The 57,671-nt window shown below is 38.9% G+C and carries 59 protein-coding genes, 1 tRNA gene, 1 other RNA gene and 1 pseudogene (1 of these 62 running past the window's edge); 49 read left to right on the forward strand and 13 right to left on the reverse strand.

All coding sequences use genetic code 11. The features are described 5' to 3' along the window. Window positions 1-269: 269 nt before the first annotated feature. The 6 genes and pseudogenes from Q9306_RS14095 (at window position 270) to Q9306_RS14115 (ending at window position 3,741) form a co-directional block, all read left to right on the forward strand. A complete protein-coding gene (locus tag Q9306_RS14095; protein WP_306199451.1) occupies window positions 270-1,472 on the forward strand; it encodes a PDZ domain-containing protein in 1,203 nt (400 codons plus the stop codon). Continuing rightward, window positions 1,465-1,557: pseudogene (locus Q9306_RS24785) on the forward strand (DUF3278 domain-containing protein); the annotation flags it as partial. The gene Q9306_RS14095 and the pseudogene Q9306_RS24785, both read left to right, overlap by 8 nt. Before the next feature lie 123 nt (window positions 1,558-1,680). Beyond that, on the forward strand, window positions 1,681-2,013 hold the full coding sequence (locus Q9306_RS14100) for a DUF1904 family protein (protein ID WP_306199578.1): 333 nt from the start codon (window positions 1,681-1,683) through the stop codon (window positions 2,011-2,013). A 64-nt stretch (window positions 2,014-2,077) separates the two neighbouring features. Then, window positions 2,078-2,392, forward strand: coding sequence for a heavy metal-binding domain-containing protein (locus tag Q9306_RS14105; RefSeq protein WP_306199453.1), 315 nt, complete (start codon window positions 2,078-2,080; stop codon window positions 2,390-2,392). A gap of 110 nt (window positions 2,393-2,502) precedes the next feature. After that, a complete protein-coding gene (locus Q9306_RS14110) occupies window positions 2,503-2,919 on the forward strand; it encodes an RrF2 family transcriptional regulator (protein WP_306199456.1) in 417 nt (138 codons plus the stop codon). A gap of 114 nt (window positions 2,920-3,033) precedes the next feature. Further along, window positions 3,034-3,741 (forward strand): nitroreductase family protein, encoded by a 708-nt coding sequence (locus tag Q9306_RS14115; RefSeq protein ID WP_306199457.1) that lies wholly within the window; start codon window positions 3,034-3,036, stop codon window positions 3,739-3,741. Between the two features lie 270 nt (window positions 3,742-4,011). Here the strand turns inward: Q9306_RS14115 and abc-f are convergent, their stop codons facing one another. The 4 genes from abc-f to Q9306_RS14135 all read right to left on the reverse strand — a co-directional run bounded on the left by abc-f (window position 4,012) and on the right by Q9306_RS14135 (window position 7,777). Continuing rightward, entirely contained in the window at window positions 4,012-5,649 is a 1,638-nt protein-coding gene (gene abc-f / locus Q9306_RS14120; RefSeq protein ID WP_306199459.1) for a ribosomal protection-like ABC-F family protein, read from the reverse strand. Between the two features lie 281 nt (window positions 5,650-5,930). Then, window positions 5,931-6,467 (reverse strand): flavodoxin family protein, encoded by a 537-nt coding sequence (locus Q9306_RS14125; RefSeq protein ID WP_306199461.1) that lies wholly within the window; start codon window positions 6,465-6,467, stop codon window positions 5,931-5,933. A gap of 6 nt (window positions 6,468-6,473) precedes the next feature. After that, on the reverse strand, window positions 6,474-6,833 hold the full coding sequence (locus Q9306_RS14130; RefSeq protein WP_306199463.1) for a MerR family transcriptional regulator: 360 nt from the start codon (window positions 6,831-6,833) through the stop codon (window positions 6,474-6,476). A gap of 50 nt (window positions 6,834-6,883) precedes the next feature. After that, window positions 6,884-7,777, reverse strand: coding sequence for a LysR family transcriptional regulator (locus tag Q9306_RS14135; RefSeq protein WP_306199581.1), 894 nt, complete (start codon window positions 7,775-7,777; stop codon window positions 6,884-6,886). Between the two features lie 286 nt (window positions 7,778-8,063). On the opposite strand from Q9306_RS14135, the gene Q9306_RS14140 reads away from it, so the two are divergent. The 5 genes from Q9306_RS14140 to Q9306_RS14160 all read left to right on the forward strand — a co-directional run bounded on the left by Q9306_RS14140 (window position 8,064) and on the right by Q9306_RS14160 (window position 11,070). Continuing rightward, window positions 8,064-9,077 (forward strand): YeiH family protein, encoded by a 1,014-nt coding sequence (locus tag Q9306_RS14140; protein WP_371932387.1) that lies wholly within the window; start codon window positions 8,064-8,066, stop codon window positions 9,075-9,077. Window positions 9,078-9,150: 73 nt separating this feature from the next. Then, window positions 9,151-9,348, forward strand: a complete 198-nt coding sequence (locus tag Q9306_RS14145) for a helix-turn-helix transcriptional regulator (protein ID WP_306199467.1) — start codon at window positions 9,151-9,153, stop codon at window positions 9,346-9,348. Window positions 9,349-9,362: 14 nt separating this feature from the next. Further along, window positions 9,363-9,593, forward strand: a complete 231-nt coding sequence (locus Q9306_RS14150) for a hypothetical protein (protein WP_306199469.1) — start codon at window positions 9,363-9,365, stop codon at window positions 9,591-9,593. Window positions 9,594-9,700: 107 nt separating this feature from the next. Further along, window positions 9,701-10,462 (forward strand): MerR family transcriptional regulator, encoded by a 762-nt coding sequence (locus tag Q9306_RS14155; protein WP_306199583.1) that lies wholly within the window; start codon window positions 9,701-9,703, stop codon window positions 10,460-10,462. After that, the gene (locus Q9306_RS14160; protein ID WP_306199471.1) at window positions 10,459-11,070 is read left to right on the forward strand and encodes a hypothetical protein; all 612 of its coding nucleotides are present in this window, start codon (window positions 10,459-10,461) and stop codon (window positions 11,068-11,070) included. The genes Q9306_RS14155 and Q9306_RS14160 overlap by 4 nt, the downstream gene beginning before the upstream one ends. A gap of 22 nt (window positions 11,071-11,092) precedes the next feature. On the opposite strand, the gene bcaP is transcribed toward Q9306_RS14160, so the two are convergent. Next, on the reverse strand, window positions 11,093-12,502 hold the full coding sequence (gene bcaP / locus Q9306_RS14165; RefSeq protein ID WP_306199473.1) for a branched-chain amino acid transporter BcaP: 1,410 nt from the start codon (window positions 12,500-12,502) through the stop codon (window positions 11,093-11,095). 286 nt (window positions 12,503-12,788) lie between these two features. Here bcaP and Q9306_RS14170 point away from each other — a divergent pair, with 286 nt between their 5' ends. From Q9306_RS14170 to Q9306_RS14265, 20 genes are all read left to right on the forward strand, one after another. Continuing rightward, the gene (locus Q9306_RS14170; RefSeq protein ID WP_306199475.1) at window positions 12,789-13,247 is read left to right on the forward strand and encodes a DUF4362 domain-containing protein; all 459 of its coding nucleotides are present in this window, start codon (window positions 12,789-12,791) and stop codon (window positions 13,245-13,247) included. A 168-nt stretch (window positions 13,248-13,415) separates the two neighbouring features. Further along, window positions 13,416-15,398: an excinuclease ABC subunit UvrB gene (uvrB, locus tag Q9306_RS14175; RefSeq protein ID WP_306199477.1), complete on the forward strand. Its 1,983-nt coding sequence runs from the start codon at window positions 13,416-13,418 to the stop codon at window positions 15,396-15,398. A 5-nt stretch (window positions 15,399-15,403) separates the two neighbouring features. Then, window positions 15,404-18,274: an excinuclease ABC subunit UvrA gene (gene uvrA / locus Q9306_RS14180; RefSeq protein ID WP_306199479.1), complete on the forward strand. Its 2,871-nt coding sequence runs from the start codon at window positions 15,404-15,406 to the stop codon at window positions 18,272-18,274. 294 nt (window positions 18,275-18,568) lie between these two features. After that, entirely contained in the window at window positions 18,569-18,880 is a 312-nt protein-coding gene (locus Q9306_RS14185; protein ID WP_306199481.1) for a magnetosome magnetite crystal formation protein family, read from the forward strand. Window positions 18,881-19,214: 334 nt separating this feature from the next. Next, window positions 19,215-19,589: a phage holin family protein gene (locus tag Q9306_RS14190; protein ID WP_306199483.1), complete on the forward strand. Its 375-nt coding sequence runs from the start codon at window positions 19,215-19,217 to the stop codon at window positions 19,587-19,589. 172 nt (window positions 19,590-19,761) lie between these two features. Beyond that, window positions 19,762-20,691, forward strand: a complete 930-nt coding sequence (hprK, locus tag Q9306_RS14195) for an HPr(Ser) kinase/phosphatase (protein WP_306199485.1) — start codon at window positions 19,762-19,764, stop codon at window positions 20,689-20,691. A 46-nt stretch (window positions 20,692-20,737) separates the two neighbouring features. Further along, entirely contained in the window at window positions 20,738-21,550 is an 813-nt protein-coding gene (gene lgt, locus Q9306_RS14200) for a prolipoprotein diacylglyceryl transferase (RefSeq protein WP_306199487.1), read from the forward strand. 217 nt (window positions 21,551-21,767) lie between these two features. Continuing rightward, window positions 21,768-22,406: a pyrophosphatase PpaX gene (ppaX, locus tag Q9306_RS14205; RefSeq protein ID WP_306199489.1), complete on the forward strand. Its 639-nt coding sequence runs from the start codon at window positions 21,768-21,770 to the stop codon at window positions 22,404-22,406. 249 nt (window positions 22,407-22,655) lie between these two features. Next, entirely contained in the window at window positions 22,656-23,168 is a 513-nt protein-coding gene (locus Q9306_RS14210) for an acyltransferase (RefSeq protein ID WP_306199491.1), read from the forward strand. Between the two features lie 122 nt (window positions 23,169-23,290). Beyond that, complete coding sequence (locus Q9306_RS14215; RefSeq protein ID WP_306199493.1) at window positions 23,291-24,802, forward strand: tetratricopeptide repeat protein; 1,512 nt, start codon at window positions 23,291-23,293, stop codon at window positions 24,800-24,802. Between the two features lie 84 nt (window positions 24,803-24,886). Beyond that, entirely contained in the window at window positions 24,887-25,837 is a 951-nt protein-coding gene (gene trxB, locus Q9306_RS14220) for a thioredoxin-disulfide reductase (RefSeq protein ID WP_306199495.1), read from the forward strand. A gap of 314 nt (window positions 25,838-26,151) precedes the next feature. Continuing rightward, window positions 26,152-26,958 (forward strand): DUF368 domain-containing protein, encoded by an 807-nt coding sequence (locus Q9306_RS14225; protein ID WP_306199497.1) that lies wholly within the window; start codon window positions 26,152-26,154, stop codon window positions 26,956-26,958. A gap of 342 nt (window positions 26,959-27,300) precedes the next feature. Beyond that, complete coding sequence (locus Q9306_RS14230; protein WP_306199499.1) at window positions 27,301-28,032, forward strand: (Fe-S)-binding protein; 732 nt, start codon at window positions 27,301-27,303, stop codon at window positions 28,030-28,032. 2 nt (window positions 28,033-28,034) lie between these two features. After that, window positions 28,035-29,450 (forward strand): LutB/LldF family L-lactate oxidation iron-sulfur protein, encoded by a 1,416-nt coding sequence (locus Q9306_RS14235; RefSeq protein ID WP_306199501.1) that lies wholly within the window; start codon window positions 28,035-28,037, stop codon window positions 29,448-29,450. Continuing rightward, a complete protein-coding gene (locus tag Q9306_RS14240) occupies window positions 29,450-30,151 on the forward strand; it encodes a LutC/YkgG family protein (protein ID WP_306199502.1) in 702 nt (233 codons plus the stop codon). The genes Q9306_RS14235 and Q9306_RS14240 overlap by 1 nt, the downstream gene beginning before the upstream one ends. Before the next feature lie 153 nt (window positions 30,152-30,304). Further along, window positions 30,305-30,763 (forward strand): NUDIX hydrolase, encoded by a 459-nt coding sequence (locus tag Q9306_RS14245; protein ID WP_028411235.1) that lies wholly within the window; start codon window positions 30,305-30,307, stop codon window positions 30,761-30,763. An 18-nt stretch (window positions 30,764-30,781) separates the two neighbouring features. Next, the gene (gene rapZ / locus Q9306_RS14250; RefSeq protein ID WP_306199505.1) at window positions 30,782-31,663 is read left to right on the forward strand and encodes an RNase adapter RapZ; all 882 of its coding nucleotides are present in this window, start codon (window positions 30,782-30,784) and stop codon (window positions 31,661-31,663) included. 3 nt (window positions 31,664-31,666) lie between these two features. Then, window positions 31,667-32,620 (forward strand): gluconeogenesis factor YvcK family protein, encoded by a 954-nt coding sequence (locus Q9306_RS14255; protein ID WP_306199507.1) that lies wholly within the window; start codon window positions 31,667-31,669, stop codon window positions 32,618-32,620. A gap of 88 nt (window positions 32,621-32,708) precedes the next feature. Beyond that, window positions 32,709-33,659, forward strand: a complete 951-nt coding sequence (gene whiA, locus Q9306_RS14260; RefSeq protein WP_306199509.1) for a DNA-binding protein WhiA — start codon at window positions 32,709-32,711, stop codon at window positions 33,657-33,659. Window positions 33,660-33,680: 21 nt separating this feature from the next. Continuing rightward, window positions 33,681-33,938 carry an HPr family phosphocarrier protein gene (locus tag Q9306_RS14265; protein ID WP_306199511.1) on the forward strand — a complete coding sequence of 86 codons (258 nt, stop codon included), beginning with the start codon at window positions 33,681-33,683 and terminating at the stop codon, window positions 33,936-33,938. Between the two features lie 454 nt (window positions 33,939-34,392). On the opposite strand, the gene clpP is transcribed toward Q9306_RS14265, so the two are convergent. The 8 genes from clpP to Q9306_RS14305 form a co-directional block, all read right to left on the reverse strand. Then, complete coding sequence (clpP, locus tag Q9306_RS14270) at window positions 34,393-34,974, reverse strand: ATP-dependent Clp endopeptidase proteolytic subunit ClpP (protein ID WP_020061713.1); 582 nt, start codon at window positions 34,972-34,974, stop codon at window positions 34,393-34,395. 299 nt (window positions 34,975-35,273) lie between these two features. After that, window positions 35,274-36,149: a DUF421 domain-containing protein gene (locus tag Q9306_RS14275; protein ID WP_306199513.1), complete on the reverse strand. Its 876-nt coding sequence runs from the start codon at window positions 36,147-36,149 to the stop codon at window positions 35,274-35,276. 20 nt (window positions 36,150-36,169) lie between these two features. Beyond that, window positions 36,170-36,376: a DUF1657 domain-containing protein gene (locus tag Q9306_RS14280; RefSeq protein ID WP_306199515.1), complete on the reverse strand. Its 207-nt coding sequence runs from the start codon at window positions 36,374-36,376 to the stop codon at window positions 36,170-36,172. A gap of 11 nt (window positions 36,377-36,387) precedes the next feature. Continuing rightward, window positions 36,388-36,738: a stage V sporulation protein AE gene (gene spoVAE, locus Q9306_RS14285; RefSeq protein ID WP_035430468.1), complete on the reverse strand. Its 351-nt coding sequence runs from the start codon at window positions 36,736-36,738 to the stop codon at window positions 36,388-36,390. A gap of 3 nt (window positions 36,739-36,741) precedes the next feature. Next, on the reverse strand, window positions 36,742-37,752 hold the full coding sequence (spoVAD, locus tag Q9306_RS14290) for a stage V sporulation protein AD (RefSeq protein WP_306199518.1): 1,011 nt from the start codon (window positions 37,750-37,752) through the stop codon (window positions 36,742-36,744). Further along, a complete protein-coding gene (spoVAC, locus tag Q9306_RS14295; protein WP_020061707.1) occupies window positions 37,753-38,229 on the reverse strand; it encodes a stage V sporulation protein AC in 477 nt (158 codons plus the stop codon). 34 nt (window positions 38,230-38,263) lie between these two features. Further along, entirely contained in the window at window positions 38,264-38,758 is a 495-nt protein-coding gene (locus tag Q9306_RS14300; protein ID WP_306199522.1) for a YhcN/YlaJ family sporulation lipoprotein, read from the reverse strand. 113 nt (window positions 38,759-38,871) lie between these two features. Beyond that, window positions 38,872-39,078 carry a DUF1657 domain-containing protein gene (locus tag Q9306_RS14305; protein ID WP_306199524.1) on the reverse strand — a complete coding sequence of 69 codons (207 nt, stop codon included), beginning with the start codon at window positions 39,076-39,078 and terminating at the stop codon, window positions 38,872-38,874. A 328-nt stretch (window positions 39,079-39,406) separates the two neighbouring features. Here Q9306_RS14305 and Q9306_RS14310 point away from each other — a divergent pair, with 328 nt between their 5' ends. The 18 genes from Q9306_RS14310 to ssrA all read left to right on the forward strand — a co-directional run. Further along, complete coding sequence (locus tag Q9306_RS14310) at window positions 39,407-41,320, forward strand: APC family permease (RefSeq protein WP_306199526.1); 1,914 nt, start codon at window positions 39,407-39,409, stop codon at window positions 41,318-41,320. Window positions 41,321-41,474: 154 nt separating this feature from the next. Then, window positions 41,475-41,550, forward strand: a tRNA-Arg gene (locus tag Q9306_RS14315). Between the two features lie 285 nt (window positions 41,551-41,835). Continuing rightward, the gene (rpoN, locus tag Q9306_RS14320; protein ID WP_306199528.1) at window positions 41,836-43,131 is read left to right on the forward strand and encodes an RNA polymerase factor sigma-54; all 1,296 of its coding nucleotides are present in this window, start codon (window positions 41,836-41,838) and stop codon (window positions 43,129-43,131) included. Between the two features lie 9 nt (window positions 43,132-43,140). Next, complete coding sequence (locus Q9306_RS14325) at window positions 43,141-43,389, forward strand: glutaredoxin family protein (RefSeq protein WP_306199530.1); 249 nt, start codon at window positions 43,141-43,143, stop codon at window positions 43,387-43,389. A gap of 133 nt (window positions 43,390-43,522) precedes the next feature. Further along, complete coding sequence (locus tag Q9306_RS14330; RefSeq protein ID WP_306199585.1) at window positions 43,523-44,545, forward strand: sugar-binding transcriptional regulator; 1,023 nt, start codon at window positions 43,523-43,525, stop codon at window positions 44,543-44,545. Window positions 44,546-44,579: 34 nt separating this feature from the next. Beyond that, window positions 44,580-45,584 (forward strand): type I glyceraldehyde-3-phosphate dehydrogenase, encoded by a 1,005-nt coding sequence (gene gap / locus Q9306_RS14335; RefSeq protein WP_035430457.1) that lies wholly within the window; start codon window positions 44,580-44,582, stop codon window positions 45,582-45,584. 134 nt (window positions 45,585-45,718) lie between these two features. Beyond that, the gene (locus Q9306_RS14340) at window positions 45,719-46,903 is read left to right on the forward strand and encodes a phosphoglycerate kinase (RefSeq protein ID WP_306199531.1); all 1,185 of its coding nucleotides are present in this window, start codon (window positions 45,719-45,721) and stop codon (window positions 46,901-46,903) included. Between the two features lie 31 nt (window positions 46,904-46,934). Next, the gene (tpiA, locus tag Q9306_RS14345; protein ID WP_306199534.1) at window positions 46,935-47,690 is read left to right on the forward strand and encodes a triose-phosphate isomerase; all 756 of its coding nucleotides are present in this window, start codon (window positions 46,935-46,937) and stop codon (window positions 47,688-47,690) included. After that, window positions 47,687-49,216 carry a 2,3-bisphosphoglycerate-independent phosphoglycerate mutase gene (gpmI, locus tag Q9306_RS14350; RefSeq protein WP_306199536.1) on the forward strand — a complete coding sequence of 510 codons (1,530 nt, stop codon included), beginning with the start codon at window positions 47,687-47,689 and terminating at the stop codon, window positions 49,214-49,216. The genes tpiA and gpmI overlap by 4 nt, the downstream gene beginning before the upstream one ends. 27 nt (window positions 49,217-49,243) lie before the next feature. After that, entirely contained in the window at window positions 49,244-50,536 is a 1,293-nt protein-coding gene (gene eno, locus Q9306_RS14355) for a phosphopyruvate hydratase (RefSeq protein WP_090998036.1), read from the forward strand. A 172-nt stretch (window positions 50,537-50,708) separates the two neighbouring features. Further along, window positions 50,709-51,482, forward strand: a complete 774-nt coding sequence (locus Q9306_RS14360; protein WP_306199539.1) for a DUF6612 family protein — start codon at window positions 50,709-50,711, stop codon at window positions 51,480-51,482. 263 nt (window positions 51,483-51,745) lie between these two features. Beyond that, window positions 51,746-52,114, forward strand: a complete 369-nt coding sequence (locus Q9306_RS14365) for a CidA/LrgA family holin-like protein (RefSeq protein WP_306199541.1) — start codon at window positions 51,746-51,748, stop codon at window positions 52,112-52,114. Continuing rightward, window positions 52,111-52,800: an LrgB family protein gene (locus Q9306_RS14370; RefSeq protein WP_306199543.1), complete on the forward strand. Its 690-nt coding sequence runs from the start codon at window positions 52,111-52,113 to the stop codon at window positions 52,798-52,800. Before Q9306_RS14365 ends, Q9306_RS14370 begins: the two co-directional genes overlap by 4 nt. Before the next feature lie 92 nt (window positions 52,801-52,892). Next, on the forward strand, window positions 52,893-53,126 hold the full coding sequence (gene secG / locus Q9306_RS14375) for a preprotein translocase subunit SecG (protein WP_090915984.1): 234 nt from the start codon (window positions 52,893-52,895) through the stop codon (window positions 53,124-53,126). Window positions 53,127-53,470: 344 nt separating this feature from the next. Further along, window positions 53,471-54,211: an alpha/beta hydrolase gene (locus Q9306_RS14380; protein ID WP_306199546.1), complete on the forward strand. Its 741-nt coding sequence runs from the start codon at window positions 53,471-53,473 to the stop codon at window positions 54,209-54,211. A 352-nt stretch (window positions 54,212-54,563) separates the two neighbouring features. After that, window positions 54,564-56,900 carry a ribonuclease R gene (rnr, locus tag Q9306_RS14385; RefSeq protein ID WP_371932388.1) on the forward strand — a complete coding sequence of 779 codons (2,337 nt, stop codon included), beginning with the start codon at window positions 54,564-54,566 and terminating at the stop codon, window positions 56,898-56,900. 73 nt (window positions 56,901-56,973) lie between these two features. Next, entirely contained in the window at window positions 56,974-57,441 is a 468-nt protein-coding gene (smpB, locus tag Q9306_RS14390) for an SsrA-binding protein SmpB (RefSeq protein WP_272189096.1), read from the forward strand. A gap of 127 nt (window positions 57,442-57,568) precedes the next feature. Further along, window positions 57,569-57,671, forward strand: a transfer-messenger RNA (tmRNA) gene (gene ssrA, locus Q9306_RS14395) (it continues 259 nt past the right edge of the window).

The raw sequence follows: 57,671 nt of genomic DNA on the forward strand, positions 1-57,671 counted from the left end.
CTTTTTGCGTGTTTCACACGCAAAAAGAAGATCTAGATGTATTATTAAAAAGCTAAATTGTGCCCTGAATCAAATTATTTTCACAGAAAAGAAAAGGTTTTTTATGTCGTTTTTTCAATTTGTATATACATATTCAATGTGATAAGTACAATGTTTCGTATATTTTTTTTGTGTTAAACAAACGTTTGATTAATTGTGATAAGATAAAATGAAACGGAGTAAATCTTACATAAGGCAATATGTACGGGAAGAAATGAAATATCTTATAAATGGTGGTGAATCGTTTCATGGAGACTTGGTTATTAGAAATGATGAAGGCAATCGTGCGTTTTTTAACGCATCCTGCTTTGTATGTTTTTTTTATAAGTAGTTTTTTTGTTGGATATTTACGAGTATTACGAGAACGGAAAGATTTTTCTTTTAAGGTGTATGATGTTTTGTATGAACTACGTACATCTATATTTGCAGGAATTGGTTTAGGACTCATTTTATCTTTGATTACAGTTGGAACAGGACTAATCGTATCACAAGCAAGTGTGATTATAATGGCGATTTGGACGGTATCGTTTGCTATGATTGCTCAGTATAGATACTTATCACCTGCATATACGTTAGGAATTGCCATTGCAGCAGCGGTATTATCTTCAAAAATTCCATTCTCTTTCTTACAACTTCAAGAAGGAGAGGAGAGCAGCGTTGTATCATTAGCGATTTTACTTGGGCTTATGTTAGTTGTAGAAGGTATACTTATTTCTAAAAATGCTGCAAACTATTCAACTCCGAAATTACGAAAAGGAAAACGAGGTTTAAATATTGGACTGCATGAATCCAATAGATTATGGCTTGTACCGTTATTTGTTCTTATACCAGGTGATGCTTTAACGCAGTTTGTATCTTGGTGGCCAGTGGTCTCTGTTGGATCGCAAAAGTTTTCCTTATTCTTAGTTCCATTCTTAGTTGGATTTACGAGAACGGTTAAAAGCTTTGAGCCAAAAGGAGCATTGTTATTTACAGGACGCCGCGTATTTGGACTAGCTGCAGTTGTCCTTGTATTAGGAATAGCGAGCTATTGGTGGCATATATTAGCAATTGTCGCTATGGGAGCAGCGATGCTTGGACGACTGACAATTGCTGTGCAAGAGCGTTTGGAAGATGAACGACGTCCTGCATACTTTTCTTCTCGTGATAATGGTCTAGTTGTACTAGGTACAATTCCAGGAACAGCCGGAGAGGAACTAAATTTGAAACCAGGGGAAATCATCGTGAAAGTGAACGGAATCGTTCCAACAACTGTGGATGGGTTCTACAATGCACTGCAATCAAGATCAACAGGTGCTTTTTGTAAAATGGAAGTTGTGGATACGAACGATGAGCTTCGCCTTGTACAACATGCGATCTATGAAGGAGAGCATCACGAACTTGGGATTGTTTTTGTAGAACAAGAACGTCAGTGGGATACGGAAGTTGGTTGATGTGATTATATGGAGTTGTGGAGGAGCATTTTTCGGACTCTCTATGTATGGAATAGCATTGCTTAATTTAAAGAAGTTGTATTGATGAATAAAATATCATATTCTGTTTCTTGAAAATGTCATTGAAATGTCTTTACACGTTGTAGTACAACAAAATGAATTATGCTATGATGTGAACAAATATAAGCTATCTATCGGAGGGATTCATATGCCGCATGTTGTGTTTCGTGGAGTTACGACTGAACAGTTAAAAAGCATAAGCAAGCCATTAGTAGAAGAACTTGCAGTGATTTGTGAGTGTGGTACAGATAATTTTACGTTGGAACTACCAAGTTCTACATTTGTATTCAACGGAGAAGAAGTAGAGGCATTTCCTCTCATTGAAGTGAAATGGTTCGAGCGTGGGCAAGAAATTCGTGATCGATTTGCCAATGCCATTACTACATATTTAATGGATTTTGGGCTTCCTGAAGTAGAGGTTGTGTTTACGGTGTTCTCAGAAGAATCCTATTATATTAATGGGAAACATTGTGCGATGTAATTTTATGAAATAGGGTACCATACAGATGGGACCACAAGTTTCTATACATAGGAGGAGATAGAGTATGATCGTTACAACAACTTCTGTTATTCAAGGAAAAGAAATTGAAGAGTATATTGATATTGTAAACGGCGAAGCAATTATGGGAGCGAATATCGTTCGTGATTTATTTGCTTCTGTTCGTGACGTTGTCGGTGGCCGTTCTGGTGCTTATGAAAGTAAGTTAAAAGAAGCACGTGATATTGCGATGGGAGAAATGAAACAACTTGCAGCGCAAAAAGGTGCAAATGCAATTGTTGGTATTGATGTTGATTATGAAGTAGTTCGTGAAGGTATGTTAATGGTAGCTGTAAGCGGAACTGCAGTTAAAGTTAGATAAGAGAATGATCCTGTGAACCCTTTCTCAACTAGGAGGAGGGGTTCTTTTTGTATGGACTTTAAGTTGTCTTTTCAGCGAAATCGTTTAGACTAATAGAGAGGTGAAAACGAATGAAAGAGAAGGTTTCAAGTACGAAATGGTTCGGACTTGCTGTGCAATCTTTATTGGTACTAGCAGATTATGATGGTATTTGTCCTAGTGCAATTATGGCTGAAAAGTTAGGGACAAAGCCACTCTTTTTAAGAAAAATCCTTACTCATTTAGTTAAAGCAGAGCTAATTGTAGCGAAAGAAGGACGAGATGGCGGTTATTATTTAGCTCGAGCAGCAAATGAAATTACATTAGTAGAAGTTTATGATGCGATAAGAGCAGACCCGTATTCAAAAGGATTCCTTGATGTAGATGGGAAAGAGTGTTTTTCTCCTTCTACATGTTCAGCGTTATATGAATTAAGAGATGAAATGGAAAGATGGCTTATCGAGGGGCTGGCGAAGAAAAAGCTAGCGGATTTACTTCCGAAAGAATGAATAAAACGGAACTGTAGTTTTCGTTTTATTTTTTAATATTAACTGTTCTTGACAAAGGAACAGTTAAAGGGATATACTGTTCTTAAAATTAGAACAGTTAAGAGGAGAAAAACAATGTCAGCAAAAAAATCTGCAGCAGAAGAGTATTTAAATAAAATCCATGAGCTTAATACTCATACGGAAGCTCCAAAAGAAATTACGGACACAGATTTCTTTACTATCGCTAAGGAGCGCCAATCTATACGTCATTACGATCTGCAATTTAAAATGGACGAAAAAGACATTCGTGAAATTTTAGAGCTCGCAACATTAGCTCCATCATCGTCAAACTTACAATCATGGAGATTTCTTGTAGTACAAGATGAAGCAGCGAAAGAAGAGTTATTACCAATCGCAAACAACCAAAAACAAATTGTCGATGCTTCTATTGTTATTGCTGTTTTAGGAGATAAACAGGCCTATAAAAATGCTGAGAAAATTTACGGAGAAGTAGTGAAAAAAGGAAGAATGACAGAAGAAACGAAGAATTTCTATGTTAATTCAATTGTTGAAAACTACGGGAAATTCTCTAACGAACAAGCTACTCGTGTGGCGATGATTGATGGTGGCTTAGTAGCGATGCAGCTTATGTTAGCGGCAAAAGCAAAAGGTTTTGATACTGTACCAATTGGCGGTTTCCATCCGCAGAAATTTGTAGAAGCTTTCCATGTTCCAGAAAATCTTGAACCTGTTATGTTAATTTGTGTAGGGAAAGCAGTGCAGGCTGGGTTTGAAAAAGTTCGTCTTCCACTTGATGATGTGTTAACTTGGAATAAATTTTAATCGTAAGAAGGGGGCTGACCTGGGTCATCCCCCTTTAGTGTATCTAATATTGTCGAATGGTCTTTATCCCGCATTAACGGGCAGTAAAAGCTAAGGAAACACGTGGAAGAAAACTGCCCGTAAAAGCCCGATTGGTTCAACTAACCATCAGTGAGAAAATCGTCACTGATGGAAGTTTCACTTTATATTGTGTCGAAGCGCCGATATATTCTAAAGAACGGTCGATATATTATGAAAATCGCCGATATATTGCAAAGAACAACCGATATATCAGAGGACAGATTTTTTGCACTCTTGAATTTGACGCAGCAGCTGTTCATATTCGTTTTCAAGCGCAATCACATCATCGTGACGTCCTGGCATCGAAATGCGTCCAATTACTTCTGTTAATTTTGTTTGCAGGCGCAGTAGTTCTTGCTCTGCTGGATTAATAGAAGATTGTTCCTTTCGTTTCGTATATTGCTCGTAACTACCTTGAAAGATCCGTGGTTCGTCTTCATCTAGGTGTAAAATGCGGTCGGCGATTTTATGAACGAAAGTCCGGTCGTGACTAATGAATAGCACAGTCCCGGGATAATCTTTTAGCATGTGCTCTAGTTCTTCTTGCGTAGCGAGGTCTAAATAGTTTGTCGGTTCGTCAAGAAGAAGCATATTGTAGTCTCCTAAGAATATTTTTGCTAGTGCGACCTTTACACGTTCGCCGCCACTTAAGACGTTTACTTGTTTATAAACATCTTCTCTTCGAAACAGTAAGCGGGCGAGGATTGTTCGTACGAAAGCTTCGTCATAACGCGTTTCTTCCATCACGTTTTGTAAAATGGTTTTGTCGTTTTGTAAAATAGCTAATGTTTGTTCAAAATAACCAATTTTACAGCTTTTTGAAAGCTGAATTCCTCGTTCTTTTGTTTGAATCATTTGAAATAGCGTTGTTTTTCCGCTTCCATTTTTGCCGAGAATAGCAAGCTTTACACCTGGCGTTATACTCCCATTTATATTGTTAAAAAGGGTGTGAGTGCCGATTTTTTTCGTAACCTTATTAAATTGCACAGCTGTTTTACTATGAATGGGTGCATGGTATTGTATATCAAACTTTGTATGAACAATTTCTTTTGGTTTTTCTTTCTTTTCTAATTGCTCTAATCTTGTTTCTAATGCTTTTGCGGCTTTTTCAACATTGCCTTGACTATAAGCTGCTCCCGATTTGTATAGTCTAGATTCAGAAGAACTAAAGCTTGAACGGATTTTTGTCATGCCAGAAGCACGCTGTTGTCTGCTGGCGATTGCTGTTTCTAAGCGTTGTTTTTCTTTCGTATACTTTTCGTATTCTGATTGCTGATGCTGCCTTTGTTGCTCTTTTTGCTCCCTGTAGCTTGTGTAATTTCCTTTATATTCACGAACAGTACCATCTTCAATCTCAATCATCTTTGTACAAATGGCATCTAATAAGGCACGGTCATGAGAGATTAAAATAATCGCTCCTTTATAAGATTGCAATGCCTGTTCTAGTTGTTCTGTGCCATGCATATCAAGATGACTTGTTGGTTCATCAGCAAATAAGATAGCTGCTTCTTGTTCAAGAGCATGAGCAATTTTTAAACGTCCGCGTTCGCCGCCGCTCATATTCGTTGTGACGTGAGAAATACCCCATTGTCCTTTTGCAAGAGAAGAGGCTGTTTCCAATGTCTCCTCATGGAATTGTGGAATGATAGCAATCGAACTGTAATGAGTAATCGTTCCGTCATCAGGTTCTATTTCTTTACTCAATATTTGTAATAGCGTCGATTTCCCCGCGCCGTTTACACCGACGATTCCAATGCGATCCTGCGCATGGATATTAAGTGCTTGTAATGTAAATAAAGTGCGGTCACCAAAGCTTTTTTCAATGTTTCGTGCTGTTAAAATGGTCATAAAAAACCCTCCCTAGTTTCACTAGAGAGGATAGATTTCACCCGTAGTATGTAAAAAAGAGATGCACAAAAAAGCTGTACACGTATTTTTACATGTTCCTGTCAAAAGAAAGTTATCGACAAAAGGGCAGACTAATCCTCTTCTAGTTTTCATCATTTTGTTTCACTATTTGTGATGGATGAATAAAAAAGAGAATTATAACTTCATTGGTCGATGTACCTTCCTTTCATAATTTCACCTTTATTGTATGCATTTGGAAGCTTGTTTGTCAAATCATTCTGTTAATTTTTATTGAAAATTTGCTTGTATAACTTCGTCTTTTCGATTGCTTCCTTGTCATTCACAATCTCTCCTGGTGCGTTAGCAGACCCAATTATATAACCTTCAAAAGAAGCGCCGACAAAGTCGAAAATGTATTGAAACTGTGCAATGAGCGGAAGTGCTTTTAATTTTGGATTGTCACCGCCGACAATGACAACATACATTTTCTTACCTTTCATACGTTCTTTAAAATGTAGAGATGTATCCCGCAAGCTTTGCGACCAGCGATCGACAAAGTTTTTCATATATCCGCTCATACCGTACCAGTAAAGCGGAGTTGCGAAGACAATAGTATCATGCTCAAGCATTCGTTTGACGATGTCCTCGTAATCATCATCAATTGGTTGAAAGCCCTCGGCATCGTGACGCTGGTCTGTAATGGGCTTGATGGTATGATTGCGTAAATATACATCTTCAGTTTGGACGCCTTCTAACAGCATATGCGTTAATTGTTCTGTATTTCCATTTGGACGTGAACTGCCATGTAAAACGAACATCGTATATCAATTCCTTTCTTTTAACAACTTAATGTGTTTTTGTAAATTCGCTTCGATATGAGAAAGTAACGAAATCTGCTTTTTTACTTCCGCAAGCTTATCCTCGTAAAGTGTGATGATACTGTTGCACGGGTTATCGTAGAAGTGCGGCTCTATTTCTAAGCAGCGCAGCATTTTAGCTGTTTCTTCTAAATTTAGCCCCAGTTGTAAATACATTTGAATAAGCTTTACTTGTTCAATCGTCGTTTCATCAAAATCACGATAGCCATTTGCGAGTCGTTTTGAAGCTAGTAAGCCTTTTTCCTCGTAATGCCGTAATGACCGTTCGCTTATGCCTGTATGTTTCGATAATTCTCCGATGCGCAAAACTATCACTCCTTCTCTTCTCATTTTAAACCTTCACATTAGTGTGAAGGTCAACTGTGATTGTTCGCGAAGTTTTGCACATGATCTAAAAATACTTGAATCGCTTTAGAAGGAATGAAATATTTTCCCCGTACAATGGAGAACGGACGCATGAGTTTTTCGTTTGGTACGGGTATGTGACGTACTTCACCAGTTTTCAATTCTTTACGGACCGTCCAGTCTGATAAAATAGCAATTCCGAGTCCGGCAGCAACGGCTTCTTTTACACTTTGAATGCTGCTAAATGTGAAGTAGCGCTTCATTTTTAAATGGTGGTCGTGAATAAAGCGGTCGCTGTAAGCTCTCGTTCCAGAACCGGTTTCGCGGAGAATCCATATTTGATCTTGCAGCATGTTTGTCTGAATTGGGCTCGTCATTGTCAGAGGGTGATTTGGAGGAACGACAAGCTTCATTTCATCTTCCATAAATGGTTCTACGTCTACATCTGTGTAGATGACTTGCCCCTCTACTAAGCCAATATCTAGTTGATTCGAGCGAACCCTTTGTAATACCTCTTCTGTATTGGAGATAAAGGTATGAACTTCAACACGCGGATGTTCCTTTGCGTAGTTTGCTAATATTTTCGGAAGAAGGTATTCTCCGATTGTGAAACTAGCGCCGATGCGCAGTGTCCCTGTAACAATATTATGAAGTTCATTAATTTCTTGTTTTGCTTCTTCATACAGTGTAAGCATTTGTTTTGCATGTATGTATAAAATGTTTCCTGCTTCTGTGACTTGGACATGTTTCGGTGAGCGCTGAATGAGCGTTGTGCCGAATTCATTTTCTAAATTGCGAATGTGCATGCTTACACCCGGCTGGGAAAGGTTCAACATTTCGGCAGCTCTTGAAAAATGCTTTTGTTCTACGACAGTTACAAAAATTTTTAAAATGTCGGTGTTTATGAGACTCATTCCTTTCGTTTTTCATTTTTGTCCAGCTCCAGCGGCTAGAACAGTCGGTCGTTTCGCGCCTTCCTCCGAGGCAAAAAAGCGCCTCTATGTCAGGAGCTCCAACGCCCTCTTGTTCTGAGCGAGCCGCATCCGCTTTTCTTTTCATTCTATCATAAGTTTTCTTGATGATTGAGATAGTATATTGGTATTAAACTTATGATTAAAATGCTTTTATAATAAAAGTAGAACGAACATGCATGTTACAAGATAGGTATTGGAGTGGTACAAAGTGAATCAAATGATAGCGTTAGAAAAGGAGAAGCGCTTCGGATTTGCACAAGGCATCGGGATTACGTTACTGATTGCGATTGTTGCAAAATATTTGGCGCAGCTTCCGTTTTTAAGTATTATGGGCCAATTGGTCATTGCTATTCTAATCGGAATGATCTGGAGAGCAGCAGTTGGTGTTCCGCATCAAGCGGTTGCAGGAACAAATTTTGCGAGTAAAAAACTATTGCGCCTAGGGATTATATTACTCGGTATGCGATTAAATTTAGTTGATATTGCGAAGGCGGGCCCAAAGGTATTAGTCATGGCGGCAATTGTTATTACATTTACACTTACTGTTGTATATGCGTTAACACGCTTTTGTAAAGTAGAGAAGAAGCTTGGTATTTTAACAGCATGCGGAACAGCAATTTGCGGAGCGGCAGCTGTTGTGGCAATTGGACCGCAAGTAAAAGCCAAGGATGAAGAGGTTGCCGTGAGTGCAGCGATCGTTGCGATTTTAGGAACAATTTTTACATTAGCATATACATTGCTGTATCCTGTGCTTAACTTGTCTCCGTATGGATATGGTGTTTTTTCCGGGGCAACATTACATGAAATTGCTCATGTCATTGCAGCGGCAGCACCTGGTGGAAGTCAATCGGTTGATATTGCGGTAATTATGAAGTTAACGCGCGTTGCCTTTTTAGTACCTGTGGCAATTTTAATTGGCATATGGTTTCAGCGCGGAGAACAAACAGGGCAAAAAAAATCTTGGCGTGACATTCCGATTCCGTGGTTTATTTTTGGTTTCCTAGCAGTGAGTGCGTTTCATTCATTAGGAATTGTCCCTGAAAAAATCGCAAGCGATATTGTCGTTATTTCTTACATGCTTATGGCAATGGCAATGGCTGGGCTTGGCTTAAATGTAGAATTTAAGACATTTCGTAAGCTTGGAACGAAAGCATTTGTTGCAGGGTTAATTGGATCGGTATTACTTTCTGTTCTTGGATATACGCTTGTGTATGTGTTGCATTTTGTGTAGAGGGCTTGCTGGGCAAGTCCTTTTTTTATTGGAAATTTTGTAAAGATATCTTTACTTTTTGAAGGTGGATTCCATGGGTGTACAAAACAAAATTAAAGAATTAAGAAAGCAAAATCATATTACGCAAGTTGAGATGGCAAAAGCAATGCAAGTGACGCGCCAAACAATTGTTGCGATTGAAAATCATCATTACAATCCGAGTTTGGAGTTGTCACTTAAGATTGCGAAGTATTTTAAGATGAGTGTGGAGGAAATTTTTACGTTGGAATAGGGGGGATATGAATCATGAAAAGACGAGTCGACGAATACGAATGGCACATAACAGGAAAAGCCTCTAGGTACACCTGTATGTTTTACAGTACATGTCTTTTAATCTGGACATTCTACGACATGATAACAAAAGGAAAAACAGGCTGGGAGTTTCCGATTATGGCAACTGGTAGTGCGATCTTTTTCGCGATTTGTTCATGGGAGAAACGAAAGCTGAAAAATCTTGAAGATGATGAATACGAATGATTTCGATAAGAGCTGTTTACACGAACTTAGATGTAAACGGCTCTTTATTTTTAAAATCTACTTGAAACTGACGTTACGTCACCTTCTATAATGAAAATGAGAGGGTGATAGAAATGATTTCCATTCAACAACTAACGAAGGAAACAAGTGTTACAGTAAGAACACTTCGATATTATGATCAAATTGGTTTGTTAGAGCCGAGCGGAAAGACGGAAGGTGGACACCGGTTATATAGTGAACGTGATGTACTGAAATTACAGCAGATTTTGTTTTTAAAAGAAATGGGATTCGCCTTAAAAGAAATTACGAATATGTTAGAAACAGAGAGTGTAAATGTTAAAGAGTTTTTGCAACAGCAATTGCTGTTCGTAAGAGAAGAGCAGCAGAAGTTTTCACGTATGGAGAAAATGCTGCAAGCTGTCTTGTATTCTAATGAGCTGGAAGGAGAGTTGAATTGGGATATTATATTTGAGCTTATGCAGCTTTCACAGCAGTCCCCGCGTATGCGGCAGCTATTTCAACAACAAGTATTTTCAGAGGAAGAAGAACATCTGCTAAAAAATTTACCAAACATGAGTGAGCAAAATGAAGAAGTACAAGAGTGGATTCTTTTACTAAAACGAATGCGTCAGTTTATGCAAAAGAAGAAAGCACCAAGTAATGCTGAAGTGCAAGGAATTACTGGAATCATCTTAGAGAAATGCAGGGAGATGGCAAACGGTGATGAATCGTTTTTAGATAAATTGTGGGGAGTACGTAAGTCAAAAGAAGAGTCGAAAAGGATGAATATGTATCCAATTGAAGAAGAGCTTTTGCAGTATATGGATGAGGCTTTTGAATTGTATATAGAGGAAGAGGGGAAAGTATGAATATATTAACCGAGTATCGCTGGGCGTTTTTAATTGGCGCTGAAATTGTATTTTGGAGTGCAGCAATTAGTTTCTTTTTACTGCGGTATGCTTTTCAGCTGCGTAAAGCAAGTTTCATAGCAGGGATTGTATTATTGCTGAATGAATTATTTATTTTAACGTTAGGTGTCGTTGATTATTATGAAACAGGGGAGATTTCTCAATTTCAAATTATTATCGTCATCATCTTATTGTATGCTATTTTTTACGGAAAGAAAGATTTAAGGAAGCTAGATTTACGTATCCAGCGAATGATTGCAAAGTGGCGGGGAGAAGTATTGCCAATGATAGAGGAACCAGTAGAATTAACGGGCTGGGCACATACGAAGCAAGAGTTGCTCCATTGGATGCCTCACTTTATTGTATTTGCGGGTGTACACATTGTATTTTTCTTTCTGTATGGACTAGTACCACTTGAAAACATATCAAGCTGGGAAGCTGATGTGTTTTTAAATGAAACCGCGAATCGTGTGAGTAAAGTGTGGAGAATCGTTTTCGGTGTAGATACGCTTATTACGTTTTCTTACGTAGTTTTTCCGAAAAAGAAAAAAGAGGTGCTGTCTCGTTAAGGACAACACCTCTTTTTGTTTGTTATGCAACGTCTTCTTTTTGTTCATTTTTCAGCGTACTATTTTTGTAACCGTAGCTGAAATATACAACTAATCCGATAATTAACCAAACGACAAAGCCAATCCATGTTGTTGCTGGAAGTTGCAATGTTAAGTATCCGCAGAATAGAACCGCTAATATCGGAAGCAATGGTACGAATGGTACTTTAAAGGCACGCGGCAGGTCAGGCTGTTTTTTGCGTAAGATGATAACGCCGATTGATACAACGATGAATGCGAATAATGTACCGATGTTTGTTAACTCTGCTAGCTTGTCTAATGGAACAAATCCAGAAAAGAAAGCAACCATAGCTGCTGTAATCCAGCTGTTCATAACAGGTGTTTGCGTTTTTTTGTTTACGCGAGAAAATGCTTTTGGTAGTAAGCCATCACGGCTCATTGCATAAAATAAACGAGTTTGTCCATATAGCATAACGAGTAATACTGTTGTAATCCCAGCAATTGCTCCTAAAGAGATAAGTCCAGCAACCCAATCTTGATGAATATATTGCAGTGCAAATGCAACAGGGTTCTTTACGTCTAATTGATTGTAGGGAACGATTCCTGTTAATACTAATGAAACAACGATATATAAGATTGTACAGATTGCTAAGGAAGCGATAATACCAATTGGCATGTTACGCTGTGGATTTTTTACTTCTTCAGCAGCTGTTGATACAGCGTCAAATCCGATATAAGCAAAGAATACAGTTGCCGCTCCAGTAGTTACGCCAGAGAAGCCAAATGGCATGAACGGTGTCCAGTTCTCAGGTTTTACATAGAAAGCACCAACGCCGATGAATAGAAGAACAACAAATACTTTGATAGCTACCATAACCGCGTTGAAACGAGCTGATTTTTTTGCGCCTCTTGTTAATAAAAATGTCATGATGAAAATAATACAAATTGCTGGTACGTCTACGTATGTGCCAGCCGCAGGATTATAAGCGCTTGTTAAAGCGTGCGGCAGTTTAATACCAAATCCAGATAATAACCCTTGGAAATATCCTGACCAACCAGATGCAACGGCTGAGGATGCCAGGCCGTATTCTAGAATTAAGTCCCAACCTAAAATCCAAGCAATGATTTCTCCAAATGTTGCATAGCTGTAAGTGTACGCGCTACCTGATACCGGTACAGTTGAAGCGAATTCGGAATAACATAATGCCGCAAATACGCAGGCTAAACCGGATAAAATAAACGATAAAATAAGTGCTGGTCCTGCATGTTTTGCTGCTGCAACGCCGGTAAGAACGAAAATACCTGTTCCAATAATAGCGCCGACTCCTAACATTGTTAAATCAAATGCGCCTAGCTCCTTTTTTAAAGAAGCGCCTTTCTGCTGCGATTGCGCCAGCAGTGACGAAATCGATTTTTTTCGGAATAGATTCATATAAGCTCCCTCACCTTCTAGTTGTTAAAATATTCTGAACTTTAAGTTCGAATTGTCGTATAATGTCGAATCTTTAAACGTATTGTAATATGAAAAGTGGGTGTTGTAAACACGAAATTTTTAGAAAATTTAACCTATACAAAAAATGATGAATTTCTTGTTGATATTTGTATAGGTATTTTTGTTGCTACACTAAGTTATTTCATTTTGAATGGTAGTATAAAGCGAAACTTCTTACTGCCCGCGAATAGCGGGATAAAGTCAAAATGGGCTGGAGAGGATTAAGATGAGAAAAGGAATTGTTTTATTGTGTTTTCTATTCTACATAGGCGGTTTGGCGGGGTGTTTATCCTCTGTAAAAACGGGAAATCAGAAAAATAATGAAGCGAAAGTTGATAAAAAGAGTGATATCATCGTAAAAATAGGTGGAGGATCTAATTTAGATAAGTTTCAGCGGTTTCTAAATCATGTGAAAAATGGCAAAGCTGATAAAGTGCGTATTGTGAATTATACAGATGAAGGAGATCCGATTTTTCAAACATTAGACTATGATGGAATCAATATAAACTATCTTTTTGATGATTCCAATGACAAATTTGGAGGAAGTCAAAAAGGGAAAAAAAGTGATGTGTGCAAAGGGATTATGAAAGAAAAAAGCGATGAAGCTGTAAGTTATAAATTAAGTGAATGTAAAGAAAATCATAAGAATATGAGTTATTTTTTGCTGGAGGTATCTCATGAATAACTATGGGAAGATGCTTAGTAAATAAGCATCCTTTTTGTTTTTATATATTGGATTTGCAGAAAGGGTGTCGAATTATTTATCGAATACTTGTTCGTTTTTTTGGTTTTTTTATGAGCGTTCGTGTTAAAATGAAAATACAGATTTTTTTTACGAGGAGGGCGGATTTATTTGGAACATCAATTTGAAATTGTCTCAGAGTATTCCCCGCAAGGTGATCAGCCAAGAGCGATAAAGCAGCTTGTAGCTGGGATTAAAAATGGTAAGAAACATCAAGTGTTGCTTGGAGCGACAGGGACGGGTAAGACATTTACGATTTCAAATGTTATTAAAGAAGTGAAAAAGCCAACACTTGTAATGGCTCATAATAAAACGTTAGCAGGACAGCTATACAGTGAGCTCAAAGATTTCTTTCCGAACAATGCAGTTGAATATTTTGTTAGTTACTACGACTATTATCAACCGGAAGCATATGTACCACAAACCGATACATTTATTGAAAAAGACGCAAAAATTAATGATGAGATTGATAAATTGCGTCACTCAGCGACGTCGGCTTTATTTGAAAGAGATGATGTCATTATTGTAGCCAGTGTGTCTTGTATTTACGGTTTAGGTTCCCCGGAAGAATATAGTGAGCTCGTTGTCTCTTTACGCGTTGGTATGGAGAAAGATCGTAATCAATTGCTTCGTGAGCTTGTTGATGTGCAGTATGGCCGTAATGATATTGACTTCCAGCGCGGGACGTTTCGCGTGCGCGGTGATGTAGTTGAAATTTTCCCGGCATCTCTTGATGAGCACTGTATCCGAATTGAATTTTTCGGTGATGAAATTGATCGTATCAGGGAAGTAAATGCATTAACAGGTGAAGTATTAGCAGAACGTGAGCATGTGGCAATCTTTCCAGCATCTCACTTCGTTACACGCGAAGAAAAAATGAAAGTTGCCATTGAAAATATTGAAAAAGAATTAGAAGAACGCTTAAAAGAATTAAATGATAACGGTAAATTGTTAGAAGCGCAGCGGATCGAGCAGCGAACACGTTACGATTTAGAAATGATGCGTGAGATGGGTTTTTGTTCTGGAATTGAGAACTACTCCCGTCATTTGACGCTCCGCCCAGCTGGTTCAACACCATATACATTATTAGATTATTTTCCGAAAGATTTTCTTATCGTGATGGATGAGTCCCATGTATCGGTGCCGCAAGTAAGAGCGATGTACAACGGAGATCAGGCGCGTAAGCAAGTGCTTGTTGATCATGGATTCCGTCTGCCGTCAGCACTTGATAACAGACCGCTTATGTTTGAAGAGTTTGAAGAGAAAACGAATCAAGTTGTGTATGTATCAGCGACGCCGGGTCCATATGAACTTGAACATTCACCGGAAGTGGCGGAACAAATTATTCGTCCAACAGGGCTATTAGATCCGGAAATTGATGTAAGGCCAATTGAAGGGCAAATTGATGATTTACTAGGAGAGATCCAAGAGCGAATCGCGAAAAATGAGCGTGTATTAATTACGACATTAACGAAGAAAATGTCAGAGGATTTAACAGATTATTTAAAAGATGTTGGGATTAAAGTAAACTATCTTCATTCTGAAATTAAAACGTTAGAGCGGATTGAAATTATTCGCGATCTTCGTCTTGGCAAGTTCGATGTGCTTGTCGGTATTAACTTACTTCGAGAGGGACTAGATATTCCAGAAGTATCGCTCGTAGCTATTTTAGATGCGGATAAAGAAGGATTTCTTCGTTCAGAGCGCTCGCTTATTCAGACGATTGGCCGCGCAGCTCGTAATGCAAACGGTCATGTTGTAATGTATGCTGACCGAATTACAAAATCGATGGGAATCGCAATTGAAGAAACGAAGCGTCGTCGTCAAATTCAAGAAGCATATAATGAAAAGCACGGAATTGTACCAAAAACAATTCAAAAAGAGGTGCGCGACGTGATTCGTGCAACGATGGCTGCTGAAGATACTGAAACGTATGAAGCAGCGCCGCTATCATCTAAGAAAATGACGAAAAAAGAACGAGAAAATGTAATTGCAAAAATGGAGGCCGAAATGAAGGAAGCTGCAAAAGCGCTTGATTTTGAGCGGGCAGCTGAGCTTCGTGATCTATTATTAGAATTAAAAGCAGAAGGGTGAAGACAATGGGTAAAGATTTTATCGTTGTAAAAGGTGCGAGAGCCCACAACTTAAAAAATATAGATGTCACCATTCCGAGAAATCAGCTTGTTGTTGTAACAGGGCTATCTGGTTCAGGGAAATCATCGTTGGCATTTGATACGATTTATGCAGAAGGGCAGCGTCGGTACGTAGAATCGCTATCGGCGTATGCGCGGCAATTTTTAGGGCAAATGGATAAACCGGATGTCGATGCAATTGAAGGGTTATCACCGGCCATTTCAATTGACCAAAAAACGACGAGCCGCAATCCGCGTTCAACGGTTGGAACGGTGACGGAGATTTACGATTATTTACGTTTATTATTTGCGCGTGTCGGAACGCCGATTTGTCCAAATCACGGCATTGAAATTACATCGCAAACAGTTGAGCAAATGGTAGATCGTATTTTAGAATATCCAGAGCGTACGAAACTACAAGTGCTTGCGCCGATTGTATCAGGTCGTAAAGGTGCGCATGTGAAGCTGTTAGAAGATATTAAAAAGCAAGGGTATGTCCGCGTTCGTGTTGATGGAGAAATGCTTGATGTATCGGAAGAAATTGCGTTAGATAAAAATAAAAAGCATTCCATTGAAGTTGTCATTGACCGTATTGTAGTGAAAGAAGGGATTGCCGGTCGCCTTGCCGATTCATTAGAAACGGCTTTGAAGCTTGGTGAAGGCCGCGTTTTAATTGATGTGATTGGAGAAGAAGAGTTGCTGTTTAGTGAGCATCACGCTTGTCCGTATTGTGGATTTTCTATTGGTGAACTTGAGCCGCGCATGTTTTCTTTCAACAGTCCGTTTGGTGCTTGTCCGTCTTGTGATGGTCTTGGTTCAAAGTTAGAAGTAGATCTTGATTTAGTCATTCCAAACTGGGATTTATCATTAAACGACCATGCAATTGCACCTTGGGAACCGTCAAGTTCGCAATATTATCCGCAGTTGCTAAAGTCTGTTTGTAACCATTATGGCATTGATATGGATGCACCCGTAAAAGATATTCCGAAACATTTGTTTGAAAAGGTGTTATACGGAAGCGGAGATGAAAAAGTGTACTTCCGTTATGTGAATGACTTTGGTCAAGTAAAGGAAGGCGACATTATTTTCGAAGGTGTCATTCCGAACATTGAGCGCCGTTACCGAGAAACGAGCTCTGATTATATTCGTGAACAAATGGAAAAATATATGGCGGAGCAAGCTTGTCCGAAATGTAAAGGCGCTCGTTTGAAGCCAGAAACCTTAGCTGTTTTTGTAGGTGGAAAAACGATTGCGGAAGTCTCACAGTTTTCTGTGAAAGACGCGCACGAGTTCTTTACAAATATCGAATTAACGGAAAAGCAACAAAGTATTGCGAAACTTATTTTGCGTGAAATTAAAGAGCGTCTTAGCTTCTTAATTAACGTGGGACTTGATTATTTAACGCTTAGCCGTGCAGCTGGAACATTATCGGGCGGAGAGGCGCAGCGTATTCGCTTAGCGACGCAAATCGGTTCAAGCTTAACGGGCGTATTATATATTCTTGATGAACCTTCTATCGGTTTACATCAGCGTGATAACGATCGCTTAATTCAAACACTGAAAAATATGCGTGATTTAGGAAACACGCTTATTGTAGTTGAGCATGATGAAGATACAATGATGGCTGCGGATTATTTATTAGACATTGGTCCTGGTGCAGGTATTCACGGCGGCCAAGTTGTTTCAGCTGGGACGCCGCAAGAAGTAATGCATGATGATAATTCGCTAACAGGACAATACTTATCAGGTAAAAAGTTTATTCCAGTTCCGCTGGAGCGCCGCAAAGGTGATGGTCGTAAGATTGAGGTCATTGGGGCGAAGGAAAATAACTTAAAAAATGCGAAGATTTCATTCCCGCTTGGCACATTTGTTGCTGTAACGGGTGTATCTGGTTCAGGGAAAAGTACATTAATTAATGAAGTGCTATATAAAGCAGTGGCTCAAAAACTATACAAATCGAAGAGTAAGCCTGGTATGCATAAGGAAATTAAGGGCCTTGAGCATTTAGACAAGGTAATTGATATTGATCAATCCCCAATTGGGCGTACACCGCGTTCTAACCCAGCGACATATACAGGTGTGTTTGATGATATTCGTGATGTGTTTGCACAAACGAATGAAGCAAAGGTTCGCGGGTATCAAAAAGGGCGTTTTAGCTTTAACGTGAAAGGTGGCCGCTGCGAAGCGTGCCGCGGTGATGGGATTATTAAAATTGAAATGCACTTCTTACCAGATGTGTACGTTCCATGTGAAGTTTGTCATGGAAAACGTTATAATCGTGAAACATTGGAAGTAAAATATAAAGATAAAAACATTTCTGAAGTGTTAGAAATGACAATTGAAGATGGGGTAGAGTTCTTTGCGAATATCCCGAAAATTAAACGTAAGCTCCAAACGCTTGTGGATGTAGGGCTTGGTTATATGAAGCTCGGTCAACCGGCAACGACGTTGTCGGGCGGAGAAGCGCAGCGCGTGAAATTAGCATCTGAGTTGCATCGCCGTTCAACAGGCCGCACGTTGTACATTTTAGATGAACCGACAACGGGGCTTCATGCACATGATATCGCTCGTCTATTAAAAGTACTTCAGCGTCTTGTTGATAATGGTGAAACGGTACTTGTTATTGAACATAACTTAGATGTTATTAAAACGGCAGATTATTTGATTGATCTTGGTCCTGAAGGCGGAGATAAGGGCGGACAAATTATTGCAACAGGTACGCCGGAGCAAGTTGTGAAAGAAGAGCGTTCTTACACAGGCAAGTATTTAAAAGATGTTTTAGAACGTGATACAGCACGTATGAAAGAAAAAGTAAAAGAAGTAGAATTAACACAGTAAAGGAACATGTAACCGAGGGGCGCTGCTTCTCTGTTACATGTTTTCTGCTATCTCGCTATTTGTGGTCAGTAATCCCCCACCTCAAGATTTAGAGAGAATCAATGTCCAGCTCTAGCGGCTAGAATCTCCGGTCGTTTCGCCCCCTCGGACGAGGCAAAAAGCGCCTCTCTGTCGGGTACTCCAACGTCCTGCAATTCTGAGCGAGCCGCTCCCGCTTTTCTTAAGAAGATAGGTGGGGGATAACTCCCCACTGATGGAAGTTTCACTTTATATACATCCAAAGGAGATGAGGATGTGGGTTCTACCGAAAAAGTGTTAGCGTCTTGTTGTTATTTTAGTATTTTTGTGGCTCCGTTATTATTTCCAATCATTGTGTATTTTGTTGTTCCTCATGAAGAAGTGAAATCTCATGCAAAGAAAGCACTCATTTCGCATTTATTACCGTTCTTTTGTTTATTTCTCGTTTTTCTATTTGGATTTGTGATGAACACACCAGAACAAATTGGTGTGATGGTGCTTATTGCCCTGTTGTTATTTGGATTTGTAAACCTTGTTATTTTTATCTGGAATATTGTGAAAGGTGTACAGTTGCTTGCGAATGAGTAAGGGATTGTCTGTAAGGGGAATCTTATATGCAGTTGCATTTGTTCTTGGTATTTTGGGCAGAGTTGACGTATTATTGTTAGTATATATAAATCCACCTTGATTTTTTAACACACAAATCGCTGCTATACAGAATACAACATGCCGGCTACTGGCCTACTCCTTTTGTTTCAAACCTGGCATGTGGCAGGAAAAGACCCTGACCGCTCTTATACGCGGCCAGACGCTATCACCCTCCCCTATAAAAAAAGGGGGTTTTTATGTCGTTTTTTCAATTTGCATTTATATATGTAGTTTGAGTAGTCATTGTCCCTAGTGAAAAGGAAGTGTAAAGAACATGAGATTGATTTTATCACTTATTGTAAACAGTATTGTGCTAATCGTTGTATCAGGTCTTCTCAAAATATTTGCACCAGGTGCGTTTGAAATAGCGAATATACAAACAGCAGTGATTGCAAGTATTATTTTGTCTCTTTTAAATGTGTTTGTTAAACCGTTATTAATTTTAATTACCCTGCCAATTACTGTGCTAACATTTGGTTTCTTCTTAATCGTTATTAATGCGATTACGCTAGAAATTACAGATTCGTTACTTGGTGATGCATTTAATTTATCTGGATTTGGTGCAGCGATTATGGCAGCGATTTTTATTTCAATTTTAAATATGTTAATTGAAAAAGTGATCATTGAACCGTTATATGAGAAAGACTAATTGGACGGCAGAAAGTATCCGACAAAACGTAGAACATTTTGCGCAAAGCGTGGAATGTTTTTTTTCTTTTTCAAAAGAAACCGTATTTCTTGTTTGAAGAAAAAAATGGTACAATAGCGGGTAGAATGGTAGTACGCTGCCTAGATACATTCCGCAACGTGGAGGTTTATATATGCCAAAAGTTCGTACGAAAGATTTAATTGAACATTTTCAGTTAGAATTAGTAAGTGGTGAGGAAGGAATTCATCGTCCCATTGATACAAGTGATTTATCACGCCCTGGAATTGAAATGGCGGGATTTTTTACATATTATCCAGCTGATCGTGTGCAGCTTCTTGGGAAAACCGAGCTTACTTTTTTTGATACATTAACAGACGAACAAAAGAAAATGCGCATGCAAGCGCTTTGTACAGAAGAAACACCGTGCATTATCGTAACGCGCGGTCAGGATGTACCAGAGGACCTAATGCAAGCATCTCGTCAGACCGGTGTGCCGATATTATGTTCACCGTTAAAAACGACACGTTTATCAAGCCGTTTGACGAACTATTTAGAAAGTAAATTGGCGCCAACAACAGCTATTCACGGTGTATTAGTTGATATTTACGGCGTCGGTGTAATGATTACAGGACAAAGTGGTGTCGGGAAAAGCGAAACAGCACTTGAGCTTGTGAAGCGCGGACATCGTCTTGTTGCTGATGATAGTGTAGAGATTCGCCAGGAAGATGACGATACACTAGTTGGAAGTTCACCGGAGTTAATTGAGCATTTACTTGAAATTCGTGGACTTGGCATTATTAACGTTATGACGTTATTTGGTGCAGGTGCAGTACGTAATCATAAACGTATTTCACTTGTGATTAATCTTGAGATTTGGGATCAAAAGAAGAACTATGATCGCCTTGGCTTAGATGAAGAAAAAATGAAAATTATTGATACAGAGATTACAAAGATTACCCTTCCAGTACGACCAGGTCGAAACTTAGCTGTCATTATTGAAGTAGCAGCGATGAATTTCCGTTTAAAACGTATGGGCGTCAATGCAGCGCAACAATTTTCAGAGCGTCTAATGAGCGCGATTGAACTAGGAGATCAAAATTAAATATAAGTGAAACTTCCATTAGTGGAATAGGAAGGGAGTAGAGAATATGCTGTTAGGTTCTGTACCGCAGCTTGATCGCGTGGCAGTTCAGCTTGGGCCGTTTCCAATTTATTGGTATGGTGTCATTATTGGTACGGCTGTGTTGCTTGGATTATGGCTTGCAACCCGCGAAGGAGAGCGTCTCGGTATTCCGAAAGATACGTTTATTGATTTGGTCCTAATTGCAGTGCCGATTGCAATCGTTTGTGCACGTGCATACTATGTTATTTTCGAATGGGACTATTATTCCCAAAACCCGAGTCAAATTATTAACATTCGTCAAGGTGGTTTAGCGATTCATGGCGGATTAATTGGTGCGGTTCTTACTGGAATTGTATTTGCAAAAGTACGCGGTCTATCTTTTTGGAAGCTGGCAGATATTGCAGCACCAAGTATTTTGCTTGGACAAGCGATTGGCCGCTGGGGCAACTTTATGAATCAAGAAGCTCATGGCGGTGAGGTAACGCGTCAATTTCTTGAAAATTTACATTTACCACAGTTTATTGTGAATCAAATGTATATTGATGGTGTGTATTACCACCCAACATTTTTATATGAATCACTGTGGAATTTTGCTGGGGTTATTTTACTTCTGTTTCTTCGAAAAGCAAATTTACGCCGCGGAGAATTATTTTTCACATATTTAACTTGGTACTCTATCGGACGTTTCTTTGTAGAAGGATTGCGCACAGATAGTTTAATGCTTGGTCCGCTTCGCATTGCACAAGTTGTATCCATTGTCTTAATTCTCGTCTCTATTATTTTTGTTGTTGTGAGACGCAAAATGGGGTATGCGGATAAACGATATTCAGAAAAATAATGATAGAACTTCAGTGGTGAATGAGAAAAAAGTAGCGTCATACATACGGCGCTGCTTCTTTTCATATCCCGCTTTAACAAACAGTAAGTGCAGAAGGAACTACGAGAAGGGGGACTGCTTGTAAGAACCAGGGTTGGGCGGGCTAACCATTCGAAGGGAAAGGCAACTTCGAATGGAAGTTTCACTTTATCCTACAACAACAAAGGACGTGGAAAAGATGAACATCAATACAGTGTTATTTGATTTGGATGGAACGTTGATTAATACAAACGAACTTATTATCTCTTCATTTTTATATACTTTAGAAAAGTACTATCCAAATCAGTATAAGCGTGAAGACGTACTGCCGTTTATTGGCCCGTCATTGCATGATACATTCAGCAAAATTGACGAAAGCCGAGTAGAAGAACTCATTCAATGTTACCGTAACTTTAATCATGAACATCATGATGAGCTAGTCAAAGAGTATGAAACAGTGTATGAAACTGTCCAGGAACTTCAAAAGAATGGGTATAAGATTGGGATTGTAACAACGAAGGCGCGTCAGACTGTTGAAATGGGATTAAAGTTATCGAAATTAAAACAGTTTTTTGATGTTGTGGTGACAATTGATGATGTAGAGCATGTGAAGCCGCATCCAGAACCGATTCAAAGAGCGTTGCAATTATTAGAGGCAAAGCCAGAAGAAACGTTAATGGTAGGAGATAATCATCACGATATTGTGGGCGGACAAAATGCTGGTGTGAAGACAGCAGCTGTTGCGTGGACAATTAAAGGACGCGAATATTTAGAGTCTTATAAACCAGATTATATGTTAGAAAAAATGAGTGACTTGTTAACGATCTTGCCTCACTAATTTTTTTCTGATGAGAGTCGAGACGTGTGATTTATATAAATAAAAGTTGGAAAACCGACAACAAGCCCTTTTTTAGGTGGGAGAGAGGGACTGGCTATGCATAGAAGCGGTCAGGGCCTTTTTCTGCCACATGCAAAGTTTAAACAAAGGGAGAAAGAAAGTAGAGGACTCCTTTTTTCTGCATAGCAGCGACTTATAGGTTGAGAAATTAATAAAACAATGAAGTGAAGCGCAAAAGGGGAGAGAATGGTGCGACGGACAACACGCTATCCTGTGTCAGGGGCAAATTCATTATGGAACGTATATAAGACTGTTTCATTTTGGAAAGTGATGAAAAACTTCATTGTCATTCAATTTGCGCGTTATACTCCGTTTTTACGGATGAAAAATTGGTTATATCGTACATTTTTGCGAATGAAAGTTGGAGAGCAAACTTCTTTTGCACTTATGGTTATGCCAGATATTATGTTTCCAGAGAAAATTACGGTTGGGCGTAATTCGATTATTGGTTATAATACAACATTATTAGCTCATGAATATTTAATTACAGAATATCGCCTTGGTGAAGTTATCATTGGAGACGAAGTCATGATTGGAGCAAATTCGACCATTTTACCGGGCGTTGTCATTGGAGATGGAGCGATTGTTTCAGCGGGTACACTTGTTCATCGTGATGTACCGAGCGGTGCTTTCGTTGGTGGAAATCCGATGCGTGTTATTTATACGAAAGAGGAAATGGTAGCGAGAGAAGGGAAATGTTAGAAATGTAACATTTTCCTTTTCTTTTCGGGAATGAAAAGGAAATATTTGCGTATAATATACTGTTTTGTTTTTAGAAGAATCGTTTATACTTATAGATAGAAGAATGAAATAATGGAGGATCTATGGGGAAAAATCAAGAAATTCATAAAGATAACGGACAAGTTATTTCTTTTAATCAATTAGCCGATTTCTTTTATGATAAAGGAATGAAGGCTTATCGCAATCATCATTTAGACGATGCAATTAAATATTTTAAAAGAGCGGCACAAAGTCAGAAAGAGCCGTTTATTTTATGTCAATTAGCAACGGCATTATCAGAAGTGGGAGAGTATCACGAATCGAATCAACTATTATTACAAATTGTTCGTACGGGTGAACAAATAGAAGAATGCTATTATTTTATGGCAAATAATTATGCGTATCTTGGTCTATTTCAACAAGCAAAAAAGTATGCAGAGCGGTATTTAGAAATTGCGACGGATCAAGAGTTTATTGCAGAGACGATGGAGCTTTTAGAGATTATTGAAGAAGAAGAAATGGATGCACCGGAACTTGAGGATGAAGATGGGCTAATTGTGATGCAAGAGCAAGCAAATCATTATATTCGGAACGGTCAATTAGAGGAAGCAATTGCGACGCTTGAAGGTGTTATAACGGAATATCCGGAATTTTGGTCGGCACATAATAATTTAGCAATTGCTCATTTTCAGCTTGGCAATGTTGATCAAGCATTGAAAATGACAGAGCTCATTTTAGAGAAGAATCCAGGGAATATTCATGCCTTATGTAATACGCTTATTTTTCTATATTCTATTGGGGAATATAAGCAAGTAGAAAAGTTAGCAGAGCAATTGGAGACAGTGTATCCGATGTCATTTGAACATCGTGTGAAACTAGGGACAACATTTGCGACAATTGGTCGTTTCGAAAGCGCATATAAATGGTTGAAAATTTTAAAGCGTCAAGGTTACGAAGGTGATGTTAGTTTTTATTACTGGTTTGCATATTCTGCTTATATGGTAAATGATGAACAAACAGCAGAGAAAATGTGGGCGCATGTCGTGGAGTTACATCCTGATAAAAAAGGAAAGGAGCCTTGGAATGCTATTAATTTAGCAGATGAAGGCCAAAATATTTTATTTCGAGAACTGCAGCAATCTTTTCAGAAAAGTGAAACATTAGAAGAACAAATGCTGGCTTTATATTTAATGAATGAGCTGACAACACCAGAGAAAATCGGCTTTTTCTTTGATGTGATGCAATCTCCTAAGCGTGTTCCAATCGTATCACAGCTTGCGCACTATTTCTTTTTAATTAATAGTCATAAAAGTATTCCGCAAGGGCTTCAGCCGTTTGAACAATGCGTTCACATTGCAGATGCTTTATACAACTATACTAAAAAAGATGATGAGCTGATTGAAGAGTGTTTACATCTTTGGTTTTGTACATTTATACGCTTATACACGAGCGGAACGGCGTTTACAAATGTATATGGCTGGTCAGCGGCAGTTGAATATATTGTAAGAGGCGAATGCCACGATAAATTGACGCAGGCAGAGCTTGGGAATATATATAATGTATCGGTAGCAACTGTACGAAAGTATGTGCAAGCAGTAAGATGTGTGCATGCGTAAGAGCAAGCAAATCATTGGGAAAAAAGCATTGCTGACAGTATAATGAGGGTATTACAAGAGCGTTAAGAACAGGAGATGAAAAATATGGCAGAAGAAAAAATTTATGATGTAATTATTATCGGAGCTGGTCCAGCAGGAATGACAGCAGCTGTGTATACATCTCGAGCAAATTTAAGTACGTTAATGCTAGAGCGCGGTATTCCGGGCGGACAGATGGCAAATACAGAAGAAGTAGAAAACTATCCAGGTTATGACCATATTTTAGGACCGGATTTATCAAATAAAATGTTTGAACATGCGAAGAAATTCGGTGCAGAATATGCATACGGTGATGTGAAACAAATTATTGATGGAAAAGAATATAAAACAGTAATCGCTGGAAAGAAAGAATATAAAGCACGCGCAATTATTGTAGCGAGCGGTGCGGAATATAAGAAAATTGGTGTTCCAGGCGAGAAAGAACTTGGCGGACGCGGCGTATCATACTGCGCAGTATGTGACGGTGCATTCTTTAAAGGGAAAGAGCTTGTTGTTGTTGGCGGCGGCGACTCAGCTGTTGAAGAAGGTGTGTATTTAACACGCTTTGCAACGAAAGTAACAATTGTTCACCGTCGTGATCAATTACGTGCACAAAAGATTTTACAAGACCGTGCTTTCCAAAATGAAAAAGTTGATTTCATTTGGAACCACACTGTAAAAGAAATTAATGAAGCAAACGGAAAAGTAGGCAGCGTAACACTTGTAGATGTAAACAGTGGTGAAGAACAAGAGTTTAAAACAGAAGGCGTATTTATTTATGTTGGTATGTTACCACTTTCTAAACCATTTGCAGAGTTAGGTATTACAAATGAAAATGGTTATATTGAAACAAATGAACGTATGGAAACGAAAGTTCCTGGTATTTTCGCAGCTGGTGACATTCGTGAAAAAATGCTTCGTCAAATTGTAACAGCAACAGGTGATGGAAGTATTGCAGCGCAAAGTGCGCAGCATTACGTAGAATGCCTATTAGAAGAGTTAAAAGTAGAAAATTAATAACCCGAGAAGAGAAGTTGCCTTTACTGAGGTAGCTTCTTTTTCATTTATCGGCGCTTTTTTCGATATATCGGCGATTCGGCACAACTTATCGGCGCTTTTTTCATTATATCGGCGGTTCGACACGGGATAAAGACCATTCGAGTAAATTCGATATGTGAACTTTGCGTTTAGCAATTTATATAGGATTTCAAAGCCTGAATTGTTATAGAGATGTCATATATATTAGGTCATTCTGTTCGTACTCTTTTGTGTTTGTTGTTATACTTTAATTTGCGAAAAAATGTTCAAAAGAAATGAGGAATGTGTAGAAGATGGAATGGCGTAATGTATATCGTGGGTTTTGTATGGGTGTTAGCGATTTAATTCCTGGTGTTAGCGGTGGAACGATTGCCGTTGTACTTGGGATTTATGAGCAACTACTTGCTGCAATTAGCGGATTCTTTAGTCGTGAGTGGAAAAAACATTTAGGATTTTTAATTCCGCTTGCTGCTGGTGTAGGGGCAGCATTTTTGACGTTAAGTCATGTAATTAAGTATTTACTGGAAAATCATTATGGGCCAACGCAGTTTTTCTTCCTTGGTTTAATCTTGAGTATTGTACCAATGCTAATGAAGGAAGCCAATGCGAAAGAAGAATTTAAAGCAGGCCATATTATTATATTGTTTGTTGCAGCAGCTCTTGTAGCGGTAACTGCATTTTTTAAGCCGGATAAAGCAGCAGATCCAATTACGACGTTAACAATTTTAAATACGATCGGGCTATTCTTGGCAGGTTGGATGGCTAGTATGGCTATGCTACTTCCAGGGATTAGTGGATCATTTATTTTATTACTTATTGGCGTGTATCCGACAGCGATTCAAGCTTTAACAACATTGAATCTACCATTAATTGCGGTAATTGGTGCGGGGGTTATGGTAGGGTTCGTTGTGAGTAGTAAAGGAATTAGCTATTTATTAACGCATTTTAAGAGCGCGACATTTGCGGCAATTATTGGACTTGTGATTGGATCAATTGCAGTCGTGTTTCCTGGTATTCCAACAGGTGGTATATCGATTGTAAGTTCTATTATTACATTTATTTTAGGATTTGCGATTGTATCATATTTTAGTAAGAAATAAGTGATTGAGGGATAGCCCTCAATCACTTATTTTTTTATTTGTAAAAGCTTAAAATCCTTTCTTTTTAAGGGAGGAAGCGAGTGGAGGGCATGTTGTATTCTGCATAGCATCGACTTCCATGTCGGAAAAGAGATTAGTTATTATTTTTGTTAATAATTTTTGTGTTTTTACCAATAATATACAAAAGAGGTAGATTTGAAGAAGTTACTTGAGTTTATACATAAGTGAAAAATGAAAAGAATGCTTTCCTTTATTACCCCGCCATTCGCAAACAGTAAGTCCCCTGTCACAAAAAAGAGAAGAAGATAGGTGGGGATGAAGATCCTATTTGGAGGTGTCTACATGAGAGTGTCGGTATTTATTACGTGTCTTGCTGATGTTTTTTATCCAGAAGTAGGAAAAGATGTTGTTGAAATTCTTGAAGATTTAGGCTGTGAAGTCGATTTTCCTAAAAAACAAACTTGCTGTGGTCAGCCTGCTTATAATAGCGGATATCAAAAAGAAACGAAAACAGCTGCAAAGCATATGATTGAAGCATTTGCTGGTTCAGAGTATGTTGTGGCACCATCAGGCTCTTGCGTTATGATGGTTCACGAGTTTTCAAGTTTATTTTCTGAAAGTGAAACAGAATGGCGCGAAAAAGCTACGGAACTTGCAAAGAAAACATATGAATTTACACAGTTTATTGTAGAGGTATTAGGAAAAGAAGATTTAGGAGCAAAGCTGCATAAAAAAGCAACCGTTCATACATCTTGTCATATGAGCCGGTTAATGAATATTAAAGAGCCTCCTCAAACATTATTAAAACATGTAAAAGGCTTGGAAGTTGTTCCGTTGTCTCATAATTATGATTGCTGTGGATTCGGCGGTACATTCGCAGTGAAGATGGCGGAAATCTCTGAGGAGATGGTTGAGGAAAAAGTGAAGCATATTATGGAAACGGGTGCGGAAGTGTTAATCGGGATGGATTGCAGCTGTTTAATGAATATAAAAGGGCGATTAACCCGTCATGGTTACCCAATTGAAGTGAAACATATTGCGCAAGTATTAAATGAGGATAGAGAGGGGATCTAAAAATGGGAATGAAAATTGGGAACGATCCTTTTCATAAACGTACTGAAACAGGTATCGGGGATCAATTTATGAGAAATGCAGTTAAGAAAGCGCAAGATGGTCTTAGAAGTAAGAAATTAAAAGCGACTGAGAGTCTTGGAAATTGGGAGGAATGGCGTTCTTTAGGAGAAGAAATCCGAAAGCATACATTAGAAAATCTTGATTATTATTTATATCAACTCACGGAAAAGATTGAGGAAAATGGTGGTTCTGTGTATTTCGCAGAGACTGCTGAAGATGCAAGGGAATATGTAAAAGGGATTATAAAAAAGAAAAACGCAAAAAAAATTGTAAAGTCAAAATCGATGGTAACGGAAGAAATTAGTCTAAATGAAGCAATTGAAGAAGTTGGCGGAGAAGTATTAGAAACGGACCTAGCGGAATTTATTTTACAAATTAATGATCATGATCCGCCATCACATATCGTTGTTCCGTGTCTTCATAAAGATAAAGAAAGCATCTGCGAGTTGTTTAAAGAAAAAATAGGCTATACCGGAACGGCTGATCCTGAAAAAATGGCGAGGTTTGTCCGGAACTATTTGCGTAATGATTTTTTAACAGCGGATGTAGGCGTGACGGGATGTAATTTTGCTGTTGCGGAGTCCGGGTCTATTTCAATTGTCGCGAACGAAGGGAATGCCAGATTAGTTACGACCATTCCGAAAACGTTAATTACCGTGATGGGGATGGAGCGGATTGTCCCAACATGGCAAGAACTTGATGTGTTAGTAACGCTTTTGTGCCGAAGCTCTGTCGGGCAAAAGTTAACAAGTTATATTACAGGTTTAACGGAACCTGGGGGGACAGATGGACCAGAGGAATTTCATTTAGTGATTGTTGATAACGGCCGTTCTAATATTTTAGGAACAGAGTTTCAAAGTATTTTGCAATGTATTCGCTGTGCGGCATGTATTAATGTGTGTCCAGTATATCGTCATATCGGAGGACATGCATACGGCTCAATCTATCCAGGGCCAATTGGTGCTGTCTTGACGCCGCTTTTAGGCGGATACGATGAGTACAAGGATTTGCCTTATGCATCCAGCCTTTGCGGAGCTTGTACGGAAGCATGTCCGGTGCGAATACCTTTACATGAATTATTAATTCAGCATCGCAGGCAGATTGTAGAGGAAGCAAAAAAGTCTCCTGTAGCTTGGGATATGGCGATGAAAGGCTTTGAAAAAATGGTGAAGAGTTCGAGGTCGTTCTCGTTAGCGGCGAGGACAGCTCCGTATGCATTAAAGCCTTTTACAAAAGGAGATAAAATTGAGCGCGGGGTAGGACCGTTAAAAGCTTGGACAAAAGCAAGGGACTTTCCAGCTCCGAAAAAACAACTGTTTAGAGATTGGTTTGAAAAGCGGTCAAGGGAGGATCGGTAATGGCTATTCAAAATCGCGAAACATTTTTAGCTAAGCTATCCGAAAGACTTGGGAGGAAACGTCCGGAAACCGTAGAAAAACCGAGCTGGTCTGTTTCTCCGCAATGGAGCGTTTTTGACGGATTAACGAAGGATGAGCTTGTATTGAAGTTGATGGAACATTGTGAAACGATTCATACAGAAGTTCTGAGAACAAACAAGGCTAATCTTGCAGAAACATTACACTACTTTATGAAAGAATGGAATATCAAATCTGTTATTTATTCACATGATGAACGGTTTGATGAATATAATCTTAGTAATACTTTTACAAATGAAGAGGCAATGCATTTTCATAAATGGGATTTAGCTCATAAGGAAGAGAGTATTGAATTCGCGAAAACAGCTGATCTTGGAATTACATTTTGTGATATTGCTCTTGCGGAATCAGGAACCGTCGTTTTATATAATGATGGAATGAAAGGGAGACACGTTAGTCTTCTTCCTGAATCGTATATTGCTATTGTCCCGAAAAGTACGATCGTCCCTAGGTTAACACAAGCTACAAAGATGATTCATCGTCAAAATGTTGAAGGTGAAGCCCCTCCATCTTGTTTGAATTTTATCTCTGGTCCGTCAAACAGTGCTGATATTGAAATGAATCTTGTCGTAGGAGTACATGGGCCAATAAGAACAGCGTATATTATTGTGGATGATCAATAATTATTTACTATATGGTGATGGGAATCGTCTCCCATCATCTTTTTTCATTTGCTGTAGACATGGGGTTCCTTCGTTGTGACAAACTGTATTTGATAGTATAATGAAGGAAGTATATAATGGGGATTTCTCCGTTAGTAGCTGAGGTGAAGAAGTTTGCAAAGAGTGACAAACTGTGTGTTAATTAAGGATAATGAAGTTCTTCTATTACAAAAGCCTCGTCGAAACTGGTGGGTTGCTCCAGGTGGTAAAATGGAGCGCGGGGAAACGGTAAGAGAATCGGTTGTTCGCGAATATCGCGAAGAAACGGGTATTTATTTGAAAAATCCAGCATTAAAAGGTGTCTTCACTTTCGTAATCCAAGAAGGAGACAAGGTTGTTTCCGAATGGATGATGTTTTCTTTCTTAGCGACAGATTTTGCAGGAGAAAATAAACTGCAAAGCGAAGAAGGGATAATAGGCTGGCATACATTTGATAAGATTGATGAGTTGCCAATGGCACCGGGAGATTATCATATTATTGATTATTTAATTAAAGGAAATGGTATTATTTACGGTACATTTGTATATACACCAGACTTTGAATTACTTTCGTATCGGTTAGATCCGAGTTAAGCTATGAGGGGGGATATAATGGACGCGCATAATGATATTAAAATGGTTATTATTACAGGAATGTCTGGAGCAGGAAAAACGGTTGCCCTGCAAAGCTTTGAGGATTTAGGGTATTTTTGCGTCGATAATTTACCGCCTATGCTGTTGCCGAAGTTTGTTGAATTAATGGCAGACTCGAAAGGGAAAATGAATAAAGTAGCGCTCGGTATTGATTTACGCGGGCGAGAGTTCTTTGATCATTTATGGGGATCGCTTGATGATTTAACAGAACGCACATGGATTATTCCGCATATTTTATTTTTAGATGCAAAAGATAGTACACTTGTAACTCGTTATAAAGAAACAAGGCGTTCACATCCACTTGCTCCGACGGGTCTTCCGTTAAAGGGAATAGAAGCAGAGCGTTCGTTATTAACAGATATGAAGGCGCGTGCGAATATTGTACTTGATACATCGGAATTAAAGCCGAAAGAGCTAAGAGAAAAGATCATTCAATTATTCTCAACTGAGGGTGAACAAGCATTTCGTGTAAACGTAATGTCATTTGGATTTAAATATGGTATTCCAATTGATGCTGATTTAGTATTTGATGTTCGTTTTTTACCAAATCCATACTATATTCCACATATGAAGCCATTAACAGGTCTTGACGAGGAAGTATCGTCATATGTGCTGAAATTTAACGAAACGCACAAGTTTTTAGAGAAGTTAACAGACCTTATTTCCTTTATGCTTCCGCATTATAAGCGCGAAGGAAAAAGTCAGCTTGTTATTGCGATTGGATGTACAGGAGGGCAACATCGATCTGTTACACTTGCAGAATATTTAACGAAACATTTGAAGCAAGAATATACAACTCATGTATCTCATCGTGATGTGGAGAAGAGAAAGGGACATTAAGAGATGGGAAAAGAGAGGAAACCGAAAATCGTTATTATGGGGGGCGGAACGGGTCTATCCGTTTTGCTACGCGGTTTAAAAACGTATCCTGTCGACATTACGGCGATTGTAACGGTTGCTGATGATGGGGGAAGCTCTGGAAGACTTCGGGATGAATTGGAAATTCCGCCTCCTGGAGATATTCGTAATGTGCTTGTTGCGTTGTCTGATGTGGAGCCCCTTGTGGAGGCGTTATTTCAGCATCGCTTTACATCGGGAGAAGGATTAACAGGACATGCGCTTGGAAATTTATTGTTGGCTGGAATGACAGCTATTACAGGTGATTTCTTTCATGCCATTACGGAAACGAGTAAAGTGTTAAATGTGAGAGGGCGTGTACTTCCAGCTGCAAATCAAAGTGTTGTTTTGCATGCGGAATTGGAAGATGGTCAAATTGTAAGCGGGGAATCAAAAATTCCGTATTACGGGAAAAAAATTAACCGTGTCTTTTTAACACCGGGGGAAGTAGAGCCGCTTCATGAAACGTTAATGGAAATTCAAAGAGCGGATTTACTTCTATTTGGACCAGGAAGTTTGTATACAAGCATTTTGCCAAATTTAATGGTGAAAAAAATTGGAGATGCGGTTCTTCGCGCAAAAGCGAAGAAAGCATACATTTGTAATGTTATGACCCAAGCTGGTGAAACAATGGGATATACAGCGTTTGACCATGTGAAAGCATTACATGATCATCTTGGAGAAGCGTTTATCGATACAGCAATCGTGAACGATGAACCAATCCCATCTCAATTATTAGGGCGTTATGCGAAAGAAATGTCGGAACCAGTTGCAATCGATGAAGAGCGTTTTGCTGCACATAATATTAAGTTGATTAAAGGTTGTTTAGCAAAGTATGATGATCAAGTTGTGCGTCATGATACGATAAAACTAGCTTCGATTTTATATTCACTAATATAACTTGTAAGTTTATAAAGCGTTACTTCTTTGAGGTAACGCTACAAATTCATTTAGGGTAGTAGGTTATCATTGCTAGGAGGTGAAACGGTTGTCCTTTGCATCAGAAACAAAGAAGGAGCTAACAAAGCTCGAAATGAAGGAATGCTGTGAGAAAGCAGAGTTGTCAGCATTACTTCGTATGAACGGTTCACTCTCCTTTTCAAACCGTCGTGTAATCATTGACATTCAAACAGAAAATGCAGCGATTGCTCGAAGAATTTATACATTATTGAAAAAAGGATATAACGTGACAGTTGAACTACTTGTGCGTAAGAAAATGCGCTTAAAGAAAAATAATGTGTACATCGTTCGTTTAGTTGAAAAAGCGCGTGAGATTTTAGCAGACTTGCACATTGTACGAGAGGACTTTTCGTTTATTCGTGATATTTCACAAGAATTGATTGAGAAAAAGTGTTGTAAACGATCGTACTTACGCGGGGCATTTTTAGCTGGCGGTTCCGTTAATAATCCGGAAACATCATCGTATCATTTAGAAGTTTTCTCGTTATACAAGGAACATAATGATGCGATATGTGAGTTGATGAATGAGTTTGCGTTAAACAGTAAAACGTTAGAAAGACGAAAAGGGTACATTACGTATTTAAAGGAAGCGGAAAAGATTACCGAGTTCTTAAATATTATTGGGGCTCATAGCGCTCTTTTAAGGTTTGAAGATATTCGAATTGTGCGTGATATGCGTAATTCTGTAAATCGTCTTGTGAACTGTGAAACAGCAAACTTAAATAAAACGATTGGTGCAGCTTTAAGACAAATTGAAAATATTCGTTATATTGACGAGACTGTTGGACTTGATTTTTTACCAGATAAATTACGTGAAATCGCAGAGCTGCGTATCAATTATCAAGATGTTACATTGAAAGAACTAGGAGAAATGGTATCTGGGGGAAACATTAGTAAATCGGGTATCAATCATCGTTTGCGTAAAATTGATGACATTGCGGAGAAATTACGCGCTGGTGAAGCAGTTGTAAAAAAATAAAAGGAAAAGGGGAATGGAACAGTGGTTCAAAAACGGGTAGAGGTGCTGTTGAAGACTGGATTACAAGCACGTCCGGCAGCGTTGTTTGTACAAGAAGCAAATCGTTTTCAAGCTGATATTTTTATGGAGAAAGACGGCAAAACGGTCAATGCTAAGAGTATTATGGGGATTATGAGCTTAGCCGTTGGATCTGGATGTGAAGTTACGATTACAACAGAAGGATCAGATGAGGCAGCAGCACTAGAAGCACTTGTTGCTTATGTGCAAAAAGAACAATAAAAAGCTATCGCGAATGTGCGATAGCTTTTTATTGTGCGCTGCGTTTCGGTGACTGGGCTATTCGCCTGTCGAAAGCAGTCGAGGGGTCTTTATCCCGTGTCGAATCGCCGATATAATGAAAAAAGCGCCGATAAGTTGTGTCGAATCGCCGATATATCGGAAAAAACGCCGATAAATGAAAAAGAGCTATCGTAAATGATAGCTCTTTTCTTCTGATCTAGCTCCAGCGGCTAGAATCTCCGGTCGTTTCGCCCCCTCCGACGAGGTAAAAAGCACCTCTCTGTCGGGGGCTCCAACGTCCTACGATTCTGGGCGAGCCGCTTCCGCTTTTCTTCTGATCTAGCTCCGCCTCCTAGTCCCTTGCGTCTAAGAACCTTCCGCACGAGAAGATAAAAAGCATCTTCTGTGCGAAAGAACCTTAGCCGATGGGACTGGACAGTCGGCTCCGCTTTTCTTAGCGGTTTGTAAAGATTTTATCGATTAAGCCGTATTCTAATGCTTTTTCTGCTGTCATGAAGTTGTCACGCTCTGTGTCGCGCTCAATTACTTCTAAATCTTGACCTGTACGCTCAGCAAGGATTTTGTTTAGTTTATCGCGTAAGAATAGGATACGTTTTGCAGCGATTTCGATTTCTGTCGCTTGTCCTTGTGCACCGCCAAGTGGTTGGTGAATCATAACTTCACTGTTTGGAAGTGCGAAACGTTTTCCTTTTTCACCAGCTGCAAGTAAGAAAGCACCCATAGATGCAGCCATACCGATACAAATTGTAGATACGTTTGGTTTAATAAATTGCATTGTATCGTAAATTGCCATACCTGCTGTAATAGAGCCGCCAGGACTGTTGATATATATATGAATATCTTTCTCTGGGTCTTGTGATTCTAAGAATAAAAGCTGAGAAACGATTGAGTTTGCTACGTTGTCGTCGATTGCGCTTCCAAGCATAATGATGCGGTCTTTTAATAAGCGAGAGTAAATATCGTAAGCACGTTCCCCGCGATTTGTTTGTTCAATAACTGTAGGAATTAAATTCATGTGTAACTTCCTCCTTTAACACATTTGTTAGTTTTATAATACAATTATGGTCAATAAAGGTCAAACGAAACCACTTCAGTTTAAAAAATATGTATGTTTATCATGTTAATTCGCTATGAATAAAGAATTCCCTTCTTCCGTACCTTCCTCATCATAACCGAATTGGATGAATTTAAACATACTTATGCGCACCCCTTTTTTTAGTGGGCGAGTGCAATTTCTTTGTTCTCTGCATTTCAGCGGATGTATATAGACATAAAAAAAGAACGCCATTACATATATAAGCGTTCTTTTTCGTACTATTCTTTTAGTAAATACGTTACTTTATTTAAAATTTCCTCTAGCTTCTTGGCGTTGTTTGCATACATGTTCGCCGCGGTATTTGATTTCGTCTCTAAAGAAAAGAGTTCAAGATCAGCATGACACTTCTTTAAGGAAGCGAGTAATAATGGTTTATCTTGGGGAGAAGGCATTTGAATTTTATCGTTGTATATGTCGACAGTGAGTTGGCCGTAGGAGTCGACTTGTCCAATGAATACGTTGTCGATTGCAACCCCTATTTTTTCGAGTTCAGTGCGAATCCAAGCGCGGTTATGACCGCATGCTGCAAGAGGCTCATCTATTATGTTGCCGTCCATAATGACTGTGTGCGTTTCTTTTTCGTTTGGTAGTTTTAATCCGATATCTTTTGCAGTTAATGGTTGTCTGTCTTTCTTTAATAATACGTTTAATTCACCGCTCGGCTCTAGTATAGCGAATTCAACATCGGTTATGTTGAATACATCTTTTTTTCGCAGAAGTTCTAGTAGTTCGTCGCTCGTATATTTTTCCTTTTTTAAATTATCTTCGAGTACTTTGCCATCTTTTATAAAAATAGTGGATTTACCCTCTACAAAATCTCGCACTGTCTTATTTTTTAAGGAAATTAGTCCTGCGAAAAAAGGTATGATAGCAAAAACCAGCATACTAGAAATACCGTGGAAGAAGTTTTGTTCCAATCCTGTTGATACTTCTGCAGCGATATCACCAATCGTCATACCTGCTATGTATTCAAAAAAGGAAAGTTGAGAGATTTGTCTTTTGCCAAGCCATTTCGTAATGGCGAATAAAACAATTAAAACACATAAAGAACGTATAATGACAAGGGGCCATTCTGGTATGTGAATGTTAGGCATGTATATTCCCTCCAGTCTTCCTAAAATCCTTTATATTGTGGTTCTTCTCGTTCTAATGTTGAAACTCGCCCTTGTACATCAGCAATTATGCTATCCATCTCTAACATACATTCATGAAAAACGCGCTTTGCTTCTTGATCAGCAGAGTTTTGTGAAAGGGCGCTTAAGCTTGCTTGTGCACCTTTTAAACTAGCAAGGCATGTTTTTACACTTGCAACAACGGTCATGAGAACACCTCTTATCCTTTTGGTTTAAATAATAAAGCTCCAATAAATCCGAAGATAATTGCGGCGGATACACCGGCGCTTGTTACTTTAAACATTCCTGTTATAACGCCAATGATGCCATGTTCAGCCGCTTCTGCCATTGCACCGTGAACGAGAGCGTTCCCGAAGCTTGTAATAGGAACCGTTGCACCTGCTCCGGCAAAATCAATTAACGGTTCATACAAATTAAATCCATCTAATATGGCACCAATGACAACAAGTGTCGCCATTGTATGAGCAGGGGTGAGTTTGAAGACGTCGAACATAATTTGTCCAATGACACAAATGATGCCGCCAATTACAAAAGCCCAAAAAAAGATCATGTATTATACACCTCCAACTTCAATGGATACGGCATGGGCGATACAAGGAATCGTTTCTTGTTGCTGGAAAGTTAGTGGGGAAAGTAAGGCTCCGGTAGCAACTACAAGTATTTTGCGAAACTCTCCTTTTTTCATTCGGTTTAATAAATGTCCATACACAACAGTTGCTGAGCAACCAGGGCCGCTTGCTCCTGCTAAAATAGGTTGGTCGTCTCTATAAATAAGCAATCCGCAATCTTGAAATTGTTCGCTTCGTATAGATGTTCCTTGCTTACGTAGTAAGTCAAAGGCAATTTCGCGTCCTACATGACCAAGATCGCCCGTTACAATTAAGTCATAGTAGGATGCGTCGATTTGTCGTTCTCGTAAATGCGCTTCTATCGTGTCGACAGCGGCGGGAGCCATAGCGCCTCCCATATTAAACGGATCCGTTAATCCCATATCGATTACTCTTCCAATTGTTGCTGATGTGACGCAAGGGCCATCTCCTTGGTCGCTTAATAAGGCAACACCAGCTCCTGTTACTGTCCACTGCGCAGTAGGGGGTTTTTGTCCGCCGTATTCAGTTGGATATCTGAACTGTTTTTCTACAGCAGTATTATGGCTTGATGCTCCGGTTAATAAATATTTCGCGCCTTTTGCATTTACAATGCTTGCACCTAAAGCAAGTCCTTCCATTGAGGTGGAACAAGCGCCGAATAATCCGAGATAGGGAGTACCGAGTGTCCGGCAAGCAAAGCTAGAAGGTGTAATTTGATTAATTAAATCTCCTGCTAGGATAAATTGAATATCGTCTTTCCGTAGTTTTGCTTTTTCAGTTGCTCTGCTGCAGGCTTCTTCGAATAAAACTCGATGTGCTTTTTCATAGGAATCTTGTCCTAGCCATAAATTGTCGTGCAATGTATCGAAATCATCAGGGATGTTGCCGTTCGCTTCAAATGGTCCGCCAATGACACCAGTTGATATAATCACGGGTTTGTTGTCAAACACCCATGTTCGGTGGCCTTGTAACATCTAAAACCCTCCCCACTGGACTAGAATTGTTCGAATTAGTGCGATTACAAAAGCGGAAAATACACCAAATAAAATAACAGATCCGGCTAGTTTAAACATATTTCCGCCCACTCCAAGAACAAAACCTTCCGTCCGGTGCTCAATACAAGCCGATATGACAGAGTTTCCAAACCCAGTAACAGGAACAGCTGTACCTGCGCCGCCAAACTGAGCTAATCGATCGTATACACCGAAACCTGTTAAGAGCATGGAAATAAAGATCATTGTCGCTACAGTTGGATTCCCCGCAGATCGTTCCGTAAAATCGAAATAAGTAATATAAAATGTGGAGATCAGTTGACCGATTAAACAAATGAATCCACCTACAAAAAAGGCTTTTATACAATTTTTGAGAACAGGACGCTTTGGTTCACGCTGCTGTTCAAATTTTTTATATTCTTGTTGCACTGGTGATAAGTCTTTGTTTTGGCTCGACATATGAATCCATCCTTTTCTATGTTGAAAAGTATTATTAAATATCAGAATGCATTTCTTCTTTAACTACTTTTAATTGTTTTTTTATTTCTTTCTTATCTGCTTCTTTGTTTTTAATCTTCGTTTCTAACTTATCTAGTAACATGAAAATTTTTTTATCCATACTGACATAAATTTTAAAATTAGGATACGTCTTTTCTAATGTCTGTTTCATTTCCTTTTTTAATTTCTTTAGTTGAAAGCGTTCATGGTGCTCTGGTTTCGCGGCTACGTATAGTTCGTTATTAAAATTAACCGCTTTAACATCAATTACTTCTTCCATATTAAAAATCTGATCTTTCGCTTGATTTGCTATGGATTGATCAATATTCTCCATACTGACATTTTTTAATGGTGTATCCTTTTTATTTGTTTGGTGCTCTTCTTTCTCACTTGCTTCTTTTTTTACTTTTTTATCTAGTGGACTGTTGCAGCCGCTTAGGAAACTGAAGAAGAGAAGGAATAACAAAGTAATGATCCTAAATTTTCGCATTGTATCATTCCGTTTCTATCGCTCTATGTAATTTGAGGTGAAAAAAGGATGATATTGTATCACCCTTTTTCTGGTTCAGCATAAAGTGGGTATTATTTTGTTTAAAAAGCCCTTTACTGCTGTGTATATTGAGGTTCTTCTTGTTGAACCTCTTGAACGCGCGGAGTTAAAGAATCAATAATGGATTGCGTTTGTTGTGCTGCGCTTTGGAATAATTGCTTCGCTTGTTGGTTATCGGTATCAAGAGCAAATCCTTCTAAGCTTGCTTGTGCACTTTTTAATCCTGAAACAGTTTGTTTAAGTTTCGTAATTACAGTCATAACGTAATTCCTCCTCTAGTTGAATTGAATTTCAATCATTAGAATTTGTGAATGTGTGTGGAAATATAATTACCAATTTTAGGTTCCTTTCGAGATTTATAAATTTTTATCTCTATATAATTTGAGAACATAATGCTTTTTGATGACAAATTATAATATCAGTAGTTATATTTACTTAAGAATAACGATTATGCATGAATTTGTAGGCTATTGATTGAGGGTATCTTTCGGAAGTACATATTTTATATTTCGTTGTTCAAAATATTATGTATCAATTCAAATTAGGAGAGTAAAAATTAGTAAATAGCGATTAAAAGGAGAAAGAGTCATGGATCATCACACTTTAGTTAGATGGTTGGAAGCAGTGTTAATTATAGTTGCATTAATTGCAATTTGGTTTTCTGCAAGTAATTTCAGTAGTGTGAAGCGTTTTTTAATTGGTCGTCCGATGCGAACGTCAGAGCTTCATGCGCACCATAACAAATTATTTTGGTTAATTGCGCTGCCTATTCTGTCAGCGGATTTGTATTCATCTGTTGCATATGGACCTGAATCAGGAATGACAGAGCTGGCAGGACTTGGTCCTGATGCGAAATGGTTGATTATGCCGATTACCATTTCGACTATCGTTCTCTTGGCAATTTTGATTGTGTCGTATATTATGGGGATTTTGGCATATCCAAACGGCGGGGGAGCGTATGCTATTGCGAAAGATAACTTCAAGCAGCGCTGGGTTTCTCTTGTTGCCTCTAGTTCTTTGCTTGTTGATTATGTATTGACCGTAGCGGTATCCGTATCTGCAGCGATAGAAGCGATTTCTTCTGCGTATCCTGTAGTCGCTCCATATGAAACGATTTTGGCGATTTTATGCGTCGTTCTTTTAGTACTTATAAACTTGCGCGGGGTAGCAGAGTCAGCTCGCGTATTTGCTTGGCCGACATTTGGTTTTATGATTTGTATGTTAACTTTAATTTTCACAGGATTTTTTGATGAACTTCGTCACGGGTTTGTTCAACCGAGTACACCGAGCTTTGGAACAGTTCCAGAAGGTTTAACAACTTTATTAATTTTGAAGGCGTTCAGTTCAGCTTGTTCAGCACTTACAGGAATTGAGACAATTTCAAATGCAGTTCCTATTTTTAGGGAACCGCAGCAAAAAAATGCAATTAGAACGTATATTGCTTTAGGTACGATTACAGCTGTGACACTTTTAGGGTTTTCGTATCATCTGTATGTGAAAGGAGTTACGCCAGATCCGCACAACACGATGTTGTCGCAGTTGACTGGTATGTATTTTGGACATGGAATTTTATATCAAGTAATTATATGGTTTACGTTTATTGTGTTAATTTTAGCGGCAAACTCCACATTTACAGGATTTTCTCAGCTTGCTGCGATTGTAGCGGCAGACGGATATTTACCTCGAAGTTTAACAAATCGCGGAGACCGTTTAGGATATTCAAATGGAATTATTGCGCTAGCATCGTTGGCATGTATTTTGATTATATCGTTTCATGCCCATACGAATGCATTAATTCCACTATACGCAATCGGTGTTTTTCTTTCGTTTACAGTAGCGCAAATTGGTTTAATGCGCCGCTGGAAACGAGTAAAAGGATCGCATTGGAAAATCAAGTTTACGATTAATACAGTTGGTGCTGTAATTACATCAATTGTTGCCGTTATTTTTGCTGTTACAAAGTTTACAGGCGGTGCTTGGGTGGTATTAGTTGTCTTACCTATTATTATTTTCATCTCAATGTCCATTCACAAACATTATGAAGATGTAGCAAAAGAATTGCGCATCGATATGCAAACGGTACGTCCAGAAGCAAGCGATGTAGTTACGCTCGTTTTAGTGTCAGGCGTTCATCGTGTTGTGAACAACACGATATCCTTTGCGAAAAGTGTAGATGTTGATCCGATTGCTGTATACGTTGGTTTCGATGATGCATCTATAAATAAAATGGAGAAAAAATGGAAAGACTGGGGAACTCCTTGTAGACTGGTCGTTCTACGCAGTAAATATCGTTCTATTCTTGAACCGCTGAATCGTCTTATTAAAACAATAGAGGCGAAACAAAAAAATGGGGGACATATTCATATTATTATTCCGCAGTTTATTCCGCACAAATGGTGGCATCATGCATTGCATAACCAAAGTGCACTTCTGTTACGCATGTGGTTTATGCGTAATAAAGATATCGTCATTACAACGGTTCCGTATCATTTGCATAAATAATATCGTTTCATTATTGGCGGCCTACATCGTTACGCGATGTGGCCGTTATTCAATAATTGCGACATAAGAAGTAATTGCTTCCAAAACGAAGATATCGTATAATAAACAGTGCACGATAGGATAAAGAGAAGTTCTTTTGCAGTAGAATGATAATGCGCCCATAGCTCAGTCGGATAGAGCGGTGGTTTCCGGTACCACGTCTGCCGGGGGTTCGAATCCCTCTGGGCGCGTCGAAAAGTCCTAACTTACATTTGTAGGTTAGGGCTTTTTTTATTTGTAGTAATAGTATGTAAGTGAAATTTATGTTATTATATCTAAAATTAGTAGTTGCTATTAGTATTTGGTGTTTATTTTTGAGAATGTGGAGTTGTTTTCTTTCAATATTATTCATTTTTCGGTTGTAAGATGCAAATTTCATTAATACATATAAGTTAACAATATTTTGGAATGGGTATCTGTGCAGGATTCTCCTTTTTATAAACTTATTGTACAATAGAAGTGAGGGGGAGATTAGGTTGAAAGCAAGTCTTTTACAAGAACAAAGTTTACGTTTGGCAATGACGCAAGAGTTAAGACAAGCGATTACAATGCTCCAGTACAATGTGCAGGAATTAACGGAGTTTTTGTATGAGCAATCGCTGGAAAATCCCCTTATCGAGCTAAATGGCTTTGACAGGGAAAAGAAAAAGAGTAAAACAACGAGTAAACAAACTGAGAATCAAATGGAAATCTACAGTGTGGATTCCACAACGATTCAACAGCATTTAGTAAACCAATTACAGTATTATAAAATAGATGAAGAGCAAAGGAAAATTGCTTCATTTATCATTTTAAATGTGGATGAGAACGGGTATTTACAAGAAACGAATGAAGAATTAGCGTCGTTATTATCGGTATGTATAGAAAAAGTAAATAGCTGCATGGAGCTTGTTCAATCATTAGAGCCAGCAGGGGTAGGAGCGAGAAATATTCAAGAATGTCTATCCATCCAATTAAAGCGCTTACAAAAAAGAAACGCTTTAGCAGAAATGATTGTAGATGAGTATTTTGCATATTTCGTAAAGAAAGATTGGCGCAAGTTAGCAAATGTATTGAAGTGTAGTACGGAAGAATTACAGGAAGCTGTTCATGTGATTACATCGCTGCAGCCGAAACCAGGTTTGGCGTTTTCTTCGGAAAAGCCGCTGTACATTGTTCCAGATATGGCGGTGAAAAAAGAAGGAAATCGCTTGGTGATTCAGATGAATGAACGTAATATGCCGAGAATTGAAATCCATTCAGAATATAGTGAGCTGCTTCATAATAGTGAAAGTGACGTCGCTTCTTATGTTTCGGAAAAATATCAGCATGTCCAATGGATTATGCGTAGTTTAAAACAAAGAAAGCAAACGCTTTTAAATGTAATGGAAGTAATTATTGAAAAGCAGCGCGACTTTTTTATGAATGGTCCACAATATTTAAAGCCGCTTGCGTTAAAAGAGGTAGCGGAAATATTAGGTGTCCATGAGTCAACGATTAGCCGAGCAACGCGCAATAAATATGTGCAAACACCGTATGGTTTATTTGAAATGAAGTCATTCTTTAGTAACGCGGTAGCAACAACAGAAGACGCAGCCATTTCAACGAAGAGGGTGAAGCAGCTTATCGGGGAGTTTGTAGAGAAAGAAAATAAGAAAAAACCACTTTCAGATCAAAAGATTTCAAAAATGTTAGAAGAAGAACACGAAATTGTTGTTTCACGCAGAACAGTAGCGAAATATCGCGAACAGTTAAATATCCCAGCTTCTTCTCTGCGAAAAACAATTGTATAGGTGATGGATATGGAGGTTATTCTATACACAAAAGAAGAATGTGGTCTTTGTCAAAAGGCGAAAAAACTTCTGCAAGAACTGCAAGATGAATACGTATTTGATTTGAAGGAAATAAATATTTATGAGGATGAACAGCTGTTAGAGAAGTACCATCTTATGATTCCCGTCGTTGAAATCGAAGGGGAAGAGGTGGAATATGGAATTATTCACAAAGGTGTCATAATAAACAGCATAATTCGTACGATAAGAGTTGAATAACTTTTGATCTCCTGTTACAATAATAAATGTAGCAGGGATTATTTTTTTACTCCATGTGGGACACAATATGTCACTACGGGACATATAATGACCATATAGAGAATGAACCAATGTAGTGAGGAGATATAATATGATGCGCTCATGGATTCAGTACACAAAAAAATTATTACCTGATCTGCTACCTGTTATGCAAAAGAGAATGCAAATTCTTCAGTACATCCGGTTAACACAACCTATTGGTAGAAGAAATTTATCTGCAAGTCTTGGTATGACAGAACGAGTATTACGAAGTGAAGTACAAGTTTTGAAAGATGAGAACTTGATTCACGTCGCCTCTTCTGGAATGACATTAACAGAAGAAGGAACAGCTGTTGTTCTTGCTTTGGAAGACTTTATGAAAGAAATTTCTGGTTTGAAGGTTTTGGAAAAGCAGCTTAAGGAAACATTAGACTTGGATGAAGTTTTCGTTGTCCCTGGTGATAGTGATGAATCACCTTGGGTCAAGCTGGAGATGGGCCGCGCTTGTGCCTCTTGTATAAAAGATCGTCTAACAGCGAATAATATCGTTGCTGTGACTGGAGGAACCACGATAGCTGCCGTAGCTGATATGATGCAAATTGATTGCAGGGATCTACATATGTTATTTGTCCCAGCACGCGGTGGAATAGGAGAAAGAGTGGAGCTAGAAGCAAACACGATTTGTGCAAAAATGGCGCAAAATACGATGAGTAATTATCGCTTATTGTACGTTCCTGACCACGTAAGCAGCGAAGCATACGCATCCATTGTGACAGAACCTTCTGTGAAAGAAATTCTTGAGTTGATTCGATCTTCCAATATTGTCATTCACGGAATCGGTGATGCCTTAACAATGGCGCGTAGAAGAAGTACTTTAGAAGCAGATTGGATGAAAATTAAAGAGAACAAAGCGGTCGGTGAAGCCTTTGGATACTACTTCAACGAACAAGGTGAAGTCGTTCATAAAGTGCAGACAGTAGGCATGCAGCTTGAAGATTTACAAAATGTATCTCATGTCGTGTCAGTTGCTGGAGGTTCATCAAAAGCAAAAGCAATTCAAGCAGTAATTAAGCAAGGGCACACTTCGTTACTAATTACAGACGAAGGTGCAGCAAAAGAGTTAGTAAAGGGTAAATAACCCTTAATATACATCCCCCAAGGAGGAAATTCAAATGACTAAAATTGGTATTAATGGATTTGGCCGTATCGGACGTGTGGTATTCCGCGCAGCTCTTAACAACCCTAACGTGGAAGTAGTAGCAATTAACGACTTAACAGATGCAAAAACATTAGCACATCTTTTAAAATATGATTCTGTTCACGGAACAGTAAACGCAGAAGTATCTGCAAACGGCGACAGCATCGTTGTTAACGGTAAAGAAATCAAAGTTATCGCTGAGCGCGACCCAGCTCAATTACCATGGAGCGACTACGGTGTAGAAGTAGTAGTTGAATCTACTGGCCGTTTCACTAAAAAAGCAGACGCTGAGAAGCACTTAGGTGGATCAGTTAAAAAAGTTATCATCTCTGCACCAGCTTCTGACGAAGATATCACAATCGTTATGGGTGTTAACCATGAGCAATATGATGCAGCTAACCATAACGTAATCTCTAACGCTTCTTGTACTACAAACTGCTTAGCTCCATTTGCTAAAGTATTAAACGAAAAATTCGGCATGAAGCGCGGTATGATGACAACAATTCACTCTTACACTAACGACCAACAAATTTTAGACTTACCACATAAAGATTTACGTCGTGCACGTGCAGCAGCAATGAGCATGATCCCAACTACAACTGGTGCAGCGAAAGCAGTAGCATTAGTATTACCAGAACTTAAAGGTAAATTAAATGGTGGTGCAGTTCGTGTTCCAACTGCTAACGTATCTCTTGTTGACTTAGTTGTTGAGCTTGAGAAAGAAGTAACAGTTGAAGAAGTAAACGCAGCATTCAAAGCAGCAGCTGAAGGCGAATTAAAAGGTATCCTTGGATACAGCGAAGAGCCATTAGTATCTATCGACTATAACGGATGCACAAGCTCTTCTACAATCGATGCATTATCTACAATGACTATGGAAGGCAACATGCTTAAAGTTCTTTCTTGGTACGACAACGAAACTGGTTACTCTAACCGCGTAGTTGACTTAGTAGACTACATCGCTTCTAAAGGTCTTTAATTCTTAAGTTTATCAGTTATTAATGACAAAACGAGGGAGAGGGTTTGTTCCCTCTCTCTTCTTTCGTTTTATAAGCAAATGTGATAAGCTTTTGAATGGGTTTTGTCAATCCTAACTAGTCGGAGGGAAATCCAATGAACAAAAAATCAATTCGTGACGTAGATTTAAAGGGTAAACGAGTATTTTGCCGCGTTGACTTCAACGTACCAATGAAAGAAGGCAAAATTACAGACGAGACTCGCATTCGCGCGGCTCTTCCTACAATTCAATATTTAGTAGAGCAAGGTGCGAAAGTGATTTTAGCAAGCCATTTAGGTCGTCCAAAAGGACAAGTAGTAGAAGAAATGCGTCTTACTCCAGTAGCTGCACGTTTAGGTGAGCTTCTTGGTAAAGACGTGAAAAAAGCGGACGAAGCATTCGGACCTGCTGTACAAGAAATGGTTGCAGCAATGAATGAAGGCGATGTATTAGTTCTTGAAAACGTACGTTTCTATGCGGGCGAAGAAAAGAACGATGCAGAACTTGCGAAAGAATTTGCAGCTCTTGCTGATATTTTCGTAAACGATGCATTCGGTGCGGCTCACCGTGCTCATGCTTCTACTGCAGGTATTGCAGATTACTTACCAGCAGTATCAGGTTTCTTAATGGAAAAAGAATTAGAAGTACTAGGTAAAGCACTTTCTAATCCAGATCGTCCATTTACAGCAATCATCGGTGGTGCGAAAGTAAAAGATAAAATCGGTGTAATACGTCATCTACTTGATAAAGTTGATAACTTAATCATTGGCGGTGGACTTGCTTATACATTTGTAAAAGCACAAGGTCATGAAATCGGACAGTCTCTATGTGAAGACGACAAAATTGAATTAGCAAAAGAGTTTATGCAACTTGCAAAAGAAAAAGGTGTAAACCTCTACATGCCAGTTGATTGCGTGGTTGCAGATGAGTTCTCTGAAACTGCAAACCGACAAGTTGTGGATATCGATTCTATTCCTGCTGATTGGCAAAGTTTAGATATCGGACCGAAAACAAGTGCAATTTATGCAGATGTAATTAAAAACTCTAAGCTTGTTGTATGGAACGGACCAATGGGCGTATTCGAAATGGCTCCATATGCAGAAGGTACAAAAGCAGTAGGACAAGCATTAGCAGATGCAGAAGGTACATACTCTGTTATCGGCGGTGGTGACTCTGCAGCAGCTGTTGAAAAATTCGGTATGGCTGATAAAATGAGCCACATTTCTACTGGCGGCGGTGCGTCATTAGAATTTATGGAAGGTAAAGAACTTCCTGGTGTAGTTTGTCTTAACGACAAATAATTAGCAGCCAAGAAAAAGGACGGTGCAAAGCATGCGTAAACCAATTATCGCAGGTAACTGGAAAATGAATAAAACTCTATCTGAAGCAGTTAGCTTCGTAGAGGAAGTAAAAGGTCAAATCCCAGCAGCGGCAGCTGTCGATGCAGTTGTTTGCTCTCCAGCTCTTTTCTTAGAGCGTCTTGTAGCAGCGGCAGAGGGAACTGACTTACAAGTAGGTGCACAAAACATGCACTTCGAGAAAAATGGTGCATTCACTGGCGAAATTAGCCCAGTGGCACTTAGCGACTTAAAAGTGAGCTACGTAGTACTTGGCCACTCTGAGCGTCGTGAAATGTTTGCTGAAACAGACGAAACAGTAAACAAAAAGACTCTTGCAGCATTTGAACATGGTTTAACACCAATCGTTTGCTGTGGTGAAACGTTAGAAGAGCGCGAAAGCGGAAAAACATTTGATCTTGTAGCAGGTCAAGTGACGAAAGCACTTGCAGGCTTAACAGAAGAGCAAGTAAAAGTAACTGTTATCGCATATGAGCCAATTTGGGCGATCGGTACAGGTAAATCTTCTTCTGCACAAGATGCAAACGAAGTATGTGCGCACATCCGTAAAGTTGTTGCTGAAGCTGTTTCTCCGGCAGCTGCAGAAGCAGTTCGTATTCAATACGGCGGTAGCGTAAAACCTGAAAACATTAAAGAATATATGGCACAATCTGATATCGATGGTGCTTTAGTTGGTGGTGCAAGCTTAGAGCCTGCTTCCTTCTTAGGTCTTTTGGAGGCGGTAAAATGAGAAAGCCAACAGCTTTAATCATTCTTGATGGTTTCGGTTTACGTGAAGAAACATACGGGAATGCTGTAGCGCAAGCTAAGAAACCTAATTTCGACGGTTACTGGAACAAGTTCCCTCACACAACGCTTACAGCGTGCGGTGAAGCGGTAGGTCTTCCAGAAGGTCAAATGGGTAACTCTGAGGTAGGTCACTTAAATATTGGTGCCGGCCGCGTTGTATATCAAAGCCTAACACGTGTGAACGTTGCAATTCGTGAAGGTGAGTTCGATCAGAACGAAACGTTCCAAAGTGCAATGAAACACGTAAAGGAAAAAGGTACAGCTCTTCATTTATTCGGTTTACTTTCTGATGGCGGTGTGCATAGTCATATTGACCATATGTTTGCTCTTCTTCGCCTAGCTGCAAAAGAAGGTGTGGAGAAAGTATATCTCCATGCATTCTTAGATGGCCGCGATGTTGGTCCGCAAACAGCAAAAGGGTATATCGATGCAACAAATGAAGTAATGAAAGAAACAGGAGTAGGACAGTTCGCGACAATCTCCGGTCGTTACTACTCCATGGACCGTGACAAGCGTTGGGATCGCGTTGAAAAATGTTACCGTGCCATGGTGAATGGCGAAGGCCCTACTTACAAAACAGCATATGAGTGTGTGGATGACTCCTATGCAAATGGTATCTATGATGAATTCGTATTGCCGTCTGTAATGGTAAATGAAGATGAAACGCCAATTGCAACAATCAATGATGATGATGCAATCATCTTCTACAATTTCCGTCCAGACCGTGCAATTCAAATTGCTCGTGTATTTACAAACGAAGACTTCCGTGAGTTCGATCGTGGTGAAAAAGTACCTCGCATTCCAGAATTCGTTTGTATGACACACTTTAGCGAAACGGTAAAAGGTTACGTAGCATTCAAGCCAATGAACTTGGATAATACGTTAGGTGAAGTTGTTTCACAAGCGGGATTAAAACAACTTCGCATTGCGGAAACTGAAAAGTATCCGCACGTTACATTCTTCTTTAGCGGTGGTCGTGAGGCTGAATTCCCAGGAGAAGAACGTATCTTAATTAACTCACCAAAAGTCGCAACATACGACTTAAAACCAGAAATGAGCATTTATGAAGTAACGGATGCTCTTGTAAATGAAATTGAGAATGATAAACATGATGTGATCATTCTAAACTTTGCAAACTGTGATATGGTTGGCCATTCTGGGATGATGGAACCAACAATTAAAGCGGTAGAAGCAACTGACGAATGTTTAGGAAAAGTTGTAGAAGCGATTCTTGCAAAAGATGGTGTAGCACTTATTACTGCTGACCATGGTAATGCTGATGAGGAGTTAACTCCAGAAGGCACACCGATGACAGCTCATACAACGAACCCGGTTCCTTTCATCGTTGCAAAAGAAGGTATTGAGCTTCGTGAAGGCGGTGTTTTGGGAGATATCGCACCAACAATGCTTACACTTCTTGGCGTTGAACAGCCAAAAGAAATGACAGGTAAAACAATTATTAAATAATTACACATATAAAAGGAGAGAAATAATATGCCAGCAATTTTAGATGTTTATGCTCGTGAAGTTTTAGACTCTCGTGGTAACCCAACTGTAGAAGTAGAAGTATACACAGAAAGCGGCTCATTCGGACGCGCATTAGTACCAAGTGGTGCATCTACTGGTGAATACGAAGCAGTAGAATTACGTGACGGTGACAAATCTCGTTACCTAGGTAAAGGTGTTCTTAACGCAGTAAATAACGTAAACGAAATTATCGCTCCAGAAATCGTTGGTTTCGATGTAACTGACCAAGCTGGAATCGACCGTGCTATGATCGAATTAGACGGCACTCCAAACAAAGGTAAATTAGGCGCTAACGCTATTCTTGGTGTATCTATGGCAGTAGCTCATGCAGCAGCTGACTATGTAGGTCTTCCATTATACCGTTACCTTGGTGGATTCAATGCAAAACAATTACCAACTCCAATGATGAACATCATCAACGGTGGTTCTCACGCTGACAACAACGTAGACTTCCAAGAGTTCATGATCTTACCAGTTGGTGCGCCAACATTCAAAGAAGCAATCCGTATGGGTGCTGAAGTATTCCATGCATTAAAAGCTGTATTACATGACAAAGGTCTTAACACAGCAGTAGGTGACGAAGGTGGATTCGCTCCAAACCTTGGTTCTAACCGTGAAGCATTAGAAGTAATCATCGAAGCAATCGAAAAAGCTGGTTACAAAGCTGGCGAGAACGTATTCTTAGGAATGGACGTTGCTTCTTCTGAGTTCTACAACAAAGAAACTGGTAAATATGATCTTACAGGTGAAGGTCGCAGCATGACTTCTGCAGAAATGGTTGATTTCTACGAAGATCTTTGCAACAACTTCCCAATCATCTCTATTGAAGATGGTTTAGACGAAAACGACTGGGATGGCCATAAGTTATTAACTGACCGCCTTGGTAAAAAAGTTCAATTAGTTGGTGACGACTTATTCGTAACGAACACACAAAAACTTGCTGAAGGTATCGAAAAAGGTATCTCTAACTCAATCTTAATTAAAGTTAACCAAATCGGTACTTTAACTGAAACTTTCGAAGCAATCGAAATGGCTAAACGTGCTGGTTACACAGCAGTTGTATCTCACCGTTCTGGTGAAACTGAAGATGCTACAATCGCTGACATCGCAGTTGCAACTAACGCTGGCCAAATCAAAACTGGTTCTATGAGCCGTACTGACCGTATTGCAAAATACAACCAATTATTACGCATCGAAGACGAACTAGGCGAAATCGCTGTTTACGATGGTTTAAAATCTTTCTACAACTTAAAGAAGTAATTTCTGTAAGGTAGAATAGTATTGCTTTTAACCTCCTATAATTGTGGAATATCCACAGTTATAGGAGGTTTTTTATTTATATATAGAAACCGCTGAAAAATGAAAAAACACTTGGCAATGAGTTCAATTTCAGATATAACTAAGAGTAAAGTTGATAATGGAGGAAGGTTTTATGAAAAAAATTATTGCGGTTTCCAGTTTTGTACTTCTTATAGGAGCAGGATGTAGCAGTGAAAAAACTGTAAAGACTGATGAGCCTAAAACAGTAGCAGTACAAAAAGAGAAAGAGAAAGCTAAAGAACTAACAGCAAAAGATATTTTTACGAAGGCTACTGATCAATTCAAAAAAGAAGAACATGTTACAATGACCGGTGATTTGAATACGAAGGTCGCTAATATGTCACAACATACGAAAATTAAAGCGCAGATTGAGCCGAATAAAGGAAATTCCCGAACTGAAATGAATTTGAACGGGACAGATCTTGTTATTCTTGAAGTAGGAGAGAAGATTGCTGCTGAAGTAAAAGATCCAAACTCAGGAAAGCTTATTCCGGTTCCGGTAGATAAATTAAATCAAGTAAACGCGAATGATTTCAAAACAGCTAAAAATACGATAGAAGAACTTGAGAAAACATTACAACTGACAGATAAAGTGAAAGTGGAGAAAGACGGAGATAAATATAAACTTTCATTTCAGTTAAACGGACAAGAAGCAAAGGACTATTTAATCAGTGTGAATGAAAATGCGAAAAGCACACTTGAACGCGAAGGTGCAACTGTTGATTCACTGCATGCAGAGTATGTCATTACAAAAGAATTTAAAGTTGAATCTATTAAGACAAATGCTGAGATGAAAGCGGGTAAAGACACTATTCAAATTACAGGAGATACAAAAATTTCTTATGATGAGAAGTTCAATCCGATTCAATTACCAGAAGGGAACTAATAGAATTTCTTTCGAAAAAACAATTGCGAAGTGAAGCAATTGTTTTTTTTTTGTGACACTCGAAAATTTTGAAAATATAAACTTTAGATGCCGATTAAAAATAAAAAATGCTCATTTCGTCTACAAATACAGTAAAGATAAGAATGAAAGCGCATACCACATTGTGCTTTATTTGTCAATTATATAAATTGCAGGTTTTGCCAATCTGTACTATGATAAATATAAAAGATGTCAAGAATTGCATAATGAAGGATGATAGACAGATGAAATTCACAAAAATTATTATCCAAGTAGCAGCACTTTATATATTTTATATGATTGGAGCGTGGATAGAAAGAGCGCTTCATCTTCCGGTTCCGGGAAGTTTAATAGGGATGTTTTTGTTATTTATATTGCTTGGTTTGAAAGTCCTTCCTGTGAAATGGTTTGATTTTGGAGCAGAAACATTGGTTGATCTTATGCCATTTTTATTAATTCCTTCAATTATTGGTTTAATGAATTATGGTTCTTTTTTTGTGCATAAAGGTATTTCGCTATTACTTACTGTTGTCGTGAGTACGTTTTTAATTATCGTTGCAGCAGGACATACAGGACAATACTTTGCGAATAGGAAGGAAAAAGAGATACAATGAGTATAGTAATTGGAATTATTTGGATTATATTAACAGTGTTATTATATCAATTTTCAAAGAAGATTTATGAGTGGTTTCCAACGCCGTTTACCATTCCCATGCTTGTAACAACAGCTTTGATGATTATATTGTTAGTTGTATGTGATATACCGTATCAACAATATATGCAAAGTGGTGGGGGTTGGATTTCGAAATTGCTTGGACCCGGTGTAGTAGCGTTTGCAATCCCGCTTTATAACCAACGCGACGTTTTGAAGAAATATATTGTACCAATTGCTGGCGGTGTATTGGTAGGAACAATCGTTGCCATTACAAGTGATATGATCATTGCAACTGTTATGGGAACGGATAAAAGTTTAATTTTATCTTCCTTACCGAAGTCAGTAACGATGCCAGTAGCGATGAGTGTGTCAGAAGAAGTTGGCGGTGTACCATCGTTAACGGCCGCTTTCGTAGTAGTTGCCGGGATATCTGGAACGATTTCTGGTCCTTTTCTATTAAAATGGAGCAGAGTGACAAATTCTGTTGGAAGAGGAATTGGGTTTGGTTGTGCATCGCATATTATGGGCGTTATGCAGGCGATGAAAAACAATGAGAATGAAGGCGTAATTGGATCGGTAACGATGACATTAACAGCAATCTTAACATGTTTACTAGGCCCGTTATTTGCAGCGTTTTTTATTTAATCTGGTGAAGTATTAGGCGTATGAGACGCTCTCGCTTTTCCAATTCTTTTATGTTACATTTAAAGTAATTGAAACTTTAGGAGGCATGTAAAGTGCATACGTTTTTATCAGTTTTACTTATTATTGTATCGCTGTTATTAATTGTACTTGTATTAATGCAATCTAGTAAGAGTGCTGGTTTATCCGGTGCAATTTCTGGCGGCGCGGAGCAATTATTCGGCAAGCAAAAGGCACGTGGAGTAGAGGCTGTATTAAACCGCATTACAATTGTTCTTGCTGTATTATTCTTCGTGTTAACATTTGCTGTTACGTATTTACAAGTATAACTAAAAAAGATTCGCCTTTTTGGGTGGAATCTTTTTTTATTTCTCCAGAGAAAATTTCTGATTAGATTATGGAAAAGAAACTATGTTACACTATGAATAGACAATATATAAATACAAATTAAAAAACGACATAAAAACCTCTTTTCTTTTTAGGGGAGGACGAGAGCATCTGGCCATGCATGGAAGCGGTCAGTGCCTTTTTCTGCCACGTGCCAGGTTTAAAACAAAAGGAGAAAGCAAGTAGCGGTCATGTTGTATTGTGCACGGCAGCGATTTATGTGTCGGAAAATTAAAATGGACATATATATGAAGATTACATTATAGGAAGAGAAGGAGATCGTGAAATGAAACTAGCATCCCCAAAACCATTTACATTTGAAGCGGGAGAACGTGCAGTTTTACTATTACATGGTTTTACAGGAAATTCTGCTGATGTTCGTATGCTTGGACGTTATTTAGAGACAAAAGGCTACACATGTCATGCCCCGATTTATAAAGGTCATGGTGTACCACCAGAGCAGCTTGTGCACACTGGTCCAGAAGACTGGTGGAAAGATGTAATGGAAGCATATCAACATTTAAAAGATAAAGGATATGAAAAGATTGCAGCTGTTGGCTTGTCGCTTGGCGGTGTCTTTTCATTAAAACTTGCTTATACAATGCCGATTATCGGAGTGGTACCAATGTGTGCCCCAATGTACATTAAAAGCGAAGAAACAATGTACCAAGGTATACTAGCGTACGCACGCGAATATAAAAAGCGTGAGCGTAAATCACCAGAGAAGATTGAAGAAGAGATGTTTGCGTTTAAACAAACACCGATGAACACATTAAGAGCACTGCAAGAGTTAATTCGCGATGTGCGCAATAACATTGATATGATTTACGCACCAACGTTTGTTGTGCAAGCGCGCCATGACGAAATGATTAATACAGATAGCGCAAATATTATTTATAATGGAGTAGAATCAAATGTAAAAGAAATTAAGTGGTACGAAGATTCTACACATGTAATTACGCTTGATAAGCAGCGTGATGAGCTGCATGAAGATGTATATAACTTCTTGGAGCAACTAGACTGGTAAGATCTAGTTGCCTCTTTTTTAACTATGTAATAATTAAAAAACCTTTTCTTTTTAGGGTTGGCGAGAGGGACTGGCGATGCGTAGGAGCGGTCAGTGCCTGTTTGTGCCACGTGCGAGGTTAAAACAAATGGATGAAATGAGTGAGGATTACTTTTTGTTTATATGGCAGGAAGTTATATGCTAAAAACCGAATCCACAAACCCTTTTCTTTTGGGGGTTGGCGAGAGCAGGTTCCTATATGTTGAAGCATCAAAATGGATGTATATAGGACAACATCATTTATATATGGTTATCTTTTCGGATACAATATAAAATACGAGGATTTAGAAGGAGGTTTTTGTACTTGGAGGAAATGATTCAAGCAAATATCGATAAGTTGTTATCGTTTATGAAAGAAGAAGCATATAAACCGCTTACTGTGCAAGAGTTAGAAGAAGCGTTCGGTATTGAAGATGCAGCAGATTTTAAAGAGTTTGTGAAAGCACTTGTCATTATGGAGGAAAAAGGACTTGTTGTGCGAACAAGAAGTAATCGCTATGGTCTTCCAGAGAAAATGAATTTAGTGCGCGGCAAACTCATTGGACATGCCCGCGGCTTTGCATTTGTCGTACCAGAAGAAAAAGGGACAGATGATATTTTCATACCGCCAACAGAATTAAAAGGCGCACTGCACGGTGATATAGTATTAGCGCGTATTAGTTCAGAGTCAAGCGGTTCGCGCAAGGAAGGGACAATTGTTCGTATTATAGAGCGCGGAACAAAAGAATTAGTTGGTACATATACAGAATCGAAAAACTTTGGCTTTGTGATTCCTGATAATAAACGCTGGACGAGCGATATTTTCGTTCCAAAAAATGCTTCTATGGGTGCGGTAGAAGGGCATAAAGTTGTTGTTAAAATTACAAGCTATCCGCAAGATCGTTTAAGTGCAGAAGGAGAAGTTATTCAAGTTCTTGGTCATAAAAACGACCCGGGCGTTGATATTTTATCTGTTATTCATAAGCATAACTTACCGCTTGCATTCCCGGCAGATGCAATGGAGCATGCGAACAGTGTACCAGAAACAATTGATGAGAACGATTTACAAGGGCGCCGCGATTTACGAGATCAAACAATTGTTACAATCGATGGTGCGGATGCCAAAGACTTAGATGATGCGGTTACAGTAACGAAGCTTGAGAACGGCAATTACAAGCTTGGTGTACACATTGCGGATGTAAGTCATTACGTGACAGAAGGCTCAGCTATTGACCGCGAGGCAGCTGAGCGTGGAACGAGTATTTATCTTGTAGACCGCGTAATCCCGATGATTCCGCATCGTTTATCTAACGGCATTTGTTCATTAAATCCAAAGGTAGACCGCTTAACTTTATCTTGTGAAATGGAAATTAATGACCAAGGGGAAGTAGTGAAGCATGAAATTTTCCAAAGTGTGATTAAAACAGCGGAGCGTATGACGTACTCTGATGTGAAGCGCATTTTGGATGATGAAGATGAAGAATTAATGGCGCGTTATGAGCCATTAGTCCCAATGTTCCAAGAGATGGGGAAACTAGCTGCTATTTTACGTGAAAAGCGTATGCGCCGCGGAGCCATTGACTTTGACTTTAAAGAAGCGAAAGTACTAGTAGATGAAGAAGGTAAGCCAACAGATGTTGTATTGCGTGAGCGTTCTGTTGCTGAAAAGCTTATTGAAGAATTTATGCTAGTCGCAAACGAAACGGTTGCAGAGCATTTCCACTGGATGAACGTACCGTTTATGTACCGCGTTCACGAAGATCCGAAAGAAGATAAATTAGAGCGTTTCTTTGAGTTTATTACAAACTTTGGATATGCAGTAAAAGGCCGCGGAAACGAAGTGCATCCGCGTGCGCTGCAACAAATTATAGAAATGGTACAAGGTCAACCAGAAGAGGTTGTTATTTCAACAGTTATGCTTCGTTCCATGAAGCAAGCACGCTACGATGCAGATAGTTTAGGGCACTTCGGTTTATCGACAGAGTTTTATACACATTTCACATCACCAATTCGTCGTTATCCAGATTTAATTGTGCACAGATTAATTCGCACGTATTTAATTAACGGAAAAGTGGACAGTGAAACACAAGCAAAATGGCGTGAAAACTTACCGGATATTGCGGAGCATTCTTCTAATATGGAGCGCCGCGCTGTTGAAGCAGAGCGTGAAACAGATGAACTGAAAAAAGCAGAATATATGCTTGATAAAATTGGTGAGGAATACGACGGAATCATTAGTTCTGTAACAAACTTCGGTTTATTCGTAGAACTTCCAAATACAATTGAAGGCCTTGTTCATGTTAGCTATTTAACAGATGACTACTATCGCTATGATGAACGTCATTTTGCGATGATTGGCGAACGCACAGGTAATGTTTTCCGTATTGGTGATGAAATTACAATTCGCGTGATTAACGTAAACAAAGATGAACGCGCGATTGACTTTGAAATTGTCGGTATGAAAGGCAGTGTGAAACGACAACGAAAAGATCGTCCTGTTGTCATTGAACAGCCGAAAGGAAATAGAAAAAAACGCGGCGACCGTGATAACAATCGCGGCGGACAAGAAAAAGACTCAAACCGCAACGGAAAACGAAATGGCAGCAAAAAGAACAAGCCATTCTTTGAAAATGCACCGAACTTTAAGAAGAAAAAGAAAAAACGTAAGTAAGAAAGAAGCCATATATGGCTTCTTTCTTCATATTTTGCTACAATAGTACAAATGAAGGGAGGCAAAGATAGAGATGCCAAAAGGTCAAGGAAAAGTCATTGCACAAAATAAAAAAGCATTCCATGATTATTTTATTGAAGAAACATATGAAGCAGGTCTTGTCCTTCAAGGAACAGAAATTAAGGCGATTCGTGCAGGTCGTGTAAACTTAAAAGATGCTTTTGCACGTGTGCAAAATGGTGAAGTATGGGTACATAATATGCACATTAGTCCGTATGAACAAGGAAATCGGTTTAACCATGAGCCGCTTCGTACAAGAAAGCTACTTCTTCACAAAAAAGAAATTTTAAAGCTAATTGGATATACGAAAGAAACAGGTTATACGCTTGTACCGCTTAAAATTTATTTGAAAAATGGATTTGCGAAAATGGCACTTGGTTTAGGTAAAGGTAAAAAACAATACGACAAACGCCATGATTTAAAAGAAAAAGAAGCAAAACGTGAAATTGCACGTGTATTCCGCGATCGTCAAAAAATGTAATACAGAAATTTACAATTGCAAAATGGCGATCGTGTGCTATAATAACAAATGTAAGGCCAGTTGAACATTGAAAAACAGCTCAATAGTAGCTATCACGAATATACTTCGTATGCTCCATTTCTTATATGGGGACGTTACGGATTCGACAGGGGTAGTTCGAGCTTAGGTTGCGAGTCGAGGGGATCGGCCTCGTTAAAACGTCAAAGCCTATAACTGGCAAACAACAAAAC

Origin of the sequence: Bacillus multifaciens (genome assembly GCF_030756675.1) — a bacterium.
Lineage (GTDB): Bacteria > Bacillota > Bacilli > Bacillales > Bacillaceae_G > Bacillus_A > Bacillus_A multifaciens.

Coding starts and splice junctions, on each gene's coding strand:
- Q9306_RS14095 (WP_306199451.1), top strand. CDS start 270: ATGGTGGTGAATCGTTTCATGGAGACTTGGTTATTAGAAATGATGAAG.
- Q9306_RS14100 (WP_306199578.1), top strand. CDS start 1,681: ATGCCGCATGTTGTGTTTCGTGGAGTTACGACTGAACAGTTAAAAAGC.
- Q9306_RS14105 (WP_306199453.1), top strand. CDS start 2,078: ATGATCGTTACAACAACTTCTGTTATTCAAGGAAAAGAAATTGAAGAG.
- Q9306_RS14110 (WP_306199456.1), top strand. CDS start 2,503: ATGAAAGAGAAGGTTTCAAGTACGAAATGGTTCGGACTTGCTGTGCAA.
- Q9306_RS14115 (WP_306199457.1), top strand. CDS start 3,034: ATGTCAGCAAAAAAATCTGCAGCAGAAGAGTATTTAAATAAAATCCAT.
- abc-f (WP_306199459.1), bottom strand. CDS start 5,649: ATGACCATTTTAACAGCACGAAACATTGAAAAAAGCTTTGGTGACCGC.
- Q9306_RS14125 (WP_306199461.1), bottom strand. CDS start 6,467: ATGTTCGTTTTACATGGCAGTTCACGTCCAAATGGAAATACAGAACAA.
- Q9306_RS14140 (WP_371932387.1), top strand. CDS start 8,064: ATGATAGCGTTAGAAAAGGAGAAGCGCTTCGGATTTGCACAAGGCATC.
- Q9306_RS14145 (WP_306199467.1), top strand. CDS start 9,151: ATGGGTGTACAAAACAAAATTAAAGAATTAAGAAAGCAAAATCATATT.
- Q9306_RS14150 (WP_306199469.1), top strand. CDS start 9,363: ATGAAAAGACGAGTCGACGAATACGAATGGCACATAACAGGAAAAGCC.
- Q9306_RS14160 (WP_306199471.1), top strand. CDS start 10,459: ATGAATATATTAACCGAGTATCGCTGGGCGTTTTTAATTGGCGCTGAA.
- bcaP (WP_306199473.1), bottom strand. CDS start 12,502: ATGAATCTATTCCGAAAAAAATCGATTTCGTCACTGCTGGCGCAATCG.
- Q9306_RS14170 (WP_306199475.1), top strand. CDS start 12,789: ATGAGAAAAGGAATTGTTTTATTGTGTTTTCTATTCTACATAGGCGGT.
- uvrA (WP_306199479.1), top strand. CDS start 15,404: ATGGGTAAAGATTTTATCGTTGTAAAAGGTGCGAGAGCCCACAACTTA.
- Q9306_RS14190 (WP_306199483.1), top strand. CDS start 19,215: ATGAGATTGATTTTATCACTTATTGTAAACAGTATTGTGCTAATCGTT.
- hprK (WP_306199485.1), top strand. CDS start 19,762: ATGCCAAAAGTTCGTACGAAAGATTTAATTGAACATTTTCAGTTAGAA.
- lgt (WP_306199487.1), top strand. CDS start 20,738: ATGCTGTTAGGTTCTGTACCGCAGCTTGATCGCGTGGCAGTTCAGCTT.
- ppaX (WP_306199489.1), top strand. CDS start 21,768: ATGAACATCAATACAGTGTTATTTGATTTGGATGGAACGTTGATTAAT.
- Q9306_RS14215 (WP_306199493.1), top strand. CDS start 23,291: ATGGGGAAAAATCAAGAAATTCATAAAGATAACGGACAAGTTATTTCT.
- trxB (WP_306199495.1), top strand. CDS start 24,887: ATGGCAGAAGAAAAAATTTATGATGTAATTATTATCGGAGCTGGTCCA.
- Q9306_RS14225 (WP_306199497.1), top strand. CDS start 26,152: ATGGAATGGCGTAATGTATATCGTGGGTTTTGTATGGGTGTTAGCGAT.
- Q9306_RS14230 (WP_306199499.1), top strand. CDS start 27,301: ATGAGAGTGTCGGTATTTATTACGTGTCTTGCTGATGTTTTTTATCCA.
- Q9306_RS14235 (WP_306199501.1), top strand. CDS start 28,035: ATGGGAATGAAAATTGGGAACGATCCTTTTCATAAACGTACTGAAACA.
- Q9306_RS14240 (WP_306199502.1), top strand. CDS start 29,450: ATGGCTATTCAAAATCGCGAAACATTTTTAGCTAAGCTATCCGAAAGA.
- rapZ (WP_306199505.1), top strand. CDS start 30,782: ATGGACGCGCATAATGATATTAAAATGGTTATTATTACAGGAATGTCT.
- Q9306_RS14255 (WP_306199507.1), top strand. CDS start 31,667: ATGGGAAAAGAGAGGAAACCGAAAATCGTTATTATGGGGGGCGGAACG.
- clpP (WP_020061713.1), bottom strand. CDS start 34,974: ATGAATTTAATTCCTACAGTTATTGAACAAACAAATCGCGGGGAACGT.
- Q9306_RS14275 (WP_306199513.1), bottom strand. CDS start 36,149: ATGCCTAACATTCACATACCAGAATGGCCCCTTGTCATTATACGTTCT.
- Q9306_RS14280 (WP_306199515.1), bottom strand. CDS start 36,376: ATGACCGTTGTTGCAAGTGTAAAAACATGCCTTGCTAGTTTAAAAGGT.
- spoVAE (WP_035430468.1), bottom strand. CDS start 36,738: ATGATCTTTTTTTGGGCTTTTGTAATTGGCGGCATCATTTGTGTCATT.
- spoVAD (WP_306199518.1), bottom strand. CDS start 37,752: ATGTTACAAGGCCACCGAACATGGGTGTTTGACAACAAACCCGTGATT.
- spoVAC (WP_020061707.1), bottom strand. CDS start 38,229: ATGTCGAGCCAAAACAAAGACTTATCACCAGTGCAACAAGAATATAAA.
- Q9306_RS14300 (WP_306199522.1), bottom strand. CDS start 38,758: ATGCGAAAATTTAGGATCATTACTTTGTTATTCCTTCTCTTCTTCAGT.
- Q9306_RS14305 (WP_306199524.1), bottom strand. CDS start 39,078: ATGACTGTAATTACGAAACTTAAACAAACTGTTTCAGGATTAAAAAGT.
- Q9306_RS14310 (WP_306199526.1), top strand. CDS start 39,407: ATGGATCATCACACTTTAGTTAGATGGTTGGAAGCAGTGTTAATTATA.
- Q9306_RS14325 (WP_306199530.1), top strand. CDS start 43,141: ATGGAGGTTATTCTATACACAAAAGAAGAATGTGGTCTTTGTCAAAAG.
- Q9306_RS14330 (WP_306199585.1), top strand. CDS start 43,523: ATGCGCTCATGGATTCAGTACACAAAAAAATTATTACCTGATCTGCTA.
- gap (WP_035430457.1), top strand. CDS start 44,580: ATGACTAAAATTGGTATTAATGGATTTGGCCGTATCGGACGTGTGGTA.
- Q9306_RS14340 (WP_306199531.1), top strand. CDS start 45,719: ATGAACAAAAAATCAATTCGTGACGTAGATTTAAAGGGTAAACGAGTA.
- tpiA (WP_306199534.1), top strand. CDS start 46,935: ATGCGTAAACCAATTATCGCAGGTAACTGGAAAATGAATAAAACTCTA.
- gpmI (WP_306199536.1), top strand. CDS start 47,687: ATGAGAAAGCCAACAGCTTTAATCATTCTTGATGGTTTCGGTTTACGT.
- eno (WP_090998036.1), top strand. CDS start 49,244: ATGCCAGCAATTTTAGATGTTTATGCTCGTGAAGTTTTAGACTCTCGT.
- Q9306_RS14360 (WP_306199539.1), top strand. CDS start 50,709: ATGAAAAAAATTATTGCGGTTTCCAGTTTTGTACTTCTTATAGGAGCA.
- Q9306_RS14365 (WP_306199541.1), top strand. CDS start 51,746: ATGAAATTCACAAAAATTATTATCCAAGTAGCAGCACTTTATATATTT.
- Q9306_RS14370 (WP_306199543.1), top strand. CDS start 52,111: ATGAGTATAGTAATTGGAATTATTTGGATTATATTAACAGTGTTATTA.
- Q9306_RS14380 (WP_306199546.1), top strand. CDS start 53,471: ATGAAACTAGCATCCCCAAAACCATTTACATTTGAAGCGGGAGAACGT.
- rnr (WP_371932388.1), top strand. CDS start 54,564: ATGATTCAAGCAAATATCGATAAGTTGTTATCGTTTATGAAAGAAGAA.
- smpB (WP_272189096.1), top strand. CDS start 56,974: ATGCCAAAAGGTCAAGGAAAAGTCATTGCACAAAATAAAAAAGCATTC.